Below are 57,671 nucleotides of genomic sequence, written 5' to 3'. Positions count from 1 at the left end.
CGGATCGCCTTGACCATATCGGTGGCGATATAGCCCGGGGAGACCGTGTTGACCGTCACGCCCTTGGTCGCGACTTCCTGCGCCAGCGCCATCGTGAAGCCATGCAGGCCGGCCTTCGCGGTCGAGTAGTTGGTCTGGCCGAACTGGCCCTTCTGACCGTTGACCGACGAGATATTGACGATCCGGCCCCAGCCGCGATCGGCCATGCCGTCGATGACCTGCTTGGTCACGTTGAACAGCGAGGTCAGGTTGGTATCGATCACCGCGTCCCAGTCGGCGCGCGTCATCTTGCGGAACACCACGTCGCGCGTGATGCCCGCATTGTTGATCAGCACATCGACCTCGCCGACCTCGGCCTTGACCTTGTCGAACGCCGCCTTGGTGGAATCCCAGTCGGCCACATTGCCCTCGGAGGCAATGAAGTCGAAGCCGAGCGCCTTCTGCTGTTCCAGCCAGCGCTCGCGGCGCGGCGAATTCGGGCCGCAGCCCGCCACCACCCGGAAGCCGTCCTTGAACAGCCGCTGGCAGATCGCGGTACCGATACCGCCCATGCCGCCCGTTACGTATGCAATGCGCTGAGTCATATCCACTCCTGATCAGATTCTTGTTATCGACGCCGGCGCGCCGGGCGGACGGCGCCATGCCGCCCGCATCCACACCCTGCCCGCCGGCCCGCCCCTCCTCACCGTTCGACGGCGAGCGCCACCCCCATGCCGCCGCCGATGCACAGCGACGCCAGGCCCTTCTTCGCATCGCGGCGCTTCATTTCGTGCAGCAGCGTCACCAGAATGCGGCAGCCGGAAGCGCCGATCGGATGGCCGATCGCGATCGCGCCGCCATTGACATTGACCTTGTCGGTGTCCCAGCCCATCTGCTTGTGCACCGCCAGCGCCTGCGCGGCGAAGGCCTCGTTGATCTCCATCAGGTCCAGGTCCTGCACGGTCCAGCCGGCGCGCGACAGGCAGCGCTGCGAAGCCGGCACCGGGCCCATGCCCATCACCTTCGGATCGACGCCGGCATTGGCAAACGCGCGGATCGTCGCGAGCGGCGTCAGGCCGAGCTCGCGCGCCTTGGCGGCCGACATCACCACCACCGCGGCGGCGCCGTCGTTGATGCCCGACGCGTTGGCCGCGGTCACGGTCCCGGACTTGTCGAAGGCCGGCTTCAGGCCCGCGATGCTCTCCAGCGTGGCGCCGTGGCGCACGAACTCGTCGGTGGCAAACGCCAGCGGTTCGCCCTTGCGCTGCGGAATCATCACGGGGACGATTTCCTCGTCGAAGCGGCCGGCTTTCTGCGCGGCCTCGGCCTTGTTCTGCGAACTGACCGCGAACTCGTCCTGCGCCTCGCGCGAGATGCCGTATTCCTTGGCGACGTTCTCGGCGGTGATGCCCATGTGGTACTGGTTGTAGACGTCCCACAGGCCGTCGACGATCATCGTGTCGATCAGCTTGGCGTCGCCCATGCGGAAGCCGTCGCGCGAACCGGGCAGCACGTGCGGCGCCGCGCTCATGTTCTCCTGACCGCCGGCCACGACGATCTCGGCATCGCCCGAGGCGATCGCGTTGGCGGCCAGCATCACCGCCTTCAGGCCCGAACCGCAGACCTTGTTGATCGTCATCGCCGGGACCATATGCGGCAGCCCGGCCTTGATCGCGGCCTGGCGCGCCGGGTTCTGTCCCGAGCCTGCGGTCAGCACCTGACCCATGATCACTTCGCTGACCTGCTCCGGCTTGACGCCGGCGCGCTCCAGCGCGGCCTGGATGACGATCGCGCCCAATTCGGGTGCCGGCACCTTTGCCAGCGACCCGCCGAATTTGCCTACCGCGGTACGGGCGGCCGATACGATCACAACGTCAGTCATGTTCTGTCCTCTCAATGGAATACGGATACTGCGGATTCAGGATGGTTCGATGTCGATGCGAAGCGCAGACGGGACGCAGTCGATCGGCGCGATCGCCCTGAGCGGTTGCCGGTCCGACGTTGTCTGCCGTGTCGCGTTGCCCCGGTTCTCTAAGCCTTTGCCTTGACGTAGCGGCCCGGCGCCGGCTCGATGGCCGGATAGTCGCGGCTGCCGTACTGCGTCGGCGCCGCCTTTTTCGCGCCGGCATGTTTGCCGAGCCAGGCGAACCAGTCCGGCCACCAGCTGCCCGGCACCTCGGTGGCGCCGGCCAACCAGTCGTTCGGGTTGTCGGGCAATTCGTCGTTCAGCCAGTGGCTGCGCTTCTTCTTCGCCGGCGGGTTGATCACGCCGGCGATATGGCCGGAGGCCCCCAGCACGAAGCGCAGGTCGTTGGACAGCAGCCGCGTCGATGCATACGCCGCGGTCCACGGCACGATATGGTCCTCGCGGGAGCCATACACATAGGTCGGCACGTCGATCTTGCCCAGGTCGACCGGCACGCCGCAGACGGTCAGCTTGCCCGGCACCTTCAGCTCGTCCTGCAGATAGGTATGGCGCAGATACCAGCAATACCAGGGGCCCGGCAGATTGGTCGCGTCGCCGTTCCAGAACAGCAGGTCGAACGGCACCGGCGTGTTGCCCTTCAGATAGTTGTCGACCACATAGTTCCAGACCAGATCGTTCGGCCGCAGGAACGAGAACGTGTTGGCCAGCTCGACGCCGCGCAGCAAGGCGCACGGCGCGCCGGCCGCGCCGCCCAGCGTCGCTTCGCGCAACTGCACGTGGGCTTCGTCGACGAAGACGTCCAGCACGCCGGTATTGGAGAAGTCCAGCAGCGTGGTCAGCAGCGTCAGGCTCTGCGCGGGACGTTCGCCGCGTCCGGCCAGCACCGCCAGCGCAGTCGACACGATCGTGCCGCCGACGCAGAAGCCGAGCACGTTGATGCGCTCCTGCCCGCTGATCGCGCGCGCGACCTCGATCGCGCGGATCGCGCCGTGTTCGATGTAGTCGTCCCAGGTACGCGCCGCCATGCTGGCATCGGGATTGCGCCACGACACCAGGAACACCGTGTGCCCCTGCTCGACGATATGGCGCACCAGCGAGCTTTCCGGCTGCAGGTCGAGGATGTAGTACTTGTTGATGCAGGGCGGCACCATCAGCAGCGGCCGCGCATGCACCTTGGCGGTCAGCGGCTTGTACTGCAGCAGCTGGAAGTATTCGTTTTCGTAGACCACCGCGCCCTCGGTGATCGCGACATTGCGCCCGACCTCGAAGGCGGACTCGTCGGTCTGCGAGATCTTGCCGCGCGTCAGGTCCTCGAGCATGTTGCGCAGACCCGCGCGCAGCGATTCGCCGTTCGACTCGATCAGGCGCCGCTGCGCCTCGGGATTGGTGGCAAGGAAATTGGCCGGCGACATCGCGTCGACCCATTGCGCCACGGCAAAGCGGATGCGCTGCCGCGTCTTGGCATCGGCCTCGACTGCATCGGCCATCTCGCTCATCGCACGCGCGGTCAGCAGGTAGAAGGCCGCGGCATAGCGATACGGCGCGTTACTGCGCCAGGCATCGCCGGCAAAGCGGCGGTCGCTCAGTTGCACCTGCTGCTGATCACCGGCGGCCATCGCGCGCCACAGGTCGGTGAAACCCTGCATGAAGCGCTGCTGGATGTCGGCCAGTTGGGCGGGAGCGATCTTGATGCCCGGAAAGGCCCCACCGGGAAATGCACCACCGGCGAATGCACCGCCAGGCAAGGCGCCCAGCGCCGCGAAGGCATCCGCGCCCGGCATGCCGAACGGCATGCCGCCATTGGCCTGGGCCTGCCTGGACCACTCCAGCCATGTTGCTGGATCGAATGGCCCCGGCGTCGATGAAAACGGTGTGGTCTTTTCTTCCTGTGCGGAAGCTGCCGCGCCTTTGCCGGTCGCCATGATGTCGTGTCTCTCTGCCGTCTGATGGGTGAGCCGGCCCGGAACGCCGCTCAGCGATTCGCTCCGGGAGAACCGGCATGCGTCGCGCTCCTCCGGCCACGGAGCGCGTGCGGTATGCTTGCCGAATGACGGCCAGCGCGCTTTCCACGACACGCCGTGGTGCGGGGCGCTGCGGCCGCGCAGTTACTCGCCGTCCGGGGCATTGTTGCCTTGCAACGACGACGCTGTCAATGCGGGAAACGTCTTGACTCAAAGGCGCTCCGCGCGCCGCGATCGAGCCCCGGACAGTGTCCACCAGGAGGATGAAATTCCGATGTATATCGTCGCGATCGGCTGGCTCTACGTCGCGCTGATGATGGCCATCACCGAACACACGGTGGTGGCCGCGGTCGCCACCTTCCTGCTGTATGGCGTCGGGCCCGTCGCGCTGCTGCTCTATATTCTTGGCACGCCGGGACGCCGCAAGCGGCGGCGCGCGGCAGAACAGGCGGCCGAGGCGGCGGCCAAGACCGCGGCCGCGACACCGCCGGAGGCTGGCAGCAATCCGTGAGGCAAATGTCCGGTCGTTCGGACAATAGGGCAGCTGAGCTTGCGTCGGGCTGCCCTGCCCTCGATTCGGCGGCTTATCGTGCCACCGACATCGGCGCCAACCACACCAGACTCGCCATCCGCCCGGTCACGCCATCGCGCCGATACGAATAGAAGCGCTGCGGATCGCTGACCGTACAGGCATCGCCGCCGTAGACATCGACACAACCGGCACGTGCGAGCCGGATGCGAGCGAGCGCATACAGGTCCGCCAGGTATTTGCCGGCCGCGGCGGACCGGAACGCCTGCTCCACCGCTTCGCGCTCGTGCGGCAAAGCCCGCTCGATAAACGCGGAACGGACTTCGGCACCGACTTCGAATGCATCGGGCCCGATCGCCGGGCCGAGCCATGCGAGCCACTGCGGCGAAGATCCGGCGTCCGCGCGTTGTTTGGCCATGCGGTCCAGCGTGGCCTCGATCACGCCCTCGCACAGGCCGCGCCAACCCGCATGCGCGGCACCGACCACCGTGCCGGCACGATCGCACAACAGGACCGGCAGGCAGTCGGCCGTCATTACCGCGCAGACCTGTCCCGGGGCCGTGCTGATGCTGGCATCGGCGCGCGGCGGTGCGTCGTTCGCCGAGCCATCGACTTCATCACCATCATCGGCACCCTCGCCACCCTCGGCCGTCACCACCGCACAGCCATGCACCTGGTCGAGCCATCTGGGCGCCGACGGCAGCCAGGCCCGCAGTCGCCGCCGGTTCTGCGCGACCGCATCGGCATCGTCGCCGACATGGGTGCCGAGATTGAGCCCGCCCGCGCTGCCGTCCGCCAGACCGTACGGCCCGCGGCTGACGCCGCCGCTGCGCGTCGTGGACAGCGCGCGGACCTGCGCCGGCGCCGGCCAATCGGGAATCAATGGCGAGAGCCGGCCGGCATCATCGTTGGTCATCGGCGCCCCGCATCGTCGCGATCGTCATCGTCATCGTCACCATCGTCGTCGCCCTCATAGAGGATGGCGCCGTCCCACGCTTCGCCCTCCTCGTCGTCCGCGCCGTAGTCGCGCTCCTCCAGCGTGGTGAACTCGAGCGCATCGATCAGCGCCTGCAGATCGTCCGGCGCGGGCGCACGCCACGACATCGCCTTGCCGCTGACCGGATGCACCAGCCCGAGGCGATAGGCATGCAGCGCCTGCCGTTCGAACGGCACCGGCAGCGGTGCCTTGATGGCCGGGCGCTGGCCGCGCTGCGTGGCGCGGTGATAGACCGGATCGCCCAGCAGCGGATGGCCGATCGATTCGAAATGCACGCGAATCTGATGGGTGCGGCCGGTCTCGAGCTGGCACATCACCATCGACACGCAGCCGCGTCCTAGCGGCGCCACGCCGAGCGTGCGGAAATGCGTGCGCGAGGGCTTGCCGCTGGCGGTATGCACGATCGCCATGCGGGTGCGCTCGCGCGGATCGCGGCCGATCGGCGCATCGATGGTGCCTTCGTCGGGCGCCTCGCCCCACACCAGCGCCAGATAGGTCCGCTTGACCGTGCGGGCCTGCAGTTGCCGCACCAGATCGGTCTGCGCGGTCAGCGAGCGCGCCACCACCATCAGCCCCGAAGTCTCCTTGTCGAGCCGATGGACGATGCCCGCGCGCGGCAGCGCGGCAGCGGCCGGATCGCGATGCAGCAGCCCGTTGAGCACGGTGCCGCTCCAGTTGCCGGCGGCGGGATGCACGACCAGCCCGGCCGGTTTGTCGATCACCAGCAGCGCTGCGTCTTCGTAGACGACCTCCAGCGGTACCGGTTCTGCCGTGAAGGCCAGCGTCTCGGGCGCGGCCTGCGGCCTGACCTCGATGCGTTGCCCCATCTGCACGCTGTCGCGCGGCCGGCGCACGGCGCCATCGACGGTCACGGCGCCGCTGTCGATCCACTGCTGGATGCGGCTGCGCGAGAATTCGCTGAGCTGGCGGGCCAATAATTTATCGAGCCGTTCTCCGTGTGCGGCGCTGTCGACTTCCAGCACCACTGGCACCATGTCGGCGCCGCTTTCCGCCTCGACAAGTGCGGCCGCGGGCAGCTCGTCGAAATCCTCCAGGTCGGTTTCGACCGCCGTATTGCGGTCCGCCTCGCTGTCGAGGGCCGCTTGCGGGCTGGCGACCGAGGGGCTTGGGCTATAATGCTTGACGCTTTTTTTCATCCGGAATAGGTTGCCCATGCAATCGATGAGCACGAGACGCGCCAGTTGGCGCGCAAGAGTTGGAGCGATGTTGCTCGCGGGCGGCTGCGTCATGCTGTCGGCATGCGGCCTGCTCTCGGAACAACCCGACGAAACCACGGGTTGGTCAGCCAACAAATTATATTCGGAAGCCAAGGACGCCCTCGACAGCGGCGACTATCCGCGCGCGGTCAAGCTGTACGAGAAGCTCGAGGGCCGCTATCCGTTCGGCCGCTTCGCGCAGCAGGCGCAGATCGATACGGCCTACGCCAACTACAAGGATGGCGAGACCGCGGCCGCGCTGGCGTCGGTCGACCGCTTCATCCAGCTGCACCCGAACCACCCCAGCGTCGATTACGCCTACTACCTGAAGGGGCTGATCAACTTCAACGACAACCTCGGCTGGCTCGGCCGCTTCTCGGGTCAGGACCTGAGCGAGCGCGATCCGAAGGCGGCGCGGGCGGCGTACGACGCGTTCCATACGCTCGTCACGCGCTTCCCCGAAAGCAAGTACACGCCGGATGCCGCCGCGCGGATGCAGTACATCGTCAATTCGCTGGCCCAGCACGAAGTCCACGCGGCGCGCTACTACTATCGCCGCGGCGCCTATCTGGCGGCGGTCAATCGCGCGCAACAGGCACTGAAGGACTACGATGGCGCGCCGGCCAACGAAGAAGCGCTGTACATCATGATCCGTTCGTACGAAGCGTTGGGCATGAAGGACCTGCGCGACGATACGATGCGCGTGATGCAGACCAACTTCCCCGACAGCGACTTCATCAAGTACGGCGAGCGCCGCGACAAGGACAAGCCGTGGTGGAAGCTGTTCTGATCGATCAGCGACTCGCATAAGCGACTGCCCAAAAAAAGCCCGGTTCGGCAATCCGAACCGGGCTTTTTCATTGGCGCCGCCATACCGTTGCGGTCCGCGCGCCCTATTCCTTCTTCAGTCCCTGCAGGAACGCAATCACCGTATCGCGCTCGCGCGTGCGCTTGAACGGCGGCAGGCTCTGCCAGATCTGCCGCCCATAGGGCTTCTCGACCAGCCGCGTGTCGCAGATCACCAGCACGCCGCGGTCGGTTTCCGAGCGAATCAGCCGGCCCGCGCCCTGCTTCAGCGTGATCACCGCGTGCGGCAGCTGGTGCACGGCGAACGGGCTCAGGCCCTTCTTCTGCAACGCCTCCATGCGCGCGGCCAGCACCGGATCGTCGGGCGGCGCGAACGGCAGCTTGTCGATCACCACCAGCGACAACGCTTCGCCGCGCACGTCGACACCCTCCCAGAAGCTCTGACTGCCGACCAGCACCGCATTGCCCAGCTCGCGGAAGCGGTCGAGCAGCTCGGTGCGGCTCGCCTGGCCCTGCACCAGGATCGGCAGCTGCAGTCCGCGCTCGGCGAACGCCTCGTACAGCAGGTCGGAGGCGCGCTGCACCGCGCGCAGCGTGGTGCAAAGCAGGAAAGTGCGCCCGCCGGCCGCTTCGATCAGCGGCAAGGCGGCCGCCACCACGGCGTCGGTGAACTGCGGCGACTGCGGCGCCGGCAGCTCGCGCGGCACGTACAGCAGGCCCTGCTCGCCGTAGTCGAAGGGACTGGGCAGCGACAGCGAGCGGTCCTTGTCGAGTCCCAGCTGGGCGGCATAGTGGGCGAAATTGCCTTTGACCGACAGCGTCGCCGACGTGAAGATCCACGCGCGCGGATGGCCGGCCCGCTGGCGCGAAAAGATCGGTGCGATCGACAGCGGCGTGCGGTGCAGCTGCACGGTGTGGGAGAACACCTCGACCCAGCGCACCGTTTCGGGCGGCCTGGCGTTCGGCGCCATCCCGGCGGAAGTCGACGCATCGCCGGCGGGCCCCTCCGAGGCAACGTCAGACTCCGGCAGCGTTGTCGTTCCCGTCAACGCCGGCTGCTCGGCCGCGGCACCGGACTCGCCCGCCTCGGCCACAAGCTGCGGCGCCGGGCTGTCGTCGCGCCAGGCGGCCAGCCGCTGCGCCAGCTCCAGCGCGCGCCGATGGCACTGCTCCAGCGATTCGGCGCGCTCGGCCTGGCTCTGCAGCAGGGCGACCACATCGTCCAACGCCTTCTCCAGCGCATCGAGCGTCTCGAAGAACGGCTCGCCGATGCGCGCGTCGGCCTCGATCTGCCCCAGCGCCAGCCGCACGTTGTCCTTGCCGAAAGCCAGCCGCAGATCGCGCGTGGCACGCTCGAACGGCGCGACGATGCCGACCCAGTCGGCCGCATCGCGCGCATGCGACAGGCCCTCGGCCACCGTATCGCGCGCCAGCTCCAGCAGCTGGCTCGTCGACAGGCTGTCGCCGAAGAACAGCGTCGCGGTCTCCGGCAGCTGGTGCGCCTCGTCGAAGATCACGGTATTCGCGGCCGGCAGCAGCTCGGCCATGCCGGTATCGCGCAGCACCACGTCGGCGAAGAACAGATGATGGTTGACCACCACCAGGTCGGCCTGCTGCGCTTCCTTGCGCGCCCGCATCACGAAGCATTCCTTGTGGTGCGGGCATTCGGTGCCCAGACAGTTGTCGCGGGTCGAGGTCACCAGCTGCCATACCGGCGCGTTCTCCGGCACGCTGGCCAGTTCGGCCTTGTCGCCCGACGACGTGGTCTTGGCGAAGTTGGCGATCTCGCGCAGCCACGCCGCGTCCTGCTTGGACGCCAGCCGCCCATTCATCTGCGCCCGCTCCATGTGGTAGTGGCAGACGTAGTTGGCGCGGCCCTTGAGCAGCGCAACCGAGACCGGCACATTGAGCGCGCGGCGCACGGTCGGAATGTCGCGCAGGAACAGCTGGTCCTGCAGGTTCTTGGTCCCGGTCGACAGGATCACCTTGCCGCCCCACAGCATCGCGGGCACCAGATAGGCAAAGGTCTTGCCGGTGCCCGTGCCGGCCTCGACGATCACCGTATCGTGCGCCTCGATCGCATCGGCCACCGCGGTTGCCATCTTCGCCTGCGCGTCGCGCGGCCGGTAGCCGTCGATGGCCTGCGCCAGCGTGCCGGTCGGCGCGAAGATGCGCGCCAGCGCCGCGGCGCGCGCGTCGGCCGCGTCCGGCTGAATGGCGGGACCGGCGGCATCGTCGCCGGGATGGGAAAGATCGGAATCGGACAAGGGGCTGGCAGGAATTCGGTGCGCCGCCGGCGATGGCCGGCGGCGCGGGCATGGCGGACCGCGGGATCGCGGAGCGGGAGATCAGGCGGGTACGTCGGGTTCGAGCTGCAGCTGCAGCAGCGTGATGGCGTCCTTCAACTTCAGCCGGCGCTTTTTCAGCCGGCGCAAATGCAGTTCATCGTGGCCGGCCTCGCCGGACAGCCGGTCGATCAGATAGTCCAGATCGCGGTGTTCGATCTGCAGCTCGATGATCTGGCGTTCGAGGGTGTTCAGATCGCGGTCCATCGTCCATTGGCCTCCCCCACCGGCGACGTCCATCATCAGAAGCCGAACGGCCGCGGCGACTCGCCGCTGCCCTGCTTTTCCTTGGCCTTGGCGCGGCGCTCCTCGACCTCGCGCTGCCGCTGGATCGCCTGCTGCTGCTTCGCTTCGTACGCCTTGGCGTTCTCGGCACGCTGGCGCGCCTGTTCGGCACCGCGCTCGCGCGCCTCGCGCATCCGCGCGTCGTAGTCGGCCTGCTTCTGCTGGTAGGCCGCGGCGTTGGCGGCGCGCTCGGGCGCCTCGGCCTGCCGCTGCGCGTCGCGCAGCTTCTGCTCCTGCTGCTTGCGCTCGAAATCGGCGCGATTGGCCTGCTCCTCGGCGGCGCGCTGCGGCTGGCTGGCCTCGTACTCGGCCTGACGCAGCGCCTGCTCGCGGTCGCGCCTGGCGGCCTTGAACGCGCGCTCGGCCTCGCCGATCTCGAGCTCCCGCTCGCGCAGCACCGCCAGCTCGGCGCGCTGGGTTTCCTTGGCGCGCTCGATGCAATTGGTGACGAAGAACTTGTCGTAGCAGGCGCGCTCGGCAGTGGCGAAGCGGTAGTTCGTCCAGGCGCGCGAGTCGGACACCGCCTTGCGCTCGGCGTCGAAGTCGCGAGGCGGCGCCAGATCCGCGGAGCCGGCGGCCGGTGCAGACGTCGGTGCAGACGTCGGTGCGGACGTCGGCGCAGCGGTCGGTGCAGCGGCCGGGCCCTGCGCCAGCGCCGCCGGCAGCGGCACGGCCAGGCACGCCAGTGCCAGCATCAGGCCCTTGGCCAGCCCGGTGGCAGCCGTCGTTGCCGCGCGCTCGGCGGCCGGAAAACATGCCGGCAATGCGGCCCGTTGTGGCTTGAGGTTCATGGGGCGGATTCTACCATCGGGGCATGCGGCCGCGCCCACGGGCGCCCGCCTGCCGGCCCGGTTCGGGGCGCGATTCAGAATCGATCCCCGTGCCTGCCGCATGCCGGATGAAGCGCCCTTCGCTTGTGGCAAAATGCCCCGCTTTCGACTGAGTGTTTTTCCGATGTCCAACCTGCCAGCTTCCGTCACGCAAAAGATCGTGTCGCTCATCGCGGCCGAGCTGTCCGTCCAACCCCGCCAGGTGGCGGCGGCCGTCGAACTGCTCGACGAAGGCGCCACCGTGCCGTTCATCGCGCGCTACCGCAAGGAGGTCACCGGCAACCTCGACGACACGCAGTTGCGCGCGCTCGAGGAACGGCTGCTGTACCTGCGCGACATGGAGGAACGCCGTGCCGCGATCCTGGCGTCGATCGAGGAACAGGGCAAGCTGACCCCCGAGCTGCGCACCGCGATCGAGGCCGCGGTCACCAAACAGGCGCTGGAAGACCTGTACCTGCCCTACAAGCCAAAGCGCCGCACCCGCGCCCAGATCGCGCGCGAATGCGGCCTGGAGCCGCTGGCGCACGCACTGCTGGCCGACCCCACGCTGGAGCCGCAGGCTGAGGCCACCAAGTACGTCAACGGCAAGCCCACCGCCGACGGCGGCGTGCCCGACGTCAAGGCCGCGCTGGACGGCGCACGCGACATCCTGTCGGAGCAGTTCGGCGAGACTGCGGAGCTGCTGGGCAAGCTGCGCGAGCATCTGTGGTCCAACGGCGTGGTCACCTCGTCGGTGGTCGAAGGCAAGGAAACCGCCGAGGAAGAGAAATTCCGCGATTACTACAACTACAGCGAGACCATCCGCACGATCCCGTCGCACCGCGCGCTGGCGCTGTTCCGCGGCCGCAATGCCGGCGTGCTGATGATCAAGCTGGGCCTGGGCGAGGAACAGGACGCGCTGGTGCCCCACCCTTGCGAGGCGATGATCGCGCGCCATGTCGGCATCCAGAATCTGAACCGCCCCGCGGACAAATGGCTGGGCGATGTCTGCCGCTGGTGCTGGCGCGTCAAGGTGCAGCCGCATCTGGAAACCGAACTGCTGACCCAGCTGCGCGAAAGCGCGGAAGGCGAGGCGATCAAGATCTTCGGCCGCAATCTGCATGAGCTGCTGCTGGCCGCCCCGGCCGGTCCGAAGGCGGTGATGGGCATCGACCCGGGCATCCGCACGGGCTGCAAGATCGCGGTGGTCGACGCCACCGGCAAGCTGCTGGAGACGGCGACGATCTATCCCCACGAGCCGCGCCGCGACTGGAACGGATCGCTCGCTACGCTGGCGCGCCTGGCCAAGCAGCACGGCGTGTCGCTGGTATCGATCGGCAACGGCACGGCCAGCCGCGAGACCGACAAGCTGGTGCAGGACCTGATGCGCCAGGCGCCCGAACTGAAGCTGACCAAGATCGTCGTCAGCGAGGCCGGCGCCTCGGTCTATTCGGCCTCGGAACTGGCGGCGAAGGAATTCCCCGATCTGGACGTGTCGCTGCGCGGCGCCGTGTCGATCGCGCGCCGGCTGCAGGACCCGCTGGCCGAACTGGTCAAGATCGATCCGAAGTCGATCGGCGTCGGCCAGTACCAGCACGACGTCAACCAGCGCGAACTGGCGCGCACGCTCGATGCGGTGGTCGAGGACTGCGTGAATGCCGTGGGCGTCGACGTCAACACCGCCTCGGTGCCGCTGCTGGCGCGCGTGTCGGGCCTGAACAGCGTGCTGGCGCGCAATATCGTCGAGTTCCGCGACGCCAACGGCGCCTTCCCCAATCGCGACGCGCTGAAGAAGGTGCCGCGGCTGGGCGACAAGACCTTCGAGCAGGCCGCGGGCTTCCTGCGCATCAACGACGGCGACAATCCGCTGGACCGCTCGTCGGTCCACCCGGAGGCCTACCCGGTGGTCAAGCGCATTCTCGACCATATCAAGAAGGATCTGCGCGAGGTGATGGGCAACCGCGACGCCCTGCGCGGGCTGTCGCCGACGCAGTTCACCGACGACACCTTCGGCGTGCCGACCGTGCGCGACATCCTCGGCGAACTGGAAAAGCCGGGCCGCGACCCGCGTCCGGAGTTCAAGACCGCCACCTTCCAGGACGGCGTCGAGGACATCAAGGACCTGCAGCCCGGCATGGTGCTCGAGGGCGTGGTGACCAACGTCGCCGCCTTCGGCGCCTTCGTCGATATCGGCGTGCACCAGGACGGCCTGGTCCATATCTCGGCGCTGTCGAACAAGTTCGTCAAGGACGCGCACGAGGTCGTCAAGGCCGGCCAGATCGTCAAGGTCAAAGTGATGGAGGTCGACGTCAAGCGCAACCGGATCGGCCTGTCGATGCGCCTGGACGACGAGCCCGGCCAGAGCGGCAATCGCGCCGCCGGCGGCGAGCGGCAGGAGCGCGGCGGCAACCGCCCGAGCCGCGGCTTCCAGGGCGGCGGCCGGCGCGAAGCCGAACCTGCCGGCGCAATGGCGGCGGCGTTTGCGAAGCTGAAGCGGTAAGCAGATACGGGCGCGACCCGGAGCGGCCGCAGGGCCGCCCCGGTGCCGCCCGCCACCGAACGGGATCTCAAAGCCCGCGTTGGTTTTTCGATATCCCCCCGGCTGGTACGGTCGAGACTTCCGGCACGCGTTACGGCGGCAAGCCGGCCGACGTCGCGCACCATTGCCAGGAGGAATCGACGCATGCAGGCAGCCCGCAGTCTTGCCTCGTCCGCGCCCGCGCGGCCCATTTCGAACCATCCCGAACCGGCCGCTGCCAGCGGCCTGCGGGAGTCGCCGCACGCCTCGGATGCAGGCGACGGCATGCCCGCCATCTCGCCCTTGCGCCCGCAATCCGATGCACAGCGCGGAGAGCCCGGCCAGACACTGCTGGATCGTTGGCTGTCATGGGGCCGTCGGCATTTCGGCCTGGCGGCGACGCGCGGCCCCAGCCCGGCGGCGCGCGCCTGGCCTCGCGGACTGGGTTTCGCGGCATTGCCTGAACCCATCGTGATGCAATTGGCCGGATATCTCGGCCCGCGGGACATCAGCGCGCTTTCGCGCGTAGAGCCGCATTGCCGTCGCCTGCTGGGACCGATGGCCTTCTGTCACGGCATCGAGGTGCGCAGCGATCGTGCGGTGACACCGTCGAACCTCGATGCGGTATTGCGCGACAGCGATCCCCTGCAGCCGGGGCCGCGGTCCGAGGTCCTGGTCCGGCTGGGCCGATCAATTTGCCGGATGCCGCCCGCGCTGTGGCTGTCCGCCGCCGGTTCGCTGCTCCGCGCGGTGGAGCGTCTGCCGGTGGCGGCACGGCCCGCACCGCTCGGCATGGTAGCGCTCGTGATGTTGGCATGCGACGACCTGCTCCCGTCAGGCGCCATGCAATCGCGCAGACAGCTGTATCGACGTGTGCAGGACGCACTGATGGGCTTGCCCGTGTCACTACGGGTCGATGCCCTGTCAGTCCTGCTGCGCGACCTCCCGTCGCAGCGAATGGCCGAGCCCCCGGTCAACCACTGGCTGGCCGCGATGGTGGCGTCCACTTTGGAGGTGGAACAGATCTGGACGCTGCGCGACGCGGCACGGCCGACATTCGAAGCGCCGCCGGCCTTTCGCCACGCCGACAATGCCTTGCGCCGCGCCATCGCGGCGTTGCCGGCCGATACGCCCGAGGCATTGCTGTTCGCGTTCGCCATGCCGACGCGCGCGATGCATACGCAGACCGTCACGCAGCACTACGAACGCTTTATCGAGTTCGCCGCCTCCCACCAGGGATCGTCAGCCGCGCTCGGCCATATCGCCGCTGCACGGCTGCTGCCGCTGCTGCCGCCCGAGGACTGCCTGCTGGGCTGGGATGACGTGCTCATGAAGCTGAACGAACTGCCGCCCGATTTGCATTGCTGGCTGCTGGAGGCGCTGGCTGACGCACTTCCCGGACTCCCACCGGAACTGCGGGCGGATTACTGGCTGGTCCTGTATACCCTGGCCATGGCCCGTCTGCGGTCAGACGGCGAGCGCTACATCGTCCTGCGGCAGCTTTGTCGGGTCCAGAACGGGATCGTCGGCGAGCACAACATCGATCTCGTGATCACGCTGATCAACGCCAGCGCCGTGCAAGCGCTGCCGTTCCGTCTCATTCTGCTGCCCCTGGCACTGGTGACCGGCGAGCCGAGAGTGCTGGCGTGGAATATGGTCCTGGACCATGCCGAGGCGCTTGAACCTGAACAGCGCAATCAGGCGCTGCCGGCACTCGCCTCGACACTGGACAGGGCGCCCGACAGCGGCGCCGCATGGGACGCGATTCTCGCCATGACGCTTGAACTGCGTGTCCACGAACAAGGCGCGGCCCTGTCGGCCCTGGCGAATGCCATGGTTCACCTGCCCCGTGAGCAGGTGAATTCGGCGCTGGATCGCCTGCTGGAAGCCGCGGGCCGCTTGCCTCGCCAGGACCGCATCGACTTGCTGGCGCTGCTATCGCGGCTGGTGGTCGAGAGCGGGCTTTGGCAGCAGGTATTCCACGCGATCCAGGCGCTGCCGCGCCTCGATCGGCCGTTGCCGCTGGCCAGTCTTGCCGACAATATCGAACGGCTGCACACGGCAACGGAGATGACGGCGGCCTGGCAACGGATATGGGAAGCCACGCTGGCGTTGCATCCCAACGACCGGCTGCTGCCGTTGATGGCGCTCGATTCGACCCGGAAGAGGCTGCCGACGCGGGGCAGCTGGCTCGCGGAATGGCAGTGGAAACGCCAATTGTCGGCGTTGCCGCGGGCGGACGCCGTCTGGCTGGACAGGTCCGCTTTTCGGGCCAATCCATAGCATTGCGCACCGTCCACGGCGGGACCGCCCGTATGGGCGGCCCGCATGGCGCAACGTCGTTTTCGGGGGCATGGGAACAACAAAAAAGCCTGCAAACGGCAGCGCCGCATGCAGGCTTGTCAGCGATTCGATCGGCGGCGCCTGTCGGCCCCGGCGCCGCGTTCAGATCTCGACCTTGGTCCCCAGCTCCACCACCCGGTTGGCCGGAATGCGGAAGAAGTCGGAAGGCTTCGCGCCGTTCTGATGCATCCACGCGAACAGCGTCTCGCGCCACATCGGCATGCCGGGCAGGCGCGACGGGATCACCGATTCGCGCGCGATGAAGAAGGACGTCTCCATCAGCTCGAATTCCATGTTGAGCTTGCGCTTGGACAGATCGAGCACCTTGTGCACGTCGGGGGTCTCCTTGAAGCCGTATTCCGACTTCAGGATGAAGACGCCGCCGCCGAGATCCTTGCAGCTGAGCCGGTGATCGTCGTCGACATAGGGGATGTCGCGCGTGACGAAGCTCAGGAACACCACGCGCTCATGCAGCACGCGGTTGTGCTTCAGGTTGTGCAGCAGCGAAACGGGCACGAATTCCGTGTTGCCGGTCAGGAAGACCGCGGTGCCCTCGACGCGGTGCGGCGGATGGGCCAGCAGACCGGCCATGAAGGGCTCCAGCGGAATGCCCTCCTCCAGGCTGCGCGCACGCAGCAGCTTGCGGCCGCCGTACCAGGTCATCAACAGGAAGAAGGCCGCGCTGCCCAGCAGCAGCGGGAACCAGCCGCCCTCGGCGACCTTCAGCAGATTGGCCGACAAGAACGACAGGTCGATCACCAGGAAGGCGGCGCCCGCGGCGCCGACGACCGCCGGCGGCCACTTCCACACGTGGCGCATCACGACGATCGACAGCAGCGTGGTGATCACCATCGTGGTGGTCACCGCGATGCCGTAGGCGGCCGCCAGGTTCTCCGACTTCTTGAAGGCCAGCACCACCAGCACGACCGCCACCAGCAGCACCCAGTTGATCACCGGCAGATAGATCTGCCCGATCTCGGCTTCGGAGGTGTAGCGGATGCGCATGCGCGGGATGAAGCCGAGCTGGATCGCCTGGCTGGTCAGCGAGAACGCCCCCGAAATCACCGCCTGCGAGGCGATCACCGCGGCGCAGGTGGCCAGCAGCACCATCGGGATCAGCAGCAGCTCGGGCACCATCAGGTAGAACGGATTGCGCACGGCGCTGGGGTTGCCCAGCAGCATCGCGCCCTGGCCGAAGTAGTTCAGCATCAGGCAGGGCATCACGATGGCGAACCACGACAGGCGGATCGGTCTGGGGCCGAAATGGCCCATGTCGATGTACAGCGCCTCGGCGCCGGTCAGCACCAGGAACACCGCGCCGAGCACGATGAAGGCCTGCAGTGTGTGCTCGAGCAGGAAGCGCACGCCGTACAGCGGATTGATCGCGGCAAGAATGGCGGGCGCCTCGATCAGGTGGTAGATGCCCAGCCCGCCGAGCGACAGGAACCACACCATCATGATCGGGCCGAACAGCTTGCCCACCGACGAGGTGCCGCGCCGCTGCAGCAGGAACAGCACCAGCAGGATCGCCAGGCTGATCGGAATGACGTAGTGCGACAGCGCCGGCGTCGCGATCTCGATGCCCTCGACCGCCGACAGCACCGAGATGGCCGGCGTGATCACCGCATCGCCGTAGAACATGCAGGCGCCGAAGATGCCCAGCATCATCAGCACCTTGGCGCGCCGCGAGCGTGGTGCGGCGCTGCGCAGCGCCAGCGCCATCAGCGCCAGCACCCCGCCCTCGCCGTCGTTGTCCGCGCGCATCACGAACACCACGTACTTGATCGACACCACCAGGATCATTGCCCAGAACAGCAGCGAGATCACGCCCATCACGGCTTCGGGACTGAACGGAATGCCATGCTCGGCGCTGAAGCACTCCTTCAATGCATACAGAGGACTGGTGCCGATGTCGCCGAAGACGACACCGATCGCCGCGAGTACCAGCACGCGCATGCTGGGGGTCTCGACGAAATAATGGCTCGTGGTGGGTTGTGTCATGGATTCGGAGCGGGAGGCCCACTATGCCGCGGCCGACCGCATCGTTCGAGGAATTTTTTTGCAATGCACAATCGGGCGCCATTCTAGTGGAAGTGGGCCGGCAGCGTCATCAGGAATCTTTTTGAGACCGTGTCCGGCGCGCTGCCGATGGAGCGCCAAGACGGGGACGGCCGGCGATCGCCCTACCCAGGAACGCAAGGATGCGAGCGAAGCGCCGCTCGGTCAAGCCCCGCGGTGTGGCGCGACAGCCATAGAAAAACGGCGCGACAAGGGGTATTCGCGCCGTTTCCTGCCTGCGATGTCTTGTATGTCCGGCTATGTCTTCTATGTCTTCTATGTCTCCCACGTTCGGAGATCAAACGCCGAGATATCGTTCCAGCAAGGCCGGCGTGGCCGCCAGTTCCGCTGCAGCACCGCTGGCCGCGACCAGCCCCTTCTCCAGCACCACCACGCGGTCGGCCTGCGCCAGCACCGCGCGATAGTTGCGGTCGACCACCACGGTGGCGATGCCGGTGCCTCGCACGGCCGCGATCACTTCCCAGATTTCGCGCACGATCTTGGGGGCCAGCCCTTCGGTGGCCTCGTCCAGAATCAGGCAGTCCGGGTTGGTCATCAGCGCGCGGCCGATCGACAGCATCTGCTGCTCGCCGCCGGACAGCTGCTGGCCGCCGTGGTCCAGCCGCTCCTTGAGCCGCGGGAACAGGTCGAGCACCCTCGCCTCGTCCCAGTCGTGACGGCCGTTGCAGCCCTTGCGCGCGGCCATCAGCAGGTTCTCGCGCACCGACAGGTTCGGAAAGATGCCGCGGCCTTCGGGCACGTAGGCGACGCCCAGCCGCGCAACATCGTACGGCCGCGCGCGCGACACGTCGCGGCCGGCGACGACGATGGTGCCGGCGCGCTGCGCGACATGGCCGAGCAAGGTCCGCAGCAGCGTGCTCTTGCCCATGCCGTTGCGCCCGAGCAGGCCGACGGTTTCGCCGGGGTCGACGCGAAAGTCGACGCCGCGCAGCACATGGCTGGTGCCATACCAGGCTTGCACGCCGGTGGCTTCGATCATCGGCTTCACGCTGCGCACTCCTTGCGTGTGCCGGCGGCCGCGCCGGCGCCCGCGCCATGAGGCACCGTGTCGTCGGCGACATCGGCCAGTTCGCCCGCGCCTTCGTCCTCGCCGAGGTAGGCCTGTTGCACCTCGCGATTGGCGCGAATCGCAGCCGGCTCGCCGGTAGCGATCACCACGCCGTTGACCATCACGGTGATGCGGTCGGCCACCGCGAACACCGCGTCCATGTCGTGTTCGACCAGCAGGATCGCATGGCCCTCGCGCAGGTCGCGCAGCAGCGCCAGCATGCGTGCCGATTCCTCGGCGCCCATGCCGGCCAGCGGCTCGTCCAGCAGCAGCGCCACCGGCTGCGTGGCCAGGCACATCGCGACCTCGAGCTGGCGCTTCTGTCCATGCGACAGCGCCATCGCCGGCAGCGCCGCACAGTCCGCGAGACCGGCGCGCTCCATCGCCTCGTCGCCGAGCGCGCGCGCGGTGCGGCAAGACTGCGCGCTCTCCCACAGGCGCCAGGCGCGCTGCGCGCGCGATTGCGCCGCGAGCCGGCAGTTCTCGCGCACGCTCAGCGGCGCAAACACGTTGTTGCGCTGATAGCTGCGTCCCACCCCGGCGCAGGCCAGGCGCGGCTGCGGCCAGCCGGTGACATCGCGACCGTGCAGGAACAATTGGCCGGCGGTCGGTGCGAGCTCGCCGGAGAGCAGATTGATCAGCGTCGATTTGCCGGCGCCATTGGTGCCGATCACCGCGTGGATCTGATGCAGGTCCAGCGCCAGATCGACGCCCGACACCGCGGTCAGGCCGCCGAAGCGGCGCGTCAGTCCGGCTGCGCGCAGCACCGGCTCGTTGCTCTGGCGCGCGTTCATCGCCGTTCTCCCTTGATGCCCTGCCCTGCGCCGCGGACTCGGCCAGCTCCGCCGCTCAGGCGTCGCCGCGCTAGCGCGGCCAGTCCGACCAGCCCGCCCGGCAGCAGCGCCACCGCGGCGATGATGAAGCCGCCCATCAGCAGTTGCCAGTGCTTGGTCAGCGTGCTGAACCACTCGGCCAGCAGCACGAAGGAAAACGCGCCGATCACCGCGCCGGCGAGGCTGCCCACGCCGCCCAGAATCACCATCAGCATCGCGTTGCCCGACTGGTGCCACGACGCGATCTCGGGATTGACGAAGCCGAACTGGATCGCGTACAGATAGCCCGCCAGCCCGGCGAACGCGCCGCCGGCGACGAAGGCGCCAAGCTGGTAGCGGTAGGTGGCGAAGCCCGCGGCCCGCATGCGCTGCTCGTTGTGGCGGATGCCGATCAGCGCGTGGCCGAAGCGCGAGCGCAGCACCATCGCCAGCGCCGCCACGGTGAAGATCAGCGCGCCGAGCACCAGCCAGTAGAAGTGCACGGGGTCGTCGATGCCGAGCGGGCGCGCGCCGAACACGCCGAATTCGGGCCGGAAATAGATATAGGTGCCATCGCTGCCGCCGGCGATCTTGGTGTCGTGAAAGATGAAGTACACCATCTGCGCGAACGCCAGCGTGACCATGATGAAGTAGATGCCGCGCGTGCGCAGCACCAGCATGCCGACCAGCAGCGCGAGCAGCGCCGCCGCGACGACCGCGGCCACCAGCAGCCACCAGCCGTTGCCCGGCTCGGACTGCGGCGCCAGCATTGCGGTCGCATAAGCGGCGGTGGCGAAATACGCCGCATGGCCCAGGCTGACCAGCCCCGTATAGCCGATCAGCAGCTGCAGCGACAGCGCGAAGATCGCCATGATCATCACCTTGCTGAGCAGGTCGATATAGAACTTGTTGCCCTCGCCGCCGAGCGCGAGCGGCAGCGCCGCCAGCACCGCGAAGGCGATCGCCCACGCCAGCGTGGTCCAGCGCAGGTTGGCGCGCCGCCGCAGGTCGAAGGCCGCGCCGATGTCGGCGCCGAGGTCGGTCGGAGGTGTCGATGCCATCGCGCTAGCCCGCCTTGAACAGACCCTGGGGTTTCCAGAGCAGAATGATCGCCATCAGCAGATAGACCAGCACGCCGGCCGCCTCCTGCCAGAACACCTTGCCGAAGGTATCGACGAAGCCGAGCAGCAGCGCGGCGACCATCGCGCCCTTGACCGAGCCGATGCCGCCGATCACCACCACCACGAAACAGACGATCAGCACCTGGCTGCCCATGCCGGGATAAACCGACGACACCGGCGCGGCGATCATGCCGGCCAGCACCGCCAGCGCGACGCCCAGCGCAAAGACCAGCCGGTACAGCCGGCCGATGTTGACGCCCAGCGACTGCACCATCTCGCGATTGCTGGCGCCCGCGCGAATCGTCATGCCCAGCCGCGTGCGGCGGATCACGTAGTACATCGCCGCGGCCACCAGCAGGCACACCGCCGAGATGAACAGCCGGTAGACCGGATAGGTCATCTCGTTGCCGATCGGCAGCGCGCCATCGAGCAGCGGCGGCACCGGCACGCCATGCACATCGTCGCCGACCAGGATGCTGCGCATCTCCTCGAACACCAGGATCAGCCCATAGGTCATCAGCACCTGCTGCAGGTGGTCGCGTTCATACAGATAGCTGAAGAACACCCACTCGAGCAGATAGCCGAACGCGACCGCCAGCACGATGCCCAGCGGCAGCGCGATAAACAGGCTGCCGGTCATGCTCGCCAGCGTGAAGGCCAGGTAGGCGCCCAGCATGTAGAAGCTGCCATGTGCGAGATTGATCACGCCCATGATGCCGAAGATCAGCGTCAGGCCGCTGGCGACCAGGAACAGCAGCAGGCCGTACTGCACGCTGTTCAGGCACTGGATGAGGAAGGAGACGAGGTCCATGCGAGCGATCGGTCATTGACGAGGCCGCGGCCGGCGCGAGCCGGTATGCCGCGGCCGGTGCGGCGCGCAAGGCGCGGGCGATTGGCGTGGGCAGCCCAGCCTGGCGTTACAGGCGGCAGCCGCGGGCGGGATCGGCCAACGCCTTCACCGCGATGCCGGCGACCTTGTTCTCGCGGCCCTCGACCTTGCGCAGATAGAAGTCCTGCACCGGGTTGTGGGCGCGCGACAGCGTGAAGGTGCCGCGCGGGCTGTCGATGCGCGCCGCGGCGATCGCCTTGTAGACGTCCGCCTTGCGGCTCATGTCGCCCTTGACCGCGCTGGCGCCGGCCGCCAGCATCTGCGCCGCGTCGTAGCCCTGCACCGCGTAGACATCGGGCTGCAGCCGGTAGGCCTTCGCATAATTGAGCCGGAACTGCTTGTCGCGCGGATTCTGCAGGCCGTCGGCGTAGTGCAGCGTGGTCTCCAGGCCCTGCGCCGCGCTGCCCTGCGCCTCGAGCGTGCCGTCCGTCAGGAAGCCCGATGCATAGAGCGGAATCTTGTCCTTCAGGCCCGCCGCGGCCCAGTCCTTGACGAACTTGACGGCGCCGCCACCGGCGAAGAAGACGAACACGGCGTCGGGCTTGAGCGAGGCGATCTCGGTGATCTGCGCCTGGAATTCGACGTTCGGGAACGGCAGGCTCAGTTCCTTGACGATCTTGCCGCCCTTGGCCTCGAAGGCCTCCTTGAAGCCGCGCACCGACTGCTCGCCGGCCGCGTATTTCCACGTCAGCGTGACGACGCGCTTCATGCCGCGCTCGGCCACTACCTGGCCCATCGCATAGCCGGGCTGCCAGTTCGAGAACGACGAGCGGAAGATGTTGGGCCCGCACAGCGGACCGGTGGCCTCGTCGGCGCCCGCGTTCGGAATGATCAGCAGCGTGTTGTTTTCCTTGGCGACCTTGACGATGCCCATCTGCACGCCCGAGTGCACGGTGCCGACCACCACGTCGACCTGGTCGCGCTTGACCAGCTTGGTCGCGTTCTCGGGGGCCTTGGCCGGGTCCGATTCGTCGTCGACCTTGAAGTATTCGACCTCGCGCCCGCCCAGGCGGCCGCCCTGCTCCTGCACATACATGCGGAAGCCGTTCTCGATCGCCGTGCCGAGCGCCGCGTAGGTGCCGGTGTAGGGCAGCATGAAGCCGACCTTGATCTTGCCGGCTGCGGCCGATGGCGCGGGCTGCCCCGCGGCGGCGCCCGCCAGCGTCAGCGCGGCGACGGCAAGACAGGTCGGCGCCAGGCGGCGCGAGATGAAGCGATGCATGGATGTCTCCTCCTGGTGGTTCAGCGGGTCGCTCGCGCGACGGTGCGACGGCGTCCGTCCCTTGCTGTCATGCCTGGCCGAGCCCGCGGTGATGCGTGCGGGCGGGGGGCATCGAAGCGGTCCGGCGCCAATTATTTTAGGTTTGAAGTTTTCGCCGTTATAAACCCCGCCATGGACGGCGTCAATGCAGTGGAACCCGGCGCCGGGGCGGCCCGGGGTGCCGGGGCCATCGGCTCGCGCCCGAGTGTAATGACGCGCGGGCGGCGGGGATATCGCGGCTTACCCTGTCTCATGGCGTGGCGACGGTACCCGCTGCATCGGGTACCGCTTCCCGCGCCTCCCGCGCCTGCTGCTCGCGTTGCCGCAGCCGGAAGCGCTGGATCTTGCCGGTCGCCGTCTTCGGCAGTTCGGCCACGCATTCGACCTGGCGCGGGTACTTGTACGGCGCCAGGCTGCTCTTGACGAAGGCCTGCAGCTCGGCCTCCATGCCGTCGTGCCACTGATGCCCGGGACGCAGCACCACGTAGGCCTTGGGCTTGACCAGCCGGTCGGCGTCCTCGACGCCGATCACGGCAGCCTCCAGCACCGCGGGATGGCGCGCGAGCGCCGCCTCGACCTCGAACGGCGACACATAGACGCCGCCGACCTTCAGCATGTCGTCGCTGCGCCCGGCATAGATGTAGTAGCCGTCGGCATCGCGCAGATACTTGTCGCCGCTGCGGGTCCATTCGCCGACGAAGGTGTTGCGGGTCTTGTCGCGATTGCCCCAGTACATCAGCGCTGCCGATGGTCCCTTGATGTACAGGTCGCCGATCTCGCCGGGCGCGCAGGGCTGGCCGGCGTCGTCGAGCAGCTTCAGCTCGTAGCCCGGCACCGGCTTGCCGGTGGTGCCGTAGCGCACGTCGCCGGGGCGGTTCGACAGGAAGATATGGAGCATCTCGGTCGAGCCGATGCCATCGAGGATGTCGCAGCCGAAATGGGCGCGGAATCGTTCGCCGATATCGCGCGGCAACGCCTCGCCGGCCGAGGTGCAGACGCGCAGCGCGACCGCCTCGCGTGCCGGCAGTCCGGGCGCGGCGAGCATGCCTGCAAACAGCGTCGGCACGCCGCAGAACACCGTGGGCCGCTGCTCGGTCAGCCGGCGGAACACCGCCTGCGGCGTCGGCCGCTCGGCCATCAGCACCGTGGTGGCGCCGACCGACAGCGGGAAGGTCAGCGCGTTGCCGAGCCCGTAGGCGAAGAACAGCTTGGCGGCGGAGAACACCACGTCGTCCTCGCGCAGGCCCAGCACCTGGCGGGCGTACAGGTCGGCGGTGTGGAACAGATTGCCGTGGGTATGGACGGTGCCCTTCGGACGACCGGTCGAGCCGGACGAATAGAGCCAGAACGCCATGTGATCGGGCCCCGTGGCGGCGTGGTGCGCCAGCGGCGTGCCGCTGCTCGCCAGGCCCGTCACGGTCGCCGCGGCCGGCGCTTCGCCCTGCGGCAGTTGCCCATCGACAGGCAGCGGCGCCGCGACGATCCACAGCGGGTCGACTCCGGCGCGCTGCGCCGCCTCGCGCACGGCGGGCAACAGCGGCGCGGAGACCACCGCGGCCCGCGCGCCGCTGTGTTCGAGCATGTAGGCGTAATCGTCCACCGTCAGCAGCGTATTGACCGCGACCGGCACCACGCCGGCCAGCAGGCAGCCCAGGAACGCCACCGGAAAATCGATGGTATCGAGCGCGCACAGCAGCAGCCGCTCTTCTGGCCGCAGCCCGGCGGCCAGCAGCGCGCCGGCGAAGGTGCGGCTGCGCCCGTCGAGTTCTGCGTAGGTCAGCGTCGCGGTGTCGTCGCGATAGGCCAGCTTGTCGCCCCGGCCGGCATCCAGATTGCGCGACAGCAGATCGGCGGCGGCGTTGTAACGCGCCGGCAAAGCGGTCGGGGACGTCATGTCTCACTCCTTGGCGGCCCGAAGGCGGCATCTTGTCGGCCGTCGGTGCTCGCCCTGGGGCGGCACCTTATCGTTGTTGATGCATTTTATTGCACATCGACTAAGATGCAAGCTCAGGAATGCACTATATGGCAGCGAGAAAGGGCCGAGAGGGGTAACCCGGGTGTGCGCCGGGTGGGCCTATAATGCCGCACCCTGCGCTTTTCGCTGCTTCCTCCATCCACGATTCCAACCCTTGTCCGTGATGCGCCGCGCCACTGAAGCCACTGCGCCCTTGTCCGACGCCGAGCCCCGCCAGCCCGGCGAGCGCGATCCGTATCTGACCCAGCTGGGCGAGCGTATCCGTTCGCTGCGCGCCGCCCGCGGCATGTCGCGCAAGGATCTCGCGCGCGGCGCCGGTGTCTCGGAGCGCTATCTCGCCAATCTGGAAACCGGAACCGGCAACGCCTCGGTACTGTTGCTACGCCAGGTCGCGGCGGCGCTGAACGTGCCGTTGCCGGTGGTGCTGGCCGAAGCCGACGGCGGCAACGGCGCGCGCGCCGCCGAATTCGGCCAGCTGCTGCAGTGGCTGGCGCAACTGCCGCCGGCCGATCTGGCCCGCGTGCGCGAAGCCTGCCGCAATGCGCTGGCGCCTTCCGCGCCGTTCGATGCCCGCCATCGGCGCATCGCGCTGATCGGGCTGCGCGGCGCGGGCAAATCCGCGCTGGGACGCGCGCTGGCCGAGGCGCGCGAACTGCCGTTCGTCGAACTGAATGGCGCGATCGAACAGGAGGCCGGCGCCACGCTGTCGGAAATCCATTCGCTGTACGGCCAGGCCGCCTACCGCCGCTATGAATTGCGTGCGCTGGAACGCGTGCTGCGCGAGCACGACCGGCTGGTGCTGGCCACGCCCGGAAGCCTGGTGTCCGAGCCGGCCACCTTCAACCTGCTGCTGGCCAACTGCTACACGGTCTGGGTCAAGACCTCGCCCGAGGAACACATGGCGCGCGTGGTCGCCCAGGGCGACATGCGGCCGATGCAGGGCAATAGCGAGGCGATGGCCGATCTGCGCCGCATCCTGCAGGCACGCACCCCGCTTTACGCGCGCGCCGACGCCGTGATCGACACCAGCGGGCAAAGCCTGGGCGCGTCGCTGCAGGCGCTGCAGACGGTGCTGCAGGACGCCGGCGCCTGAGGCCACTCGACCTGGCTTGCCCGGCCCGCACTATATTTCACCGCCTCTGGCCCCATCGAAAGCCGTGGGAACGGCCTCGAAAAGCCGGCGGTCGAATGGGCGTACGCAAGGAATCCCGCAAAAGTGGTTTTCCTGCTTCCCTTGCGAAACAAGTGGCCTATAATGTTTCCAAGGAAACAGGAGCATGGCGATGCAGACCAAGCAACTTCGGCAGCAGCTTCCCGCCGGCGCCCCGGATGCCGGGACGACCCTGACCAAGGCCGTGATGCGCGCGGCCAGCTTTCTCGGCATCAGCCAGGCCGTGGTCGCCAGCGTGCTGGGCATCAGCACGGCATCCGTCTCGCGGATGGCTTCGGGCCACTACGTCCTGGACAACCACCGCAAGGAATGGGAGTTCGGCGTGCTGTTCGTGCGCCTGTTCCGCTCCCTCGATGCCATCCTTGGGCATGGCGACCAGGCCCGGTTGTGGCTCGCCAATGACAATCTCGCGCTGGGCGGCAAGCCGCTCGAACTGATCCGTACTACCGAAGGCCTGGTTCGTGTCGTTCACTACCTGGACGCCACCCGCGGTCGCATCTGAGCGCAAGCCGTTTGCGCTCACGTTGTGGCGGGCGGTGGAAGCCCAGCATGTGGTTTCCACGATGCCGCTGGTCGACAGCCTCGAAGAGCAGGCTGTGCTGGAGGCCGTGCTGGACGCCGGCAAACCGGCAGTCCCCTCCTACGCCCGCCATCTGCACTATCTGCTGTTCACGCCGTTCCGCTATCCGCCCTCGCCATGGGGGTCGCGCTTTCGCGCAGCGCACGATCCCGGCGTGTTCTATGGCGCCGACGAAATCCGCACCGCCTGCGCCGAGCTCGGTTACTGGCGCTGGCGCTTCCTGCGCGACAGCCCCGCGCTGCCGCGCATCGATGCGCGCGCGCAGACGCTGTTCCAGGTCGGCGTGCGCACCGACGGTGTGGCGCTGGACGAAGCGCCGTTCGCCCGCGACGCCGCGCAATGGCAGGACCCGGTGCACTACGAGGGCTGCCAGGCCTTCGCCCGTGTCGCCCGCGAGGCCGGACTCGGGCTGATCCGCTACCGTTCGGTGCGCGATCCCGCCCAGGGACACTGCGCCGCCGTGCTGACGCCGCTGGCCTTCTCCGCGCCCGCGCCGCTGGTCACCACGACATGGATGCTGACGGTGCGGCCCGACCGCGTGATCTGGCAACGCGACGATCTGCTGCAACGCGAGAATTTCGAGTTCGAGGCGGTGACCTGGGAACGGCCGAACGGCAATGCGGCGCCCGCGACGGCTTGAAATTGCGCCCTCGATTACCTCGGTCGACATCTCCTGTTGCATTGCGAAAGCGATTGCCCTATAATCACTTCTTCGACGGACGCGGGGTGGAGCAGTCTGGCAGCTCGTCGGGCTCATAACCCGAAGGTCGCAGGTTCAAATCCTGCCCCCGCAACCAACCGATCGAATCCAGCGACAGCGTCGCAAGAATCAACCGCCCCATCCTGAATCGGACCGGGCGGTTTTTTTACGCCCTTCGCTTGCCTCCCCCTTCAGGCCCTGCTGCACCTCTGGGCCAGCGATCGGCTCGGCAACGCTCTCCGGCACGTTGCCGCCGGGCCTGCTGCAACGCGGCTAAGCGTATTGCGCGAGTCCGCGGCCCAATGACCAGTTCTCCTTCGCCACCTCGACCAGGCTGACGAACACATCCTCCGGCCGGATACCGGGGCGATCGCCGAGCAACTCGGCGGTGCGCCGGAACAACGCCTTCTTTTGCTCCAGCGTGCGGGTGTTGTTGGCGGTGATCTGGATGAAGACCAGGTCGTCGCTGCGGGCAACGCCGAGATACGACGCGCCATAGCGAAAGTTCGCCGGCTCATGCTCGGTGATGGTCATGAACTGATCGTCCTCCGGCACATTGAAGGTTTCCCGTAGTGCGCGATAGACGCTATCGAAGATGGCCTGACGATACGCGTCCGGCTTTCCGGCACGCATGGCGATATGAACGAGCGGCATGGCAACTCCCTGGGCGATGATCGTGCTGCCATCCTATTTATTTCGCTATGCTATGGACAGTTATTTCATCGATAAGAGATGGAAATGAATAGCCGACCTCTGGACCTCGATGCCGTCCAGGCCTTCGTCCGCATCGCCCAGTTGGGCAGCTTCACGCTGGCCGCCGAGGCCATGCGCACCACGCAGGCCGCCGTCAGCCTGAAACTCAAACGGCTGGAGGACCGGCTTGGCTTTCGGCTGATCGAGCGCACGTCCCGCTACGTCGAGCTTTCCGCGGGCGGGGCGGCCTTTCTGGAACACGCCCGCGAACTGCTGGAGGCACACGATCGCGCGCTGTCGGTTTGCGCGGGCGGGCGCCAGCGCCTGACCATCGGCATCAGCGACCATGTCGCCGGCCCCGAGCTGCCCACGCTGATCGCCCGCATGAACGCCCAGGATCCGGCGCTGCTGATCGAGATCCGGATCGGTTCGTCGGGCGAACTGCTCCAGCGCTTCGACCGCCGCGAACTCGATACGGTGATCGTCCGGCTGCATGCGGAGCGCGGCGATGGGCAAGTGTTGGCCGAAGAACGATTCGGCTGGTTCGCCGCGCCGGGTTGGCAGCATCGGGCCGACGAGCCGTTGCCTCTTGCCACGCTGGCCGAGCCCTGCGGCGTGCGCGCGATGGCCGCGCAGTGCCTCGATGCGGCAGGCGTGCCCTGGCAGGAGATCTTCGTCGGCGGCGGCGTGGCGGCCGTGAGCGCGGCGGTGATGGCAGGGCTTGGCGTGGCCGCGCTGGCGCCGCGCATGCTGCCGTTTGGCGCGGTCGAGGTAGGCGCCCGCCTGGGTTTGCCCGAGTTGCCGCGCTTGCCGATCGTGCTGCATTCGCGGGTCAGGGACGGCCGGCCGCAGGATGCGCTGTCCGCGCTCCGTGCCGCGTTCCGTGGCGCGGTGCGCGGCTAGGCTGCCTGGACGGCGCCGCCGTTCCGGGATCGCGCTGCCACCCCCGGGCCCGGTGATAAACTGCGGCCATTCCTCCCGGACCGAATCCATGAAATTCTGCTCGAACTGCGGCCATGCGGTCGTGCTGCGCATCCCCGATGGCGACAACCGGCCGCGCCATCTCTGCGATCAATGCGGCACCATCCATTACGTCAATCCGCGCAATGTGGTCGGCACCGTTCCGGTCTGGGAAGACAAGATCCTGCTGTGCAAGCGCGCGATCGAGCCGCGCTACGGATTCTGGACGCTGCCGGCCGGCTTCATGGAGATCGGGGAGACCACCGCACAGGCCGCCGCGCGCGAGACGCTGGAGGAAGCCGGCGCACGCGTGCAGATCGGCGAGCTGTTCTCGATGCTGAACGTGCCGCACGTGCATCAGGTCCATCTGTTCTATCTGGCCAGGCTCGAAGATCTCGACATCGCACCGGGCGAGGAAAGCCTCGAGGTCAAGCTGGTCGACGAGGCCGACGTGCCCTGGGACGAGCTGGCCTTCCCCACCGTGATCCACACGCTGCGCTGCTTCTTCGCCGACCGCGCCGCGGGCCGCATTGCCGACGGCAGCTTCCGGCTGCATACGCTCGACATCGACAAGCCGATGCGCCCGCTGACGGCGCGCGCGACGGTGGAGCCCTGAACGGGCGGCCCGCCATCGAGGCCGCCTCCGTGTCCGCCGCGCGCCGCGCCCTGTTCTTCCGCTCAGTCGTCCGCCGCCTGGTTCGTCCCTTGGCCCGTCCCTTCTCCTGTCCCTTCTGCCGCGCATGATCGCCTGGCTCGACCCGCACGATCCGTTTCCCCCGGTCGATGCCGCGCTGGGCCCCGACTCCGAAGCCCCCGGCCTGCTCGCCGCCAGCCGGGACCTGACGCCGCAGCGCCTGCTGCTGGCCTACCGCCACGGCATCTTTCCCTGGTATGCGCAGGGCCAGCCGGTGCTGTGGTGGAGCACCGATCCGCGCATGGTCCTCGATCCGGCCGCGCTGCGCGTCTCGCCGAGTCTGCGCAAGACGCTCAAGCGCGTGCTGCGCGAGGACGACTGGCAGATCCGCGTGGACGACGATTTCGAATCGGTGATGCGCGCGTGCGCCGAGACCCCGCGCGCCGGTCAGCACGGCACCTGGATCACGCCGGAGATCGTCGAGGCCTACGGCGCGCTGCATGCGCGCGGCATGGCGCATTCGGTCGAGACCTGGTACCGCGGCGAGCGCGTCGGCGGGCTGTACGGCGTGGCGCTGGGCCGCATGTTCTACGGCGAGTCGATGTTCGCGCGCCGCACCGATGCCTCGAAGATCGCGCTGGCGGGGCTGTGCGCCTTCCTCGCCGGCCACGGGGTGACGATGATAGACTGCCAGCAGGAAACCGAGCACCTCGCCTCGCTGGGCGCGCGGCCGATTCCGCGCAGCGAATTCGTCGCGCATCTGCGCACGGCGACCGCGCAGCCGCAGATCGTGCCGTGGCGGTTCGACAAGTCGGTGCTCGAATGGTGGACACGGGCGCGCCACGCCGAGCGCTAGCGCCCCCGCGCTCCGACCTCGGCAGCACCCGACGGCAGCATCCGATCATGAGCAAGCTCAAGGAATTGCCCCTTTCCGCGCTGCAGTTCTATGCAACGGCGCCCTACGCTTGCAGCTATCTCGAAGGCCGCATGGCCCGCTCGCAGGTGGCCACCCCCGCGCACCTGATCAATGCCGACGTCTATTCCCGCCTGGTGCGCGCCGGCTTCCGGCGCAGCGGCGTCTTCACCTACCGCCCCTATTGCGACGATTGCCACGCCTGCACGCCGTGCCGGCTGGCGGTCGACCAGTTCGAGCCGGACCGCAGCCAGCGCCGTGCCTGGCAGCGCCACCGCCATCTGCAGGCGCTGGTCGCGCCGCTGACCTACGTCGAAGAACACTACGCGCTGTACCTGCGCTATCAGTCGATGCGCCATGCCGGCGGCGGCATGGACCAGGACAGCCGCGATCAATACGAGCAGTTCCTGCTGCAGAGCCGGGTCAATTCGCGGCTGGTCGAATTCCGCGATCCGCCCGACGCGGCCGAACCGGGCAAGCTGCGCATGGTCAGCATGATCGACGTGCTCGACGACGGGCTGTCGTCGGTCTACACCTTCTACGATCCGCTGCAGCCCAAGACCAGCTACGGCACCTACAACATCCTGTGGCAGATCGAGCAGACCCGGGAACTGGGCCTGCCCCATCTCTACCTCGGCTACTGGATCGCCAACAGCCGCAAGATGGCCTACAAGGCGCGCTTTCAGCCGCTGCAGGTGCTGGTCGGCAACCAGTGGCGGCCGTTCGAGCCCGACGCCGCCTGACCCGGCGATAGCCGTGCGGCCGGCGTCCCAAGCGCCGCTGCCGTTACAATATCGCCTTGGCCGCGCGCCGACGCGCCGCGGCCGCCTTCCGGTACCGCCCCGCCGCATTCGACTGGTCGCCCGGTCTCCGATTCGCTGCCCCGGTTGGCTACCCCGATTGCTGCCCCGACTTCCTGCCTGATTTCCGCCGTGCTCAACGCGCTCTATCCCCTGTTTCGTCCCGCCCTGTTCTCGATGGACGCCGAGGACGCTCACCATCTGACCCTGGACAATCTGCGCCGCGCGCAGCGCCTCGGACTGGCCGGCTGCCTCGGCAACCGCATCGACGACGATCCGCGCACCGTGATGGGCGTGCGCTTTCCGAATCCGGTCGGCCTGGCCGCCGGCCTCGACAAGGACGGCGCCTATATCGATGGCCTGGCCGCGTTCGGCTTCGGCTTTATCGAGGTCGGCACGGTGACGCCGCGCCCGCAGCCGGGCAATCCGCGCCCGCGCATGTTCCGGCTGCCGAAGGCCGAGGCGCTGATCAACCGGATGGGCTTCAACAACGGCGGGGTCGACGCCTTCGTCGCCAACGTCAACGCGTCGCGCTGGAAGGCCGAAGGCGGCGTGCTCGGGCTGAACATCGGCAAGAACGCCGACACGCCGATCGAGCGCGCGGTGGACGACTATCTGTACTGCCTGGAGCGTGTCTATCCGCACGCCAGCTATGTCACCGTCAACATCTCGTCGCCGAACACCAAGAATCTGCGGCAGCTGCAGGGCGCCAGCGAGCTCGACGGCCTGCTGTCCGCGCTGAAGACCGCGCAGCAGCGGCTGGCCGACCAGCATCGGCGCTACGTGCCCCTGGCGTTGAAAATCGCGCCGGACCTCGACGCGGACCAGATCGGCAATATCGGCGACGCGCTGGTACGCCATCGCATCGACGGCGTGATCGCCACCAACACGACGATCTCGCGCGAGGCGGTCAAGGGCCTGCCGCATGCCGAGGAAGCCGGCGGCCTGTCGGGCCGCCCGGTGTTCGATGCCTCGACCGCGGTGGTGCGCGCGCTGCGCGCGGTGGTCGGCGACGCACTGCCGATCGTCGGCGTCGGCGGCATCTTCGACGGCGCGCAGGCGCGCGCCAAGATCGATGCCGGCGCGCAGCTGGTGCAGCTCTACACCGGGCTGATCTACCGCGGCCCGGCGCTGGTCAAGGAATGCGCGGCCGCACTGCGCCGCTGAGCCGCGGATGGCGCCCGTCGCGCTCCCCCGCTCCGTTCCTTTTTTGTCCCGCCCCATTCAAAGGAAAACCGCATGGAAACGATCCGACTCGGCCAGAGCGATTTGCAGGTCTCGCGCATCTGCCTCGGCACGATGACCTTCGGCGAACAGAACACCGAGGCCGAAGGCCACCAGCAGCTGGACTATGCGCTGTCGCGCGGCATCAACTTCATCGACACCGCGGAGATGTACCCGGTCAAGCCGCGCGCCGAGACCTACGGCCGCACCGAGCAGATCGTCGGCAGCTGGCTCAAGCGCCAGCCGCGCGAGCGCATCGTGCTGGCCACCAAGGTCGCCGGCCCGGCGCGCATGCCGTGGATCCGCAACGGCGGCGACCTGACGCCGCAGAGCATCCGCGCCGCGGTGGACGAATCGCTCAAGCGCCTGCAGACCGATTACATCGACCTGTACCAGATCCACTGGCCGGCCCGCAACGCGCCGATCTTTGGCCAGAAGCAGTTCGACCCGTCGCGCGAGCGCGCCTGCACCAGCATCGCCGCCCAGCTCGATGCGATGGCGCAGCTGGTGCGCGCCGGCAAGATCCGCTACGTCGGCGTGTCGAACGAAACGCCGTGGGGCATCGCCGAATTCGTCAAGCAGGCCGAGCTGCACGGGCTGCCGCGCATCGCCACCGTGCAGAACCCCTACAACCTGGTCAATCGCAGCTTCGAACAGGGCCTGGACGAGGCGTGCTATCGCACCGGCGTCAGCCTGCTGGTCTACAGCCCGCTCGCCTTCGGCCAGCTGACCGGCAAATACCTGAAGGCCGGCGCCGCGCAGCCGACCTTCGACGCTTCCGCACAAGGCCGGCTGACGCGCTTCCCGGCCGACTGGAGCCCGCGCTATCTGCGCCCGGAAACGCTGGCGGCCAGCGCCCGCTATGTCGAGCTGGCACGCGCGCATGGCCTGTCGCCCGCCACGCTGGCGCTGGCCTGGTGCTACTCGCGCTGGTTCGCGCACAGCACCATCATCGGCGCGACCACGCTGGCGCAGCTGCAGGAGAACATCGACGCCTGGGGCGTGCAGCTGCCGGAAGACGTGCTCGCCGGCATCGAGCGGATCCACGCCGAGATCCACAATCCGGCGCAATAAGACAGTCCAGGGCGGTCCAGAAATGCGGCGCGGGAACCCGACCTCGGTGGGGGTTCCGCGCCGCGCCGCAACAGGCACCGCGGGCCGTGGAAATGGTATCCTCGCGGGCTTGACGCCGCCCCCGCTGGCGGTGCGCGTACCACGCGTACCTGCCGGCGATCCACTGGAACCACCGAGGCAGCGGGGCGGCCGACCCGACCGAAACCCACAACCAAATATTCGAGGGGAGATTCGACCATGACCATGCTGAAAACTTCGACCAAGACCTTGCTCGCCGGCGCCGTCGCGCTGGCCCTGCTGCACGCCGGCGCGGTGAACGCGCAGACCGTCAAGGTGCTTTCGATCGTCGATCACCCCGCGCTGGACGCGATCCGCGACGGCGTGCGCGCGGAACTGAAGTCGGCCGGCTATGACGCCGACAGGAACCTGAAGTGGGAATACCAGAGCGCGCAGGGCAATACCGGCACCGCCGCGCAGATCGCGCGCAAGTTCGTCGGCGACCAGCCCAGCGCGATCGTGGCTATCGCAACGCCTGCCGCGCAGGCCGTGGTGGCCTCGACCAAGACCGTGCCGGTGGTCTACTCCGGCGTCACCGACCCGGTCGCGGCGCAGCTGGTCAAGGGCTGGCAGGCCAGCGGCACCAACGTGACCGGCGTGTCCGACAAGCTGCCGCTGGACAAGCAGGTCGCGCTGATCAAGCGCGTGGTGCCCAAGGCCAAGACCGTCGGCATGGTCTACAACCCGGGTGAGGCGAACTCGGTCGTGGTGGTCAAGGAACTGAAGACGCTGCTGGCCAAGGAAGGCATGACGCTGCGGGAAGCCGCCGCGCCGCGCACCGTCGATATCGGCTCGGCCGCCAAGAGCCTGGTCGGCAAGGTCGACGTGATCTACACGAATACCGACAACAACGTGGTGTCGGCCTACGAGGCGCTGGTCAAGGTCGCCAACGAATCGAAGGTGCCGCTGGTGGCCGCCGATACCGACAGCGTCAAGCGCGGCGCGATCGCGGCGCTGGGCATCAACTACGGCGACCTCGGCGTGCAGACCGGCAAGATCGTCGTGCGCATCCTGAAGGGCGAAAAGCCGGGCGCGATTCCGTCCGAGACCAGCGACAAGCTGGAGCTGTTCGTCAACACGAGCGCCGCCGAGAAGCAAGGCGTGACGCTGTCGCAGGACCTGATCAAGGAAGCCAAGCAGGTCATCAAGTAATGACGCCATGACGACCCGCCGCCCCGCTGCCGGCATGCCGCGCAGCGGGCGGCTGGCCGGCGCCGCTCCCTACCGGGCTGCGCGCCGACGCCGCTGGTTGCAGCCTGCGGCCCGCCCAGGCGCATGATCCGCCGGCGGCTGCCGCGCCAGTCAGCACGCCCGGCCACCGGCGGGCGCGCATACCGCAACAGGATTCACCATGTCCCTCTTCTCCCTTCTGGGCGCGCTGGAGATCGGCCTGATCTTCAGCCTCGTCGCCCTCGGGGTGCTGATCTCCTTCCGCATCCTCAATTTCCCCGATCTGACCGTCGACGGCAGCTTTCCGCTGGGCGGCGCCGTCGCCGCCACGCTGATCGCGATGGGCCACGATCCGTTCCTGGCCACGGCCCTCGCCATCGTCGCCGGCGCGGTCGCCGGCCTGATCACCGGCTGGCTCAACGTCCGGCTCAAGATCATGGATCTGCTGGCCTCGATCCTGATGATGATCGCGTTGTACTCGATCAATCTGCGCATCATGGGCCGGCCCAATGTGCCCTTGATCACCGAGCCCACGATGTTCACGGTGCTGCAGCCGGAATGGCTGCCCGACTTCATGCTGCGCCCGCTGGTGCTGGTGGCGATCGTGATCGTCGCCAAGCTGGGCCTGGACTGGTTCTTCTCGTCGCAGCTCGGGCTGGCGATGCGGGCGACCGGCGCCAATCCGCGCATGGCGCGCGCGCAGGGCATCGCCACCGGCCGCGCCACGCTGGCCGGCATGGCGCTGTCGAACGCGCTGGTCGCGCTGGCCGGCGCGCTGTTCGCGCAGACCCAGGGCGGCTCGGACATCTCGATGGGCATCGGCACCATCGTGATCGGCCTGGCCGCGGTGATCATCGGCGAGACCATCCTGCCGGCACGCCGGCTGATCCTGACGACGCTGGCCGTGGTGCTCGGCGCGATCCTCTACCGCTTCTTCATCGCGCTGGCGCTCAACAGCGACTTCATCGGCCTGAAGGCACAGGATCTGAATCTGGTCACCGCGCTGCTGGTGACGGTCGCGCTGGTGCTGCCGGCCACGCGCAAGAAGCTGTTCGGCCGCAAGGCGAATGGAGGCTGACATGCTGCGCGCACAAGACCTGAAGCTGACCTTCAACCCCGGCACGCCGATCGAGACGCGCGCGCTGCGCGGCCTGAGCCTGGAGATTCCGGCGGGCCAGTTCGTCGCCGTGATCGGCTCGAACGGCGCCGGCAAATCGACCTTCCTGAACGCCGTCAGCGGCGACCAGATGGTCGATTCCGGCACCATCACCATCGACGGCAACGATGTCACGCGCAAGCCCGCCTGGGATCGCGCGCCGCTGGTCGCGCGCGTGTTCCAGGACCCGATGGCGGGCACCTGCGAAGCGCTGACGATCGAGGAAAACATGGCGCTGGCGATGGCGCGCGGTTCGCGCCGGGGCTTCCGCCCTGCGCTGAACCGTTCGTCGCGCGAGCTGTTCCGCGACAAGCTGCGGCTGCTGAATCTGGGCCTGGAAAACCGGCTGACCGACCGCATCGGCCTGCTGTCCGGCGGCCAGCGCCAGGCGGTCAGCCTGCTGATGGCGTCGCTGCAGCCCTCGCGCATCCTGCTGCTGGACGAGCACACCGCCGCGCTGGACCCGAAGACCGCCGCCTTCGTGCTGGAGCTGACGGCCCGCATCGTCGAGGAAAACAAGCTGACCACGATGATGGTGACCCACAGCATGCGGCAGGCGCTGGACTACGGCCAGCGTACCGTGATGCTGCACCAGGGCCAGGTGGTGCTCGACGTGTCGGGCGACGAACGCAAGGGCCTCGACGTGCCCGACCTGCTGCGCATGTTCGAGCGCAGCCGGCACGAGCAGCTGGACGACGACGCGCTGCTGCTGGGCTGAGTCCCGTCCTGCTTCGCCATGCCCTGCTTCGCCATGCAAAACCCCGGCCTCGGCCGGGGTTTTGTTTTGCTGCTGCGGGGGGCGGCGGCAGTGGCGGCAGTGCCGGCGTCAGGCCGAAGCCGCCTTGGCCAGCCAGCGCTCGAGCTGGTCCGTCACCGCGGTGCTGGAGAACGAGCAGCTGTCCTGTGCGAACACCGAGGACATCTCCAACCGCCGCAGCAGTTCCTCCATCGCCTGGCCGAACACCGGCGGCAGCGTCAATGCCGCGCTCTGCTCGCGCCAGCTGCGCACCAGTGCGTCGGCGGGCAACGCACCGGCACGATGGCGCTCCAGCGCGTCCCGCATGGCGCTCAAGGGCGCCTGGTTCGCCGGATCGCTCATGCCTTCGCCCTCCTCTCCTTGTAGAGATCGCGGAAGGTCCGGCCGCTCGGGGCCGGCATATCGCGCGTATCGGTCCAGCCGCGGCCGCCCAGCGGCAGCTTGCCGATCCGTCCGTCGTTGCGGCCCATGCGCGACAGTACGCTGGCACCCAGCCGCGTGGTCAACGCATAAAGGCCTGGCCGCTTCGCCACGTAGCCCCAGACGCGCAGTCCCCAACGCTCCTGCCACGGCCGCATGCCGCGCTCCATCTGCTTCTCGCGCAGCTTGCGCAGCAGGTCCGACAGCGGGATCGAGGCCGGGCAGACGCGATTGCACTCGCCGCACAGCGTGGCCGCCTGCGGCAGATCGATGGCATTGCCCAGGCCGACATAGCTGGGCGTCAGCACGCTGCCCATCGGCCCGGGATAGACCCAGCCATAGGCATGGCCGCCGATCTTCTGATAGACCGGGCAGTGGTTCATGCAGGCGCCGCAGCGGATGCAGCGCAGCATCTCCTGGAAGTCGCCGCCAATCAGGCCCGTGCGGCCGCCATCGACCAGCACGAAGTACATGTGCTCGGGGCCATCCTGCTCGCCCGGCGCGCGCGGACCGGTCAGCAGCGAGAAATAGTTGGAGATCGCCTGACCGGTGGCCGAGCGCGGCAGCAGCCGCATCACGGTGGCCAGGTCCTCCAGCGTCGGCAGGACCTTCTCGATGCCGGTGACGGCGACATGCACGCGCGGCATCACCGTACACATGCCCTCGTTGCCCTCGTTGGTCACCACCGCGACGGAGCCCGTTTCCGCGATCAGGAAGTTGCCGCCGGTCACGCCCATATCGGCCGACAGGAACTCGGGGCGCAGCACCTCGCGGGCTTCGCGCGTCATGTCGGGAATCTCGGTCAGCCGCGGCTTCTGGTGGACCTTGGCAAACAGGTCGGCGATCTCGTCCTTGTCCTTGTGCACCACCGGCGCAATGATGTGCGACGGCGGCTCGGCATCGTTGATCTGCAGGATGTATTCCCCCAGATCGGTTTCGATGCTCTGCACGCCCAGCTCGCCGAGCACCTCGTTGAGCCGCATCTCCTCGGTCACCATCGACTTGCTCTTGATGACCTTGCGCACGCCGTGCTTTTGCGCGATCTCGCCGACCAGGCGCGCCGCGTCGGCCGTCGTCTCGGCAAACAGCACCGTGGCGCCGCGCCGCGTCGCGTTCTCCTCGAAGGTCGCCAGCCACACGTCCAGATTGGCCAGCGCGCGGTCGCGGCGCTCCTTCAGCGCCTCGCGCGTGGCGGCGAAATCGATGTCCTCGATCGCCGCCGCACGCGCGGTAACGAACTTGGTCGACAGCTTCTTCAGGTTCTGCTGCAGGCGCTGGTCGGCCAGCTTCTGGCCGGCGCGCGCCTTGAATTCCATGCTGTGCACTTGCATGCGTGGGACCTCTTGCGCAGTGCGCGAACGATGCGGGGATCAGGCGTCGCCGGCCAGGACCTGGGCGATATGCAGCACGCGGGTGCGCGTATCGCCGGTCCGGCGCAGGCGGCCTTCGATATTGAGGATGCAGCCCAGATCGCCGAGCACTACCGCCTCGGCGCCGCTGGCCGCGATATTGGCGCATTTCTCGTCGACGATCGCGGTCGAGATATTGCCGTACTTGACCGAGAACGTCCCGCCGAAACCGCAGCAGGCCTCGCAGTCCTTCATCTCGGTCAGCTGCACGCCGGGCAGCTTGCCCAGCAACGCACGCGGCTGCTGCTTGATGCCAAGTTCGCGCAGGCCGGAACAGGAGTCGTGATAGGTCACGTGGCCGGCGAAGTTGCTGTCCAGCGTGTCGATGCGCGCGACGTTGACCAGGAAATCGGTCAGTTCGTAGACGCGGGGACGCAGGCGCTCGTAACGGCCATTGAGTTCGGGATCGTCGCGCAGCAGGTCGCCGTAGTGATGCAGGATCATGCCGCCGCACGAGCCCGACGGGACCACCACGTAATCGAACATCTCGAACTCGCGCAGGAATTTCTCCGCCAGGTCGCGCGAGGCGGCGCGCTCGCCCGAGTTGTAGGCCGGCTGGCCGCAGCAGGTCTGTGCCTCAGGGACCATCACCTCGTACCCCGCCTGCTCCAGCAGCTTGAGCACCGAAAAGCCGATTTCAGGCCGCATCAGGTCCACCAGACAGGTGACGAACAGACCGACTCGCATGGATTCTTACCTTTTTCCAGACCCAAAACCTCGCAATTATGCGCTTTTGCGCCGCGGTTCCGCCACTGCGGCGAGGCGAAGCGGGCGCATTTGTTTGCCGCCGCGGTCGTGCGGCGCCCCAATTTGGGGCGATTTATGTGCGGATTGCCCGACTATGACATTTCACGTATTGAAATTTTCACGATGCGAGATAGAATCAGGCAGTCGCTTAATATGCCGCATGGCAACAATTTCCCCATGGCTGAAGCAGAGAAGGAACCCGGCAAGACGTCGATCCAGGTGATCGAACGCATGATGACGCTGCTCGATGCGCTCGCGCGGCATGCCGATCCGGTCAGTCTGAAGGAACTCTCCCAGGCTACCGGGCTGCATCCCTCGACGGCGCACCGCATCCTCAACGACATGGTGGCGTGCCGCTTCGTGGATCGTTCCGATCCGGGCAGCTACCGGCTCGGCATGCGGCTGCTGGAGCTCGGCAACCTGGTCAAGGCCCGGCTCTCGGTCCGCGAGGCGGCGCTGGCGCCGATGCGCGCGTTGCACCGCGTGACCGGCCAGACCGTCAACCTGTCGGTGCGCCAGGGCGACGAGATCGTCTATATCGAGCGCGCCTACAGCGAGCGCTCGGGCATGCAGGTGGTGCGCGCCATCGGCGGCCGTGCCCCGCTGCATCTGACCTCGGTCGGCAAGCTGTTCCTCGCCGCGGACGAGGTCGCACGCGTGCGCAACTACGCGACCCGCACCGGGCTCGCCGGCCATACCCGCACGTCGATCACCGATCTGGCCAAGCTGGAGCGCGAGCTGAACTGGGTGCGCACCAACGGCTATGCGCGCGACAACGAAGAGCTCGAGCTCGGCGTGCGCTGCATCGCCGCAGGCATCTACGACGACTCGCGCCGGCTGGTCGCGGGCCTGTCGCTGTCGGCGCCGGCAGACCGGCTGCAGGACAGCTGGCTGCAGAATCTGAAGGAAACGGCGTTGCAGATTTCGCGCGGCATGGGCTATACCGCCGATAGCGACGTGTAGCGACGCGCCGCCCGTCTTGCCACGCCCCGGAGCGCCAGCCCACGCGCTCCGCCCTTCCGATATCGACAGACAGCACACGACGAGATGCAAGACTCCGGTTTTCTGCCGCGCCTGCTCGAGGCGCTGGGACCCGATGTGGTGACCACCGATGCGCCGTCGATTGCCCCTTGGCTCAGCGACTGGCGCGGAATCTACCGGGGCGATGCCCAGGCCGTGGTGCGGCCCCGCGATACCGGCGAAGTCGCGCGCTGCCTGGCGCTGTGCCAGCAGTGGCGCGTGCCGGTGGTGCCGCGCGGCGGCAATACCGGCCTGTGCGGCGGCGCGACGCCGGACGATCGACCTGCCAACGTGGTGTTGAGCCTGGACCGGATGAACGCGATCCGCTCGGTCGATCCCATCGCCAATACGATGGTGGCCGAGGCCGGCTGCATCCTCGGCAATCTGCGCCGTGCCGCCCATGACGCGGACCGCCAGCTGCCGCTGTCGCTGGCCGCGGAGGACTCGTGCCAGATCGGCGGCAACCTCGCCACCAATGCCGGCGGCGTCAACGTGGTGCGCTACGGCATGGCGCGCGAACTGGTGCTGGGACTGGAAGCGGTGCTGCCGGACGGCGAGGTCTTCCATGGGCTGCGCACGCTGCGCAAGGACAACACCGGCTACGACCTGAAGCAGTTGCTGATCGGCTCCGAAGGCACGCTCGGTGTGATCACCGCCGTGGCGCTGCGGTTGCTGCCGCGCACCGATCAGCGCGCCGTGGTGCTGGCCGCGGTGGAGTCGCCGCAGCAGGCGCTGCAACTGTTTTCGCTGCTGTATTCGCGTTGCGGCGCGCGCCTGCAAGCCTTCGAATTCTTCACCGGCCCGTGCCTGGATCTGGTACTGACCCATGCCGAAGGCGTGCAGGCGCCGTTCGCCGGCCGGCATCCGGCCTATGTACTGGTGGAGCTGGCCGACACCACGGACGAGGCCGGGCTGAACTCCCTGCTGGAAGCGACCATCGGCGATGCACTCGAACAAGGACTGTGCGTCGACGCGGCGGTGTCGGCATCGCTGAGCCAGGTCGAGGCGATGTGGAAACTGCGCGAGGAAATTTCCGAAGCGCAGCGCGCCGACGGTCCGCATCTGAAGCACGACATCTCGTTGCCGATCGAATCGATCCCGGTGTTCATGGAAAGGATGGAAGCGCGGCTGCAGCGGCTCGACGGCGCGATCCGCCCCTTCGTCTTCGGCCACTTCGGCGACGGCAATCTGCATTACAACCTGTCGCGCCCCACCGGCGCGCCCAAGGAGTGGGCGACGACCCACGGCGAGGCGGTCACGGCCGAGGTGCTCGACGAGGTCATGCGCCACGGCGGCAGCATCAGCGCAGAGCATGGCATCGGCCAGCTCAAGCGCGAGTACTTTCACCGCTACAAGGATCCGCTCGAACTGCGGCTGATGGTCGGCATCAAGCGGCTGCTCGATCCGGCGAGGATCATGAATCCGGGCAAGCTGCTGTGAGGCGCTGACGGCTGCCGTTCGGCGAACCGGGCCCGAAGCATCGAGCCCGGAAACGACGACGCGCCCTCGAAGGGCGCGTCTTTCGTCTTGGGACGGGTTGCCCCCGCCCTGCCGTTCAGATGCCGCGAGCCTGCTGCGACGTCAGCACATAGTGCGGCGAGTTGGCCGGCCCCTGGGTCAGGTTCGGCGTGCTGGGGAAGCGGTTCGGCGCCGAGGGCGGCGAATGCTCCAGCCAGTCGCGCACGCGATTGGCGTCGGCGAAGCGGGTCAGATTGCCGGACGAGTCCAGGAACACCATCACCACATCGCGGCCGCCGATGCGTGCCTGCATCACCAGGCAACGCCCGGCCTCGGAGATGAAGCCGGTCTTCTGCAGGCCGATCTCCCAGTTGCCGCCACGCACCAGGCGATTGGTGCTGACGTAGTGCTGGGTGCGGCCCAGCACATTGACTTCATGCTCGGTCTGCGTCGAGAACGCGCGGATGGTCGGGTTGCGGTAGGCCGCCTTGACCAGCCGGGCCAGATCGACCGCCGACGAGACATTGCTGCTCGACAGGCCGCTCGAATCGACGAAGTGGGTGTCGTTCATGCCCAGCTCGCGCGCCTTGCGGTTCATCGCCTGCACGAAGGCCGGCAGGCCGCCCGGATAGTGGCGGCCCAGCGCCGAGGCGGCACGGTTTTCCGACGACATCAGCGCCAGCAGCAGCAGTTCCTGGCGGGTCAGCTGCGTACCGAAGCGCAGACGCGAGCTGCTGTGCTTCTCGGTATCGCGATCTTCTTCGGTGATGGTCAACACCTCGTCCATCGGCAGGCGCGCGTCCATCACCACCAGCGCGGTCATCAGCTTGGTGATCGAGGCGATCGGCAGCACTGCGGCCGCATTCTTCTGGAACAGCACCTCATTGGTGTTCTGATCCATCACCAGCGCGACGCTGGAGCGCAGCGACAACGCATCGTCGGTATCGCGCAGTCCGAGCGCCTCTCCGAGCGACGGGCGCGACGGCGGGGGCGTGAAGGCGGCGCGCACCGGCGCGGCCTGACGCTGGACCAGAATGACCTTGCGCTTGCCGTTCTTGGAAACGATGACCTTGCGGCTGCCGGTCTTGGCGACCGTCGCGCGCTTCGAGTCGTTGCCGGCCCTGGCCGACTTGCTCGACGCCTTCGATGTCTTCGACGATTTAGCGGAAGATTTTTGGACTTTGACGACCTTTTCGGTCTTTTTGGCGGATTTTGACGATTGACTCGCCGCCTCCGCCATGGGCGCGGCAATCAGCGCCGCCGACACCAGCATGGACGCTGCCACCGTGGGCAGAGGCAGGGTGCCGAGAAATCTCAGAAATGGGAGGTCGAACCGGGACATGATTCTCGGGCGCGCATCGGGAATGGCGCCAGTGTAGAAAAAAAAGAATTTGTTAGCAAGATTAATGACTTACACAGCGGACTTAAAGCTTCGATTACAGACATTTCCGTAATGCGAAAAATAAGACGCTTGCAGCACATGGAAATCTGCATGACGCGGCTTCCCGGCCCGGCACGCTTCCGCCCTGCGAACGCGCATGTCTTGCTAACGTCAGTTCTGGCGAGAAGTTGAGGGGCCATGCGAACGGCGGCCGCGCGAACATGATCAGCAACGCGCGAAACCCTGTTGCGGTTCACATCTGCACCGCAACCTTCGGTGCGCGGGGCGCCGACCGCCCTGCACCCGATGCCGGGCGCGAGAGTCAGGCCGGTACGGCACCTGCGCGCGTCCACGTTCACGCTCCCTACCGATCCGCAGCCGCCACCAGCAGCGGCTGCAGGGCCTCGCGCAATGGCTTGGGCAAGGCCACCGGGCGGCGCGTCTGGCGATCGACATAGACATGCACGAAGTGCCCCTGCGCGGCGGCACTGTTCTCGCCTTCGCGAAACAGCCCCACCTCGTAGCGCACGCTGCTGTTGCCGAGCCGCGCGACGCGCAGACCCGCGACCACCGTTTCGGGAAAACTGAGCGAGGCGAAGTAATTGCACTGCGTCTCGATCACCAGCCCGATGGTGCCGCCCGCCTCGATGTCGAGCACGCCGCGCTCGATCAGGTAACGATTCACCACGGTGTCGAAATAACTGTAGTAGACAACGTTGTTGACGTGGCCATAAACATCGTTGTCCATCCAACGCGTCGTGATCGGCAGGAAGTGGCGATAGCAGTCGCGGGTCTGGGCTTGCGGCTTCATGGCATGCGGAACGGAGTCAGGGAAGTGGGGCGGACGGACCGGTCAATCGCGGCGCGCCGACGCTGCACCGCCGCGCATCACCAACGCGACGCCGGCCGCGGCGAGCGCCATGCCTGCGGCGGCCATCGGCGGAAAGCGTTCGTCGAACAGCAACCAGGCCATCACGGCGGTGGTCGGCGGCGTCAGGTACATCAGGCTGGATACGCTGGTGGCGGCACCGCGGCGGATCAGCACGAACAGCAGCGAGATCGCGCCGATTGACAGGGCCACGATCGACCATGCCAGCGCACCGATCATCTCGGCGTTCCAGTCCACCTCGCGCGTTTCGAACACGAACATGAATGGCAGACAGGCCAGCGCGGCCGCGGTGAACTGGATCAGCGACCCCATGCGCAGGTCGAACACCGGGCAGCGATGCTTCTGATACAGCGTGCCGACGGTAATCGACAGCAAGGCGCCCACGGCGAGCAGCACGCTGAACGGCGTCGCCGCGCCGACCGACAGCTTGCCGGCTACCACCAGGCCGACGCCGACGATGCCGAGCAGCAGGCCGATCCACTGCCAGCCGCGCAGACGCTCGCCCAGGCGCAGCGAAATCAGGGCCGTCAGCAGCGGCTGCATGCCGACGATCAACGCGGCCATGCCGGCCGGCATGCCGAGCTTGACCGCGGCCCATACGCCGCCCAGGTAGCCGGTCTGCAGCAGCAGCCCCGCCAGCGCGATACGGCCGATCATGGCCCAGTCGACGCGGCCATCGCGCCGAGGCAGCGGCACGCGCGCCAGCGCCACGAACGGCACCATCAGCACCACCACGCCGGCAAAGCGCAGGAACAGAAAGGTCATCGGCTCGGCATGGGGCATGCCGTACTTGGCGACGATAAAGCCGGTGCTCCAGATCAGCACGAACAGCCAGGGCATCGACACCAGCCAGACATTGGCGCCGCCGGACGGGGTACGGGCGGTGGTGGTTTCTGCGGCCGGTCTCATGCCCGCCCCCGCAGGGGTGCGGCGCCGACGACGAGGACGGCGGGTAATGCAGCGGCAAGGCGGGGACGGCGGCTGAGGGCGTCTTGGCGGGACATCGGCAAAAGGGGACGGACGGGGCCGCGGGGCATTCTGGCGCGTGGCGCCCTCCCCGCCATGCAAGGAACGGAATGCGCGATGGTAGCACCGGCCGGCACGTCACGTGCCGTGGAGCGGCGAAGTGACCCAGCCGTGGCAATGTGGCGAACGCGCCCGGGGGTTTACCCTCGCCAGATTGTGCGACGCACAAAAACCGCTTGACAGCCCAACTCGGGTCCATACAATACGGAATTGTTGCGACGCACCATTGACCGAAAGACGGTTTCGGACCGGCCGATCGGCTCTCTGGAGCGCCACGCACAAAACCATTAACGCGCCTGGGCTGGCCACCGCAACGTCACGGCCTTGACATCTAGGCGACCTATTTTTGAGTTCGCTCGAACTCGACTTCATTCTGATGGAGACCAGCATGTCCTTTACCCCCGAACAAGTTGCCGCCGCCCACAAAGCCAATCTGGAAACCCTGTTCGGTTTGACCACCAAGGCCTTCGAAGGCATGGAAAAGCTGGTCGAGCTGAACATGCAAGTCGTCAAGACCACCCTGGCCGAAAACGTCGAGCACGCCAAGCGCACGCTGACCGCCCGCGACGCCCAGGAACTGGTGGCCCTGCAGGTTTCGTTGATCCAGCCGGTCGCCGAAAAGGCCGTGGCCTACAGCCGCCACGTCTACGAGATCGCGGCCGACACCCAGTCGGAATTCACCCGCGTCGCCGAAGCCCAGCTGGCCGAAAGCTCGCGCAATGTGCAGAGCCTGGTCGACAACTTCGCCAAGAACGCACCGGCCGGTTCGGAATCGACCGTGGCCATCGTGAAGTCGGCCATCTCGGCCGCCAACAACGCCTACGAGTCGGTCCAGAAGGCCACCAAGCAAGCCGTGGAAATCGCCGAAAGCAATTTCCAGGCGGCAGCCACCGCGGCCACCAAGGCCGCCCAGCAAGCGAGCGCCACCGCCCGCACCGCTGGCAAGAAGACCACCGCAGCCTGATCGCGCTGGCCGGTGCCCCCTCGCGGGCACCAGCGTCTACGCTGACCTCCGAAGCCCGGCATTCATGCCGGGCTTTTTTATTGACTCTGGCGCGTAACTAACGCATTTGAACCGCGGAACGCGATCGTCACCGCCGTACACCTTTCAGCCGCCCGGCCGCAACTATCATCGCCGACTTTCGCAAGGCGACTCGGTTGCGCTTCGCAGTCGGTCTGTCATGGTGGAGCGCTTGCAGCCGTCGCTTGCGACTTATATCCGAACAGGTATAATTTGTGCTCGACCAGCGCCGGCTCTTGTATTGGGAAGGTTCCTCGAAGAAGGACTTCAAGGCGTTTCCCCTTCCGGTTCAGAAGGAAATGGGGGTGGCGCTCTTCGTCGTGCAGTTGGGGCGTACTCCCCCCTCGGCGAAGCCGTGGAAGGGCTTGGGTTCAGGCGTGTACGAACTGGTGGAAGATCACTGCGGCGATACTTTCCGGGCGGTCTATACGGTCAGCGTCGGTGACGCCGTCCACGTGCTGCACGCGTTTCAGAAAAAATCCAAATCGGGTATCGCAACGCCGCAACCGGATATCGCGTTGATCGAGAAGCGGCTAAAAGCGGTGCTCGCCAGATACGGACGAAGCGGGAGAACTTGATGCCGCGCAATCGGATTCCACCAGGCACGGACAATGTGTTGGTAGACCTAGGATTTGCCGACGCGGAAGAACTGTCGGCAAAAGCGCTGCTGGCCGTTAAGGTCAACGAGGTGATCGACAAGCGGCGGCTCAGTCAGGTGGAGGCAGCCCACATCATGGGCATGAGTCAACCGAAGGTGTCGCAGATTCGACGTTACAAGCTCGAAAACATCTCGCTCGAGCGCCTGATGCAGGCGCTCGTTTCGCTCGACCAGCATGTCGAAATTATCGTGCGGCCGGCTCGCCGTTCCGACGCGGCAGGCATTTTCGTCGCCGCCTAGATGCCTGCCTGCGGCTAAGCCGTCGCCGGTATCTCGGTAATCTTGGCGGTTAATTGCAGTTCTTGGCAAAACAAGGCCCGCCATCCCGGCGGGCCTTGTCTTGTGCCGCTACGAAGGGACCGCTCAGCGCTTGCGCGGCGGCGGGACGTCCGTGCAGACGCCCTCGTAGATCTCGGCGGCCATGCCGATCGATTCACCCAGCGTCGGGTGCGGGTGGATGGTCTTGCCGATGTCCACCGCGTCCGCGCCCATCTCGATCGCCAGGCACACTTCGCCGATCAGGTCGCCCGCGTGCGTGCCGACGATGCCGCCGCCGATGATGCGGTGGGTTTCCTCGTCGAACAGCAGCTTGGTGAAGCCCTCGTCGCGACCGTTGGCGATCGCGCGACCCGATGCGGCCCACGGGAATACGCCCTTGCCGTACTTGATGCCCTGCTCCTTGCACTGTTCTTCGGTCAGACCGGCCCATGCCACTTCCGGATCGGTATAGGCGACCGACGGAATCTGCTTGGCGTCGAAGTAGGCCTTCTCGCCGTGCGCGGCTTCCGCGGCCACATGGGCTTCGTGCACGGCCTTGTGGGCCAGCATCGGCTGGCCGACGATGTCGCCGATCGCGAAGATATGCGGCACGTTGGTGCGCATCTGGCTGTCGACCTCGATGAAGCCGCGATCGGTCACCGCGACGCCGGCCTTCTCCGCGCCGATCCGCTTGCCGTTGGGCGCGCGGCCCACCGACACCAGCACCAGGTCGTAGCGCTGCGGTTCTGCCGGCGCCTGTTCGCCTTCGAACCTGACGTAGATGCCGTCCGCCTTGGCCTCGACACCGACGGTCCTGGTCTTGAGCATCACCTTGTCGAAGCGATGCTTGTTCATCTTCTCCCAGACCTTGACCAGATCGCGGTCCGCGCCCTGCATCAGGCCGTCGAGCATTTCGACGACATCGATGCTGGCGCCCAGCGTGCTGTAGACCGTGGCCATTTCCAGCCCGATGATGCCGCCGCCGATCACCAGCATGCGCTTGGGGATCTCGCGCAGTTCCAGCGCGCCGGTCGAGTCGACGATGCGCGGATCTTCCGGGATGAACGGCAGTTTCACCGCCTGGCTGCCGGCGGCGATGATCGCCTTGTCGAAGCGGATCACCGTCTTCTTGCCGGTGGTGTCCTTGCCGTCGCCGCCGGTTTCCTGCACTTCGAGATGATGCGGATCGAGGAAGGTGCCGATGCCGCGCACGACCTGCACCTTGCGCGCCTTGGCCATGCCGGCCAGGCCGCCGGTCAGCTTGCCGACCACCGAATCCTTGTACTTGCGCAGGCCGTCCAGATCGATCTTCGCCTCGCCGAACACGATGCCGTGCGCGGCCAGCGCCTTGGCCTCGTCGATGACCGCGGCGTTATGCAGCAGCGCCTTCGACGGGATGCAGCCGACATTCAGGCAAACCCCGCCGAGGCTCGCATAGCGCTCGACCAGCACGGTATTCATGCCGAGGTCCGCGCTGCGGAAAGCCGCCGAATAGCCGCCGGGGCCGGCGCCCAGCACGAGCATCTCGCACTGGATATCGGCGCCACCGGCATGCGTGGCGGCAGCCGGTGCCGCAGCCGGTGCCGGCGATGCTGCCGGAGCCGGCGCGGGAGCCGGGCTGGCAGCAGCAGCCGGAGCCGCCGCGGGCGCCGGCGCCGCAGCCGCGGCCTGGGCCTCGACCGTGCAGATCACCGTGTCCTTGGCCACCTTGTCGCCGACCTTGACCTTGACCTCGACCACCTTGCCGGCCGCCGACGACGGCACGTCCATGCTGGCCTTGTCCGACTCGAGCACGATCAGCGATTGTTCCTGCTCGATCGTGTCGCCCGGCTTGACCAGAACCTCGATCACTTCTACCGCGTCGAAATCGCCGATATCCGGCACCTTGACTTCGATCACACTCATGCTTTGCTCCTGTGGCCGGGCCGCTTACAGCAGAATGCGGCGGAAATCGGCCAGCAGCTGACCGAAGTAGGTATTGAAGCGGGCGGCTTCGGCGCCGTCGATCACGCGGTGATCCCACGACAGCGACAGCGGCAGCGTCAGGCGCGGCACGAACTGCTTGCCGTCCCAGACCGGCTTCTGATACGACTTGCAGACGCCCATGATGGCCACTTCCGGCGCATTGATGATCGGCGTGAAGTAGGTACCGCCCAGGCCGCCGAGCGACGAGATCGAGAAGCAGCCGCCCTGCATCTGGTCGGGCTTGAGCTTGCCGTCGCGCGCCAGCTTGGCCAGTTCCGCCATTTCCTGCGCGATCTCGATCACGCCCTTCTTGTCGGCGTCCTTGATCACCGGCACCACGAGACCGTTCGGCGTATCGGCGGCGAAGCCGATGTTGAAATACTTCTTCAGCACAAGGCGCTGTTCGTCACCTTGGCCGTCGAGCGAGGCGTTGAAGTTCGGGAACTTCTTCAGCGCGGCGACCGTGGCCTTGATCATGAAGGCCAGCATCGTCACCTTGACGCCCTGCTTCTCGTATTCCTTGTTCAGCTGCACGCGGAAGGCTTCGAGCTCGGTGATGTCGGCCTCGTCGTGATTGGTCACGTGAGGGATCATCACCCAGTTGCGATGCAGGTTCGCGCCGGAAATCTTCTTGATGCGCGACAGCGGCTTGCTTTCGATCTCGCCGTAGCGGGTGAAATCGACCTTCGGCCACGGCAGCAGACCCAGTTCGCCACCACCCGCGCCACCGGCGGCCGCTTGCGCGGGCGCCGCGGCCTGGCCGGTCATCACGCCCTTGACGTAGCGCTGCACGTCTTCATGGGTGATGCGGCCCTTGGGACCCGAGCCCGGCACGCGCGACACGTCGACACCGAGTTCGCGCGCGTACTTGCGTACCGACGGGCTGGCGTGCGCGGCCTTGCCGCTGACGCCGGTCGGCGCGGCCTGCGCTGCAGCGGCGGGTGCCGGTGCGGCAGCAGCCGCCGGAGCCGGCGCTGCGGCGGCCGGCGCGGGAGCCGGTGCGGCGGCAGGGGCCGGCGCGGCAGCGGCTGCGGCACCCGCGGCCGCGCCAGAACCGGCGCCTTCCAGAATCACGATCAACGTCCCTTCGGACACGTTGTCGCCGACCTTGACCTTGACTTCCTTGACCACGCCGGCCGAAGGCGACGGCACGTCCATGGTGGCCTTGTCCGATTCGAGCGTAATCAGCGAGTCCTCGGCATTGACGCTGTCGCCCGGCTTCACGTGGACCTCGATGACCGGCACGCCTTCATAGTCGCCGATGTCGGGCACCTTGACCTCGACGGTACCGCCGCCGGCGGCAGCGGGAGCAGCAGCCGGAGCAGCGGCCGGAGCACGTGCGGGCGCAGCGGCGGGCGCCGGGGCCGGTGCAGCCGCGGCAGCAGGCGCCGGGGCCGGTGCGGCAGCGGGAGCCGGTGCAGGGGCCGCGGCGCCAGCGGGTTCCAGCATCACCAGCACCGAGCCTTCCGCCACGTTGTCGCCGACCTTGACCTTGACTTCCTTGACCGTGCCGCCCTGCGGCGAGGGCACGTCCATCGTCGCCTTGTCCGATTCCAGCGTGACCAGCGCATCTTCGGCGTTGATCGTGTCGCCCGGCTTCACGTGGACTTCGATGACGGGAACGGCGTCGTAGTCGCCGATATCCGGCACCTTGATTTCAATCGCTTGACTCATTCAGTGTCTCCTGGGCAGGACGGCGCGCGTGACAACGAAAGCGTCGAGATTACTTTGACGCACGTGCCTTGTCACGCCGCGGCGCCCGGACCATTTACTGGACAACGCCCAGGCAAGGCCCGGGCGACCCGGGCGCGGCGTTGCCGTGCCCGGGGGGTTCGCGGGAGTGACAGCCGGATCAGACCGTCATCGGGTTCGGCTTGTTCGGGTCGAGGTTGTACTTCTTGATGGCCTCGGCGACCTTGTCGCGCGGGATGGCGCCCTCGTCGGCAAGCGCCTTCAGCGCGGCCAGCGTGACCCAGTGGCGGTCCACTTCGAAGAAGTGGCGCAGCTTCTCGCGGGTATCCGAGCGGCCGAAGCCGTCGGTGCCCAGCACCACGTAGCGGCGCGGTACGAACGGACGGATCTGCTCGGCGAACGCACGCACGTAGTCGGTCGAGGCGATCACCGGACCGCGCACCGACTTCAGGCACTTGGCGACATGCGATTCGCGCGGCGTCTCGGTCGGATGCAGCAGGTTCCAGCGCTCGGCCGCCTGGCCTTCGCGGGCCAGTTCGGTGAAGCTCGGGCAGCTCCACAGATCCGATTCGACGCCCCAGTCCTTCTTCAGCAGTTCGGCGGCGGCGATCACCTCGCGGAAGATCGTGCCCGAGCCGAGCAGCTGCACGCGCGGGGCGTTGCTGTTCTCGGCGCCCTTGCGGAACGCGTACATGCCCTTGACGATGTCCTGCTCTACGCCAGCCGGCATTTCCGGATGCTCGTAGTTCTCGTTCATCACCGTCAGGTAGTAGTAGACGTCCTCCTGCTCCGCGTACATGCGGCGCAGGCCGTCCTGCATGATCACCGCCAGCTCGTACTGGAAGGTCGGGTCATACGAGATGCAGTTCGGGATCACCGCATGGAACACGTGCGAGTGGCCATCCTCGTGCTGCAGGCCTTCGCCGTTCAGCGTGGTGCGGCCCGAGGTGCCGCCCAGCAGGAAGCCGCGCGAACGCATGTCGGCGGCGGCCCAGCACAGATCGCCGATCCGCTGGATGCCGAACATCGAGTAGTAGATGTAGAACGGGATCATCTGCACGCCGTGCGTCGAGTACGACGTGGCGGCCGCGATCCAGTCGCACATCGCGCCGGCTTCGTTGATGCCTTCCTGCAGCACCTGGCCAGTCTGCGATTCCTTGTAGAACATCAGCTGGTCATGATCTTCCGGCACGTACTTCTGGCCTTCCTGGTTCCAGATGCCGATCTGGCGGAACAGGCCTTCCATGCCGAAGGTGCGCGACTCGTCCGGGACGATGGGCACCACATGCTTGCCGAGCTGCTTGTCCTTGAGCAGCGTGTTCAGGATCCGCACGAAGGCCATCGTGGTCGAGACCTCGCGGCCTTCGCCCGTCGCCTTGAGCAGCGCGGAGAATGCCGACAGGTCCGGGACCGGCAGCGGGTCGGCCTTCTGGCGGCGCGTCGGCAGATAGCCGCCGAGCTCCATGCGGCGGGCGCGCATGTATTCCAGTTCCTTCGAGCCTTCCTCGAAGGTCAGGTACGGGACTTCTTCCAGCTTGTCGTCCGGCACCGGCAGATTGAACTGGTCGCGGAAGCGGCGGATCGCCTCCACCGGCATCTTCTTCTGCTGGTGGGTGATGTTCATCGCCTGGCCGGCATCGCCCATGCCGTAGCCCTTGATGGTCTTGGCCAGGATCAGCGTCGGCTGGCCCTTGTGCTCGGTGGCGGCCTTGTAGGCGGCGTAGATCTTGTGCGGATCGTGGCCGCCGCGGTTCAGGCGCCAGATGTCGTCATCGGACCAGTCCGCCACCATCGCCTTGAGCTCGGGCGTATTGAAGAAATGCTCGCGCACGTAGGCGCCGTCCTTGGCCTTGAAGGTCTGGTACTCGCCGTCGACGCACTCCATCATGCGCTTCATCAGCAGGCCCTTGGTGTCGCGCGCCAGCAGCGAATCCCAGCGGCTGCCCCAGACGACCTTGATCACGTTCCAGCCGGCGCCGCGGAATTCCGACTCCAGTTCCTGGATGATCTTGCCGTTGCCGCGCACCGGACCGTCCAGGCGCTGCAGGTTGCAGTTGATGACGAAGACCAGGTTGTCCAGCCGCTCGCGGCCGGCCATGCCGATCGCGCCGAGCGATTCCGGCTCGTCGGTCTCGCCGTCGCCCAGGAAGGCCCAGACCTTGCGGCCTTCGGTGTTGACCAGGCCGCGGCTCTGCAGGTACTTCATGAAGCGGGCCTGGTAGATCGCCATGATCGGGCCCAGGCCCATCGACACGGTCGGGAACTGCCAGAAGTCCGGCATCAGCCAGGGGTGCGGGTACGACGAGATGCCCTTGCCGTCGACTTCCTGGCGGAAGTTGTCGAGCTGCTCGGCGCTCAGGCGGCCCAGCAGGAAGGCGCGCGAATAGACGCCCGGCGCCGAGTGGCCCTGCACGAAGACCAGATCGCCGCCATGCTTGTCCGACGGCGCGTGCCAGAAGTGGTTGTAGCCGACGTCGTACAGCGTGGCCGCCGAGGCGTACGACGAGATGTGGCCGCCGACGTTGGTGTGCTTGTTGGCCCGCAGCACCATCGCCATCGCGTTCCAGCGCGAGTACGAACGGATGCGGTGCTCGATGTCCTGGTCGCCAGGGATGCGCGCCTGCTGCTCGACCGGGATGGTATTGATATACGGGGTTTCGGCGTGGAACGGCTGCGTGACGCCGTTCACGCGCGCATATTCGATCTGCTTGTCGATCAGGAAGGCCGCGCGCTCGCTACCTTCCGCGCCAATCACGCCCTGCAGGGCCTCGAGCCATTCTTGGGTTTCCTGCGGGTCGGCGTCATTGGCGCCGGCTGCGCCGAGGATCTGCTCTGGTACGGCTGACATGGATCGTCTCCTGTGGAATGCGTGCGCCAGCAACGGCCGCTTTCGTGAATGGCTGGCCTGGCGCTGTCTGACGGGGGTGCGGAGCGAGGCGTGGATGGGCGGATGGGCTGGCCTGTCACCGGATCCCGGACAAGGTCCGACCGCCTTCCTCCCGCATCGTTCGGTCGGGACCGATTCTATGGAAGGCGATTTCGCAGCACAAGGGAAATTTTCAAATTACGGTATCGTTTCTCATGATGCGAAATATTGCGGCGACGCACCACGACACCGCCAGCCGCGCCACCGTGCGGCCTGCGGGCCGACGGGCCGCCGCGCGTGCCGCATAGGCGCTTTCCCCAAGCGACGCACTGCAGCAATCGAGCTACACTGCCCGGTCAGTCGTCAATCCCATCATGCTGTCCATCCACCGCCTCGTCCTTCGGCTGCTGTCGCCCTTCCGCCTGCCCATGATTCCCCCTGCCGCCGATGCCTCCCGCGATGCCGGCGGCGCCGGAATGCCGGCCGGCGGTCCCGGCGCCATCGACCAGTTGAGCGCGCTGACGCCGCTGGACGCGCTCGAAGGGCTCGGCCCCGCCGACGAGGCCGCCGACGGCCGCCCGTTCACGGGCCCGCCGCGCGGGCTGTGGTGGCTGCGCTGGCGCAATCTGGTCGCGACCAGCTGGTTCATGTTCATCCCGCTGGTGGCGATCGTGCTGTTCTCCGGTGCGATGGGCGTGATCCTGTGGTCCCTGCACGAGACCGAGCGCCAACAGCAGCGCGACGCGCTGTACCGCGACGCCGCCTGGGCGCAGCAGCGCGTGCGGCTGTCGCTGCTGAGCAATCAGGATCAGCTCGCCTCGCTGGCGCGCGACATCGCCGCCGCGCAGCTCGATCAGCGCGCCTACCGCACGGCCGCGCAGGAGGTGCTGCGCGAGAATCCGGAAATCGTCTTCATCAACTGGCTCGACGCCACGCGGCGCGCGCGCTGGTCGCTGCCGTCGACGTCGGAATTCGCCGCGCGGCTGCGCGAGACGCCGGAGCAGCCGCTCGAACCCGAGGTGCTCGACACCTTCGACACCGCGCGCGAGACGCAGCGCGTGGTCTATTCGCGCCCGCTCGTCAACGAACGCGGCGACAGCTTCATGCTGATGCAGGTGCCGATCGTGCGCGACAACGAGTTCCTCGGCACGCTGGGCGCACTCTATTCGATCAACGGCATCCTGACCCATCTGCTGCCGCCCGAGCTGACCGAGCGCTACCGCTTCTCGCTGATCGACAAGAACAACCAGCTGCGCGCCAGCACCTCGCTGCGCCCTGTGCCGGCCACCGCGCTGTCGTACGAGGTGCTGCTCGACCCGCCGGGCCATTCGCTGTCGCTGCGCGCCGACGCCTATCCGCCCGCGTCGAACCTGCCCAACAACATGCTGCTGTGGCTGGTGGTGGGGCTGTCGTGCTTCCTGCTGTGGAGCCTGTGGAGCATGTGGCGGCATACCAGCCGCCGCTCCGAGGCGCAGCGCGCGCTGCTGGCCGAGACCTCGTTCCGCCGCGCGATGGAAAACTCGATGCTGATCGGGTTGCGCGCGCTCGATCTGAACGGCCGCATCACCTATGTCAATCCGGCGTTCTGCCGCATGACCGGCTGGCAGGAACATGAACTGGTCGGCCGCGTGCCGCCCTTCCCCTATTGGCCGCCCAACGACCAGCAGGAGATGCAGCGCCAGATCGATCTGACGCTGCAGGGCAAGTCGCCCACCGGCGGTTACGAGATGCGCGTGATGCGCCGCGACGGCACCAGCTTCTTCGCCCGCATGTACGTCTCGCCGCTGATCGACAGCCGCGGCCGCCATACCGGCTGGATGAGCTCGATGACGGATATCACCGAGCCCAAGCGCGCGCGCGAGGAACTGGCCGCCGCGCACGACCGCTTCACCACGGTGCTGGAGAGTCTGGACGCGGCGGTGTCGGTGCTGGCCACCGACAAGCCCGAGCTGCTGTTCGCCAACCGCTATTACCGCCAGCTGTTCGGCTGGGAGCCCGAGGGTCATCTGAAGCTGGCCGGCGGCGAGGTCGAGCAGGAACAGGTCACCAGCGACCATACGGACTTCGTCGACGCCTACGCCGGCCTGCCCGCCTCCGAGCTGATGCCCTATGCGTCGGACGCGCGCGAGATCTTCGTGCCCGACATGCAGAAGTGGTTCGAGGTGCGGCGCCGCTATATCCAGTGGGTCGACGGCCATCTGGCGCAGATGCAGATCGCCACCGACATCACGGTGCGCAAGGCGGCCGAAGAAATGGCCCGCCAGCACGAGGAGCGCCTGCAGTTCACCAGCCGCCTGACCACCATGGGCGAGATGGCCTCGTCGCTGGCGCACGAACTGAACCAGCCGCTGGCGGCCATCAACAACTACTGCATGGGCGCGGTGGCGCGCCTGCGCTCCGGGCGCAGCACGCCCGAGGACCTGATGCCGATCCTGGAGAAGACCTCGGCGCAGGCCGTGCGCGCCGGCACGATCATCAGCCGCATCCGCGGCTTCGTCAAACGCAGCCAGCCGCAGCGGCGCGAGACCGCGCTGCACGACATCGTCGCCGACGCGGTGGGCCTGGCCGATATCGAGGCGACGCGCCGCCGCGTGACGATCCTGACCCGGCTGCCGCCTCCGCCGGTCACGCTCTTTGTCGACCCGGTGCTGATCGAACAGGTGCTGGTCAATCTGCTGAAGAACGCGGTCGAGGCGATGTCGGGCCTGCCGGCGATGCGCGCCGCGGGCGTGGTGCGGCTGCACGCGCGCATCGACCAGGGCGAGCTCGGCCAGACGGTCTGCATCGACGTGATCGACCAGGGGCCGGGCGTGGACGAGGCCACCAAGGAGCGCCTGTTCGAGCCGTTCTTCAGCACCAAGTCCGACGGCATGGGCATGGGCCTCAATATCTGCCGCTCGATCATCGAGTCGCACCAGGGCCGGCTGTGGGTCGAAAACAATGCGGACGGCATCGGCTGTACGTTTAAAATCATGCTGCCGCTGGAGCCGGATACCGCCGATCAGTAGATGACGGCCGGGCAAATCGTCGGGCGCTCACCGGACGATCGCCCGACGATCGCCCCGCCCCCGGCTGCCCCCGCCGCGACGGGTGTGCGGCGCGCGCGGCCGGAGTTACACTAGCCGAATCGCACAGACGCAGCATCAGGAGACTTCATGACCGTAGCGCCAAACCCCACTCCCCACCGCGGCGAGACCGTCTTCATCGTCGACGACGATGAAGCGATGCGCGACTCGCTGACCTGGCTGCTGGAGGGCAATGGCTACCAGGTTCGCAGTTTCGCCAGCGCCGAGCAGTTCCTGGCCGCCTACGATGCCAACCAGATTTCCTGCCTGATCCTGGACGTGCGGATGCCCGGCATGAGCGGCCCCGAACTGCAGGAACGCATGATCGCGGAGAACATCCATCTGCCGATCGTCTTCATCACCGGCCATGGCGACGTGCCGATGGCGGTGTCGACGATGAAGAAGGGCGCGATCGACTTCATCGAGAAGCCGTTCGACGAATCCGAGCTGCGCGCGCTGGTCGAGCGCATGCTGCAGAAGGCCAGAGCCGACCATTCTGCCGCGCGCGAGCAGCGTGCCGCGCAGGACCTGCTGGGCAAGCTGACCACGCGCGAACAGCAGGTGCTCGAGCGCATCGTCGCCGGGCGCCTGAACAAGCAGATCGCCGACGACCTGGGCATCTCGATCAAGACGGTGGAGGCGCATCGCGCCAACATCATGGAAAAGCTCAACGTCAACACCGTGGCCGACCTGCTGCGGCTCGCGCTGTCGCGCAACAGCTGATCGGGCTTCCCGTTCCGGTTCCCCCCCTCTTTCCCCGCATCCCCTCTGGCCCGTGGCCGGCTTCGCGCCGGACACGGGCCAGTTCACGAGAAAGCTAGCGTTCCGGCGCGTCCGCAACAGCATACGGAAGCGCCGCCGCGCATCGTTCGGTTCGCCGGGCGCGGTCCGCCATCGTCGTTCTGGTTCTTTCGACTCATGCTGGCCCAGGCCGCTCCCGCTCTTCCCACTGCCGGAGCCGACCGATGCTTGAACCCACCTGCCCCACGCCCCCTACGCTTCCCA

The 57,671-nt window shown here is 67.4% G+C and carries 48 protein-coding genes and 1 tRNA gene (1 of these 49 running past the window's edge); 24 read left to right on the top strand and 25 right to left on the bottom strand.

Annotated features, from left to right (window positions below):
• From J5T34_RS09050 to phaC, 3 genes are all read right to left on the bottom strand, one after another.
• On the bottom strand, positions 1-584 hold the 5' portion of the coding sequence (locus J5T34_RS09050; protein ID WP_208579463.1) for a 3-ketoacyl-ACP reductase. The gene continues 157 nt to the left of window position 1, outside the view; the window shows 584 of its 741 coding nt (coding positions 1-584); its start codon is at positions 582-584; its stop codon lies off the left edge, out of view.
• Positions 585-682: 98 nt separating this feature from the next.
• Positions 683-1,861 carry an acetyl-CoA C-acetyltransferase gene (locus J5T34_RS09045; RefSeq protein WP_208579462.1) on the bottom strand — a complete coding sequence of 393 codons (1,179 nt, stop codon included), beginning with the start codon at positions 1,859-1,861 and terminating at the stop codon, positions 683-685.
• A gap of 149 nt (positions 1,862-2,010) precedes the next feature.
• Complete coding sequence (gene phaC, locus J5T34_RS09040; protein ID WP_208579461.1) at positions 2,011-3,828, bottom strand: class I poly(R)-hydroxyalkanoic acid synthase; 1,818 nt, start codon at positions 3,826-3,828, stop codon at positions 2,011-2,013.
• A gap of 313 nt (positions 3,829-4,141) precedes the next feature.
• On the opposite strand from phaC, the gene J5T34_RS09035 reads away from it, so the two are divergent.
• Positions 4,142-4,378: a hypothetical protein gene (locus J5T34_RS09035; RefSeq protein WP_208579460.1), complete on the top strand. Its 237-nt coding sequence runs from the start codon at positions 4,142-4,144 to the stop codon at positions 4,376-4,378.
• Positions 4,379-4,451: 73 nt separating this feature from the next.
• Here the strand turns inward: J5T34_RS09035 and pgeF are convergent, their stop codons facing one another.
• Complete coding sequence (gene pgeF, locus J5T34_RS09030; protein WP_208579459.1) at positions 4,452-5,312, bottom strand: peptidoglycan editing factor PgeF; 861 nt, start codon at positions 5,310-5,312, stop codon at positions 4,452-4,454.
• Entirely contained in the window at positions 5,309-6,550 is a 1,242-nt protein-coding gene (locus J5T34_RS09025; RefSeq protein WP_208579483.1) for an RluA family pseudouridine synthase, read from the bottom strand. Before J5T34_RS09025 ends, pgeF begins: the two co-directional genes overlap by 4 nt.
• 16 nt (positions 6,551-6,566) lie before the next feature.
• On the opposite strand from J5T34_RS09025, the gene J5T34_RS09020 reads away from it, so the two are divergent.
• Positions 6,567-7,400 (top strand): outer membrane protein assembly factor BamD, encoded by an 834-nt coding sequence (locus tag J5T34_RS09020; RefSeq protein WP_208579458.1) that lies wholly within the window; start codon positions 6,567-6,569, stop codon positions 7,398-7,400.
• A 103-nt stretch (positions 7,401-7,503) separates the two neighbouring features.
• Here the strand turns inward: J5T34_RS09020 and J5T34_RS09015 are convergent, their stop codons facing one another.
• The 3 genes from J5T34_RS09015 to J5T34_RS09005 form a co-directional block, all read right to left on the bottom strand.
• The gene (locus J5T34_RS09015) at positions 7,504-9,684 is read right to left on the bottom strand and encodes an ATP-dependent DNA helicase (protein WP_244258781.1); all 2,181 of its coding nucleotides are present in this window, start codon (positions 9,682-9,684) and stop codon (positions 7,504-7,506) included.
• 81 nt (positions 9,685-9,765) lie between these two features.
• The gene (locus J5T34_RS09010) at positions 9,766-9,969 is read right to left on the bottom strand and encodes a DUF465 domain-containing protein (RefSeq protein ID WP_208579481.1); all 204 of its coding nucleotides are present in this window, start codon (positions 9,967-9,969) and stop codon (positions 9,766-9,768) included.
• 35 nt (positions 9,970-10,004) lie between these two features.
• Positions 10,005-10,838 (bottom strand): hypothetical protein, encoded by an 834-nt coding sequence (locus J5T34_RS09005; RefSeq protein ID WP_208579457.1) that lies wholly within the window; start codon positions 10,836-10,838, stop codon positions 10,005-10,007.
• Between the two features lie 163 nt (positions 10,839-11,001).
• Here J5T34_RS09005 and J5T34_RS09000 point away from each other — a divergent pair, with 163 nt between their 5' ends.
• Both J5T34_RS09000 and J5T34_RS08995 read left to right on the top strand, forming a co-directional pair.
• On the top strand, positions 11,002-13,356 hold the full coding sequence (locus J5T34_RS09000) for a Tex family protein (RefSeq protein WP_208579456.1): 2,355 nt from the start codon (positions 11,002-11,004) through the stop codon (positions 13,354-13,356).
• A gap of 183 nt (positions 13,357-13,539) precedes the next feature.
• Positions 13,540-15,657: a hypothetical protein gene (locus J5T34_RS08995; RefSeq protein WP_208579455.1), complete on the top strand. Its 2,118-nt coding sequence runs from the start codon at positions 13,540-13,542 to the stop codon at positions 15,655-15,657.
• A 162-nt stretch (positions 15,658-15,819) separates the two neighbouring features.
• On the opposite strand, the gene J5T34_RS08990 is transcribed toward J5T34_RS08995, so the two are convergent.
• The 7 genes from J5T34_RS08990 to J5T34_RS08960 form a co-directional block, all read right to left on the bottom strand.
• Positions 15,820-17,718 carry a potassium transporter Kup gene (locus J5T34_RS08990; protein ID WP_208579454.1) on the bottom strand — a complete coding sequence of 633 codons (1,899 nt, stop codon included), beginning with the start codon at positions 17,716-17,718 and terminating at the stop codon, positions 15,820-15,822.
• A 355-nt stretch (positions 17,719-18,073) separates the two neighbouring features.
• On the bottom strand, positions 18,074-18,775 hold the full coding sequence (locus J5T34_RS08985) for an ABC transporter ATP-binding protein (protein ID WP_208579480.1): 702 nt from the start codon (positions 18,773-18,775) through the stop codon (positions 18,074-18,076).
• 5 nt (positions 18,776-18,780) lie between these two features.
• Complete coding sequence (locus J5T34_RS08980) at positions 18,781-19,638, bottom strand: ABC transporter ATP-binding protein (protein WP_208579453.1); 858 nt, start codon at positions 19,636-19,638, stop codon at positions 18,781-18,783.
• A complete protein-coding gene (locus J5T34_RS08975; protein WP_208579452.1) occupies positions 19,635-20,717 on the bottom strand; it encodes a branched-chain amino acid ABC transporter permease in 1,083 nt (360 codons plus the stop codon). The genes J5T34_RS08980 and J5T34_RS08975 overlap by 4 nt, the downstream gene beginning before the upstream one ends.
• 4 nt (positions 20,718-20,721) lie before the next feature.
• Positions 20,722-21,588, bottom strand: coding sequence for a branched-chain amino acid ABC transporter permease (locus tag J5T34_RS08970; protein WP_149318893.1), 867 nt, complete (start codon positions 21,586-21,588; stop codon positions 20,722-20,724).
• Between the two features lie 106 nt (positions 21,589-21,694).
• On the bottom strand, positions 21,695-22,888 hold the full coding sequence (locus tag J5T34_RS08965; RefSeq protein ID WP_208579451.1) for an ABC transporter substrate-binding protein: 1,194 nt from the start codon (positions 22,886-22,888) through the stop codon (positions 21,695-21,697).
• A gap of 289 nt (positions 22,889-23,177) precedes the next feature.
• Positions 23,178-24,821 (bottom strand): benzoate-CoA ligase family protein, encoded by a 1,644-nt coding sequence (locus J5T34_RS08960; protein ID WP_208579450.1) that lies wholly within the window; start codon positions 24,819-24,821, stop codon positions 23,178-23,180.
• Between the two features lie 244 nt (positions 24,822-25,065).
• Here J5T34_RS08960 and J5T34_RS08955 point away from each other — a divergent pair, with 244 nt between their 5' ends.
• From J5T34_RS08955 to J5T34_RS08940, 4 genes are all read left to right on the top strand, one after another.
• Positions 25,066-25,995 carry a helix-turn-helix transcriptional regulator gene (locus J5T34_RS08955; protein WP_208579479.1) on the top strand — a complete coding sequence of 310 codons (930 nt, stop codon included), beginning with the start codon at positions 25,066-25,068 and terminating at the stop codon, positions 25,993-25,995.
• Between the two features lie 184 nt (positions 25,996-26,179).
• Positions 26,180-26,575, top strand: a complete 396-nt coding sequence (locus tag J5T34_RS08950) for an antitoxin Xre/MbcA/ParS toxin-binding domain-containing protein (RefSeq protein ID WP_371556634.1) — start codon at positions 26,180-26,182, stop codon at positions 26,573-26,575.
• Positions 26,535-27,293, top strand: coding sequence for an RES family NAD+ phosphorylase (locus tag J5T34_RS08945; RefSeq protein WP_208579448.1), 759 nt, complete (start codon positions 26,535-26,537; stop codon positions 27,291-27,293). Before J5T34_RS08950 ends, J5T34_RS08945 begins: the two co-directional genes overlap by 41 nt.
• 80 nt (positions 27,294-27,373) lie before the next feature.
• Positions 27,374-27,450 (top strand) — tRNA-Met (locus J5T34_RS08940).
• Positions 27,451-27,626: 176 nt separating this feature from the next.
• Here the strand turns inward: J5T34_RS08940 and J5T34_RS08935 are convergent.
• Positions 27,627-28,007 carry a tautomerase family protein gene (locus tag J5T34_RS08935; RefSeq protein ID WP_208579447.1) on the bottom strand — a complete coding sequence of 127 codons (381 nt, stop codon included), beginning with the start codon at positions 28,005-28,007 and terminating at the stop codon, positions 27,627-27,629.
• An 84-nt stretch (positions 28,008-28,091) separates the two neighbouring features.
• Here J5T34_RS08935 and J5T34_RS08930 point away from each other — a divergent pair, with 84 nt between their 5' ends.
• The 9 genes from J5T34_RS08930 to J5T34_RS08890 all read left to right on the top strand — a co-directional run bounded on the left by J5T34_RS08930 (position 28,092) and on the right by J5T34_RS08890 (position 36,752).
• Positions 28,092-28,949 (top strand): LysR family transcriptional regulator, encoded by an 858-nt coding sequence (locus J5T34_RS08930; protein WP_208579446.1) that lies wholly within the window; start codon positions 28,092-28,094, stop codon positions 28,947-28,949.
• 88 nt (positions 28,950-29,037) lie between these two features.
• Positions 29,038-29,622 carry an NUDIX hydrolase gene (locus tag J5T34_RS08925; RefSeq protein WP_208579445.1) on the top strand — a complete coding sequence of 195 codons (585 nt, stop codon included), beginning with the start codon at positions 29,038-29,040 and terminating at the stop codon, positions 29,620-29,622.
• 124 nt (positions 29,623-29,746) lie between these two features.
• Positions 29,747-30,496, top strand: coding sequence for a leucyl/phenylalanyl-tRNA--protein transferase (gene aat / locus J5T34_RS08920; protein ID WP_208579444.1), 750 nt, complete (start codon positions 29,747-29,749; stop codon positions 30,494-30,496).
• 47 nt (positions 30,497-30,543) lie between these two features.
• The gene (locus J5T34_RS08915) at positions 30,544-31,296 is read left to right on the top strand and encodes an arginyltransferase (protein ID WP_208579443.1); all 753 of its coding nucleotides are present in this window, start codon (positions 30,544-30,546) and stop codon (positions 31,294-31,296) included.
• A gap of 189 nt (positions 31,297-31,485) precedes the next feature.
• A complete protein-coding gene (locus tag J5T34_RS08910; protein ID WP_208579442.1) occupies positions 31,486-32,520 on the top strand; it encodes a quinone-dependent dihydroorotate dehydrogenase in 1,035 nt (344 codons plus the stop codon).
• Positions 32,521-32,592: 72 nt separating this feature from the next.
• Positions 32,593-33,651, top strand: a complete 1,059-nt coding sequence (locus J5T34_RS08905; protein WP_208579441.1) for an aldo/keto reductase — start codon at positions 32,593-32,595, stop codon at positions 33,649-33,651.
• A 237-nt stretch (positions 33,652-33,888) separates the two neighbouring features.
• The gene (locus J5T34_RS08900) at positions 33,889-34,860 is read left to right on the top strand and encodes an ABC transporter substrate-binding protein (RefSeq protein ID WP_208579440.1); all 972 of its coding nucleotides are present in this window, start codon (positions 33,889-33,891) and stop codon (positions 34,858-34,860) included.
• A 199-nt stretch (positions 34,861-35,059) separates the two neighbouring features.
• A complete protein-coding gene (locus J5T34_RS08895; protein WP_174105681.1) occupies positions 35,060-35,956 on the top strand; it encodes an ABC transporter permease in 897 nt (298 codons plus the stop codon).
• Position 35,957: 1 nt separating this feature from the next.
• On the top strand, positions 35,958-36,752 hold the full coding sequence (locus tag J5T34_RS08890; protein WP_208579439.1) for an ABC transporter ATP-binding protein: 795 nt from the start codon (positions 35,958-35,960) through the stop codon (positions 36,750-36,752).
• A gap of 108 nt (positions 36,753-36,860) precedes the next feature.
• On the opposite strand, the gene J5T34_RS08885 is transcribed toward J5T34_RS08890, so the two are convergent.
• The 3 genes from J5T34_RS08885 to J5T34_RS08875 are packed head-to-tail and all read right to left on the bottom strand — an operon-like array spanning position 36,861 to position 39,307.
• Positions 36,861-37,133, bottom strand: a complete 273-nt coding sequence (locus J5T34_RS08885; protein WP_208579438.1) for a hypothetical protein — start codon at positions 37,131-37,133, stop codon at positions 36,861-36,863.
• Positions 37,130-38,542, bottom strand: a complete 1,413-nt coding sequence (locus J5T34_RS08880) for a LutB/LldF family L-lactate oxidation iron-sulfur protein (RefSeq protein WP_208579437.1) — start codon at positions 38,540-38,542, stop codon at positions 37,130-37,132. Before J5T34_RS08880 ends, J5T34_RS08885 begins: the two co-directional genes overlap by 4 nt.
• Positions 38,543-38,581: 39 nt before the next feature.
• Complete coding sequence (locus J5T34_RS08875; protein WP_208579436.1) at positions 38,582-39,307, bottom strand: (Fe-S)-binding protein; 726 nt, start codon at positions 39,305-39,307, stop codon at positions 38,582-38,584.
• Between the two features lie 237 nt (positions 39,308-39,544).
• Between J5T34_RS08875 and J5T34_RS08870 the strand changes: the two genes are divergently transcribed.
• Together J5T34_RS08870 and J5T34_RS08865 are read left to right on the top strand one after the other, a co-directional pair.
• Positions 39,545-40,330, top strand: a complete 786-nt coding sequence (locus tag J5T34_RS08870) for an IclR family transcriptional regulator (protein ID WP_174105690.1) — start codon at positions 39,545-39,547, stop codon at positions 40,328-40,330.
• Between the two features lie 84 nt (positions 40,331-40,414).
• The gene (locus J5T34_RS08865; protein WP_208579435.1) at positions 40,415-41,827 is read left to right on the top strand and encodes an FAD-binding oxidoreductase; all 1,413 of its coding nucleotides are present in this window, start codon (positions 40,415-40,417) and stop codon (positions 41,825-41,827) included.
• A gap of 115 nt (positions 41,828-41,942) precedes the next feature.
• Here J5T34_RS08865 and pbpG read toward each other — a convergent pair whose 3' ends face one another.
• The 3 genes from pbpG to J5T34_RS08850 form a co-directional block, all read right to left on the bottom strand.
• Positions 41,943-43,187 carry a D-alanyl-D-alanine endopeptidase gene (gene pbpG / locus J5T34_RS08860; RefSeq protein WP_208579434.1) on the bottom strand — a complete coding sequence of 415 codons (1,245 nt, stop codon included), beginning with the start codon at positions 43,185-43,187 and terminating at the stop codon, positions 41,943-41,945.
• A gap of 403 nt (positions 43,188-43,590) precedes the next feature.
• Entirely contained in the window at positions 43,591-44,037 is a 447-nt protein-coding gene (locus tag J5T34_RS08855; protein ID WP_208579433.1) for an acyl-CoA thioesterase, read from the bottom strand.
• Positions 44,038-44,079: 42 nt separating this feature from the next.
• A complete protein-coding gene (locus tag J5T34_RS08850; protein WP_208579432.1) occupies positions 44,080-45,024 on the bottom strand; it encodes a DMT family transporter in 945 nt (314 codons plus the stop codon).
• A 505-nt stretch (positions 45,025-45,529) separates the two neighbouring features.
• Here J5T34_RS08850 and J5T34_RS08845 point away from each other — a divergent pair.
• The 3 genes from J5T34_RS08845 to J5T34_RS08835 all read left to right on the top strand — a co-directional run bounded on the left by J5T34_RS08845 (position 45,530) and on the right by J5T34_RS08835 (position 47,060).
• The gene (locus J5T34_RS08845; RefSeq protein ID WP_149318958.1) at positions 45,530-46,105 is read left to right on the top strand and encodes a phasin family protein; all 576 of its coding nucleotides are present in this window, start codon (positions 45,530-45,532) and stop codon (positions 46,103-46,105) included.
• 272 nt (positions 46,106-46,377) lie between these two features.
• Entirely contained in the window at positions 46,378-46,740 is a 363-nt protein-coding gene (locus J5T34_RS08840) for a type II toxin-antitoxin system RelE/ParE family toxin (RefSeq protein WP_208579431.1), read from the top strand.
• On the top strand, positions 46,740-47,060 hold the full coding sequence (locus J5T34_RS08835) for a helix-turn-helix domain-containing protein (protein ID WP_208579430.1): 321 nt from the start codon (positions 46,740-46,742) through the stop codon (positions 47,058-47,060). Before J5T34_RS08840 ends, J5T34_RS08835 begins: the two co-directional genes overlap by 1 nt.
• A 123-nt stretch (positions 47,061-47,183) precedes the next feature.
• Here J5T34_RS08835 and lpdA read toward each other — a convergent pair whose 3' ends face one another.
• The 3 genes from lpdA to aceE form a co-directional block, all read right to left on the bottom strand.
• Positions 47,184-48,983 (bottom strand): dihydrolipoyl dehydrogenase, encoded by a 1,800-nt coding sequence (gene lpdA, locus J5T34_RS08830; RefSeq protein WP_208579429.1) that lies wholly within the window; start codon positions 48,981-48,983, stop codon positions 47,184-47,186.
• 24 nt (positions 48,984-49,007) lie between these two features.
• The gene (aceF, locus tag J5T34_RS08825) at positions 49,008-50,717 is read right to left on the bottom strand and encodes a dihydrolipoyllysine-residue acetyltransferase (protein ID WP_208579428.1); all 1,710 of its coding nucleotides are present in this window, start codon (positions 50,715-50,717) and stop codon (positions 49,008-49,010) included.
• Positions 50,718-50,895: 178 nt separating this feature from the next.
• Positions 50,896-53,583, bottom strand: a complete 2,688-nt coding sequence (aceE, locus tag J5T34_RS08820; RefSeq protein WP_208579427.1) for a pyruvate dehydrogenase (acetyl-transferring), homodimeric type — start codon at positions 53,581-53,583, stop codon at positions 50,896-50,898.
• Positions 53,584-53,975: 392 nt separating this feature from the next.
• On the opposite strand from aceE, the gene J5T34_RS08815 reads away from it, so the two are divergent.
• A complete protein-coding gene (locus tag J5T34_RS08815) occupies positions 53,976-56,609 on the top strand; it encodes a PAS domain S-box protein (RefSeq protein WP_208579426.1) in 2,634 nt (877 codons plus the stop codon).
• A gap of 147 nt (positions 56,610-56,756) precedes the next feature.
• Positions 56,757-57,389 (top strand): response regulator transcription factor, encoded by a 633-nt coding sequence (locus J5T34_RS08810; RefSeq protein WP_208579425.1) that lies wholly within the window; start codon positions 56,757-56,759, stop codon positions 57,387-57,389.
• The last annotated feature ends 282 nt before the right edge of the window (positions 57,390-57,671 follow it).

It is taken from the genome of Cupriavidus gilardii (assembly GCF_017598945.1).
Lineage (GTDB): Bacteria > Pseudomonadota > Gammaproteobacteria > Burkholderiales > Burkholderiaceae > Cupriavidus > Cupriavidus gilardii_E.
The sequence above is the reverse complement of the archived record's forward strand: the minus strand, read 5'-3'. Positions and strand labels throughout refer to the sequence as shown.

Coding starts and splice junctions, on each gene's coding strand:
- J5T34_RS08855 (WP_208579433.1), bottom strand. CDS start 44,037: ATGAAGCCGCAAGCCCAGACCCGCGACTGCTATCGCCACTTCCTGCCG.
- J5T34_RS08970 (WP_149318893.1), bottom strand. CDS start 21,588: ATGGACCTCGTCTCCTTCCTCATCCAGTGCCTGAACAGCGTGCAGTAC.
- J5T34_RS08885 (WP_208579438.1), bottom strand. CDS start 37,133: ATGAGCGATCCGGCGAACCAGGCGCCCTTGAGCGCCATGCGGGACGCG.
- J5T34_RS08935 (WP_208579447.1), bottom strand. CDS start 28,007: ATGCCGCTCGTTCATATCGCCATGCGTGCCGGAAAGCCGGACGCGTAT.
- J5T34_RS09000 (WP_208579456.1), top strand. CDS start 11,002: ATGTCCAACCTGCCAGCTTCCGTCACGCAAAAGATCGTGTCGCTCATC.
- J5T34_RS08985 (WP_208579480.1), bottom strand. CDS start 18,775: ATGATCGAAGCCACCGGCGTGCAAGCCTGGTATGGCACCAGCCATGTG.
- J5T34_RS08915 (WP_208579443.1), top strand. CDS start 30,544: ATGAGCAAGCTCAAGGAATTGCCCCTTTCCGCGCTGCAGTTCTATGCA.
- J5T34_RS08895 (WP_174105681.1), top strand. CDS start 35,060: ATGTCCCTCTTCTCCCTTCTGGGCGCGCTGGAGATCGGCCTGATCTTC.
- pbpG (WP_208579434.1), bottom strand. CDS start 43,187: ATGTCCCGGTTCGACCTCCCATTTCTGAGATTTCTCGGCACCCTGCCT.
- J5T34_RS08960 (WP_208579450.1), bottom strand. CDS start 24,821: ATGACGTCCCCGACCGCTTTGCCGGCGCGTTACAACGCCGCCGCCGAT.
- J5T34_RS08995 (WP_208579455.1), top strand. CDS start 13,540: ATGCAGGCAGCCCGCAGTCTTGCCTCGTCCGCGCCCGCGCGGCCCATT.
- J5T34_RS08965 (WP_208579451.1), bottom strand. CDS start 22,888: ATGCATCGCTTCATCTCGCGCCGCCTGGCGCCGACCTGTCTTGCCGTC.
- J5T34_RS08980 (WP_208579453.1), bottom strand. CDS start 19,638: ATGAACGCGCGCCAGAGCAACGAGCCGGTGCTGCGCGCAGCCGGACTG.
- aceF (WP_208579428.1), bottom strand. CDS start 50,717: ATGAGTCAAGCGATTGAAATCAAGGTGCCGGATATCGGCGACTACGAC.
- J5T34_RS08925 (WP_208579445.1), top strand. CDS start 29,038: ATGAAATTCTGCTCGAACTGCGGCCATGCGGTCGTGCTGCGCATCCCC.
- phaC (WP_208579461.1), bottom strand. CDS start 3,828: ATGGCGACCGGCAAAGGCGCGGCAGCTTCCGCACAGGAAGAAAAGACC.
- J5T34_RS08955 (WP_208579479.1), top strand. CDS start 25,066: ATGCGCCGCGCCACTGAAGCCACTGCGCCCTTGTCCGACGCCGAGCCC.
- J5T34_RS08905 (WP_208579441.1), top strand. CDS start 32,593: ATGGAAACGATCCGACTCGGCCAGAGCGATTTGCAGGTCTCGCGCATC.
- J5T34_RS08990 (WP_208579454.1), bottom strand. CDS start 17,718: ATGACACAACCCACCACGAGCCATTATTTCGTCGAGACCCCCAGCATG.
- J5T34_RS08845 (WP_149318958.1), top strand. CDS start 45,530: ATGTCCTTTACCCCCGAACAAGTTGCCGCCGCCCACAAAGCCAATCTG.
- J5T34_RS08880 (WP_208579437.1), bottom strand. CDS start 38,542: ATGCAAGTGCACAGCATGGAATTCAAGGCGCGCGCCGGCCAGAAGCTG.
- J5T34_RS09010 (WP_208579481.1), bottom strand. CDS start 9,969: ATGGACCGCGATCTGAACACCCTCGAACGCCAGATCATCGAGCTGCAG.
- J5T34_RS08875 (WP_208579436.1), bottom strand. CDS start 39,307: ATGCGAGTCGGTCTGTTCGTCACCTGTCTGGTGGACCTGATGCGGCCT.
- J5T34_RS09020 (WP_208579458.1), top strand. CDS start 6,567: ATGCAATCGATGAGCACGAGACGCGCCAGTTGGCGCGCAAGAGTTGGA.
- aat (WP_208579444.1), top strand. CDS start 29,747: ATGATCGCCTGGCTCGACCCGCACGATCCGTTTCCCCCGGTCGATGCC.
- pgeF (WP_208579459.1), bottom strand. CDS start 5,312: ATGACCAACGATGATGCCGGCCGGCTCTCGCCATTGATTCCCGATTGG.
- J5T34_RS09035 (WP_208579460.1), top strand. CDS start 4,142: ATGTATATCGTCGCGATCGGCTGGCTCTACGTCGCGCTGATGATGGCC.
- J5T34_RS08930 (WP_208579446.1), top strand. CDS start 28,092: ATGAATAGCCGACCTCTGGACCTCGATGCCGTCCAGGCCTTCGTCCGC.
- J5T34_RS08890 (WP_208579439.1), top strand. CDS start 35,958: ATGCTGCGCGCACAAGACCTGAAGCTGACCTTCAACCCCGGCACGCCG.
- J5T34_RS08810 (WP_208579425.1), top strand. CDS start 56,757: ATGACCGTAGCGCCAAACCCCACTCCCCACCGCGGCGAGACCGTCTTC.
- J5T34_RS08870 (WP_174105690.1), top strand. CDS start 39,545: ATGGCTGAAGCAGAGAAGGAACCCGGCAAGACGTCGATCCAGGTGATC.
- J5T34_RS08815 (WP_208579426.1), top strand. CDS start 53,976: ATGCTGTCCATCCACCGCCTCGTCCTTCGGCTGCTGTCGCCCTTCCGC.
- J5T34_RS08950 (WP_371556634.1), top strand. CDS start 26,180: ATGGCGATGCAGACCAAGCAACTTCGGCAGCAGCTTCCCGCCGGCGCC.
- aceE (WP_208579427.1), bottom strand. CDS start 53,583: ATGTCAGCCGTACCAGAGCAGATCCTCGGCGCAGCCGGCGCCAATGAC.
- J5T34_RS08850 (WP_208579432.1), bottom strand. CDS start 45,024: ATGAGACCGGCCGCAGAAACCACCACCGCCCGTACCCCGTCCGGCGGC.
- J5T34_RS08900 (WP_208579440.1), top strand. CDS start 33,889: ATGACCATGCTGAAAACTTCGACCAAGACCTTGCTCGCCGGCGCCGTC.
- J5T34_RS09025 (WP_208579483.1), bottom strand. CDS start 6,550: ATGAAAAAAAGCGTCAAGCATTATAGCCCAAGCCCCTCGGTCGCCAGC.
- J5T34_RS09045 (WP_208579462.1), bottom strand. CDS start 1,861: ATGACTGACGTTGTGATCGTATCGGCCGCCCGTACCGCGGTAGGCAAA.
- J5T34_RS09005 (WP_208579457.1), bottom strand. CDS start 10,838: ATGAACCTCAAGCCACAACGGGCCGCATTGCCGGCATGTTTTCCGGCC.
- J5T34_RS08865 (WP_208579435.1), top strand. CDS start 40,415: ATGCAAGACTCCGGTTTTCTGCCGCGCCTGCTCGAGGCGCTGGGACCC.
- J5T34_RS08835 (WP_208579430.1), top strand. CDS start 46,740: ATGCCGCGCAATCGGATTCCACCAGGCACGGACAATGTGTTGGTAGAC.
- J5T34_RS08975 (WP_208579452.1), bottom strand. CDS start 20,717: ATGGCATCGACACCTCCGACCGACCTCGGCGCCGACATCGGCGCGGCC.
- lpdA (WP_208579429.1), bottom strand. CDS start 48,983: ATGAGTGTGATCGAAGTCAAGGTGCCGGATATCGGCGATTTCGACGCG.